This window comes from Archangium sp., from assembly GCF_045802675.1.
Classification (GTDB): domain Bacteria; phylum Myxococcota; class Myxococcia; order Myxococcales; family Myxococcaceae; genus Archangium.
Genome location: NZ_JBJMQO010000109.1, coordinates 113,603 through 159,862 on the forward strand (window position 1 = coordinate 113,603; position 46,260 = coordinate 159,862).

The 46,260-nt window shown below is 70.0% G+C and carries 50 protein-coding genes and 1 pseudogene (1 of these 51 running past the window's edge); 20 read left to right on the top strand and 31 right to left on the bottom strand.

The features are described 5' to 3' along the window. The 11 genes from ACJ8AN_RS30985 to ACJ8AN_RS31035 form a co-directional block, all read right to left on the bottom strand. Positions 1-805: the 5' portion of an ion channel gene (locus ACJ8AN_RS30985; protein ID WP_407759133.1), read on the bottom strand. Its footprint begins 137 nt before the window's first position; the window shows 805 of its 942 coding nt (coding positions 1-805); the start codon lies at positions 803-805; the stop codon falls past the left edge of the window. A gap of 10 nt (positions 806-815) precedes the next feature. Further along, positions 816-2,147: a hypothetical protein gene (locus ACJ8AN_RS30990; protein WP_407759134.1), complete on the bottom strand. Its 1,332-nt coding sequence runs from the start codon at positions 2,145-2,147 to the stop codon at positions 816-818. A 226-nt stretch (positions 2,148-2,373) separates the two neighbouring features. Further along, positions 2,374-2,616, bottom strand: a complete 243-nt coding sequence (locus tag ACJ8AN_RS30995) for a chaperonin (protein ID WP_407759135.1) — start codon at positions 2,614-2,616, stop codon at positions 2,374-2,376. Positions 2,617-3,013: 397 nt separating this feature from the next. Continuing rightward, positions 3,014-3,469: a hypothetical protein gene (locus ACJ8AN_RS31000; protein ID WP_407759136.1), complete on the bottom strand. Its 456-nt coding sequence runs from the start codon at positions 3,467-3,469 to the stop codon at positions 3,014-3,016. A gap of 2 nt (positions 3,470-3,471) precedes the next feature. After that, a complete protein-coding gene (locus ACJ8AN_RS31005; protein ID WP_407759137.1) occupies positions 3,472-4,122 on the bottom strand; it encodes an anti-sigma factor family protein in 651 nt (216 codons plus the stop codon). A 69-nt stretch (positions 4,123-4,191) separates the two neighbouring features. Then, positions 4,192-4,809 carry an RNA polymerase sigma factor gene (locus ACJ8AN_RS31010; RefSeq protein WP_407759138.1) on the bottom strand — a complete coding sequence of 206 codons (618 nt, stop codon included), beginning with the start codon at positions 4,807-4,809 and terminating at the stop codon, positions 4,192-4,194. A 75-nt stretch (positions 4,810-4,884) separates the two neighbouring features. After that, the gene (locus ACJ8AN_RS31015) at positions 4,885-6,276 is read right to left on the bottom strand and encodes a hypothetical protein (protein ID WP_407759139.1); all 1,392 of its coding nucleotides are present in this window, start codon (positions 6,274-6,276) and stop codon (positions 4,885-4,887) included. Between the two features lie 50 nt (positions 6,277-6,326). Continuing rightward, a complete protein-coding gene (locus ACJ8AN_RS31020) occupies positions 6,327-6,842 on the bottom strand; it encodes a hypothetical protein (RefSeq protein WP_407759140.1) in 516 nt (171 codons plus the stop codon). An 18-nt stretch (positions 6,843-6,860) separates the two neighbouring features. Next, positions 6,861-7,763, bottom strand: a complete 903-nt coding sequence (gene hemF / locus ACJ8AN_RS31025) for an oxygen-dependent coproporphyrinogen oxidase (protein ID WP_407759141.1) — start codon at positions 7,761-7,763, stop codon at positions 6,861-6,863. Continuing rightward, on the bottom strand, positions 7,760-8,518 hold the full coding sequence (locus tag ACJ8AN_RS31030) for a hypothetical protein (RefSeq protein ID WP_407759142.1): 759 nt from the start codon (positions 8,516-8,518) through the stop codon (positions 7,760-7,762). Before ACJ8AN_RS31030 ends, hemF begins: the two co-directional genes overlap by 4 nt. Before the next feature lie 135 nt (positions 8,519-8,653). Further along, complete coding sequence (locus tag ACJ8AN_RS31035; protein ID WP_407759143.1) at positions 8,654-8,944, bottom strand: DUF3467 domain-containing protein; 291 nt, start codon at positions 8,942-8,944, stop codon at positions 8,654-8,656. Positions 8,945-9,007: 63 nt separating this feature from the next. Between ACJ8AN_RS31035 and ACJ8AN_RS31040 the strand changes: the two genes are divergently transcribed. Beyond that, positions 9,008-9,829 carry an alpha/beta hydrolase gene (locus tag ACJ8AN_RS31040; protein WP_407759144.1) on the top strand — a complete coding sequence of 274 codons (822 nt, stop codon included), beginning with the start codon at positions 9,008-9,010 and terminating at the stop codon, positions 9,827-9,829. Here ACJ8AN_RS31040 and ACJ8AN_RS31045 read toward each other — a convergent pair. The 3 genes from ACJ8AN_RS31045 to ACJ8AN_RS31055 form a co-directional block, all read right to left on the bottom strand. Continuing rightward, on the bottom strand, positions 9,801-10,166 hold the full coding sequence (locus tag ACJ8AN_RS31045) for a sensor histidine kinase (protein WP_407759145.1): 366 nt from the start codon (positions 10,164-10,166) through the stop codon (positions 9,801-9,803). The genes ACJ8AN_RS31040 and ACJ8AN_RS31045 overlap by 29 nt on opposite strands. A 127-nt stretch (positions 10,167-10,293) precedes the next feature. Continuing rightward, positions 10,294-10,626 (bottom strand): type II toxin-antitoxin system RelE/ParE family toxin, encoded by a 333-nt coding sequence (locus tag ACJ8AN_RS31050; RefSeq protein ID WP_407759146.1) that lies wholly within the window; start codon positions 10,624-10,626, stop codon positions 10,294-10,296. A 3-nt stretch (positions 10,627-10,629) separates the two neighbouring features. After that, a complete protein-coding gene (locus tag ACJ8AN_RS31055) occupies positions 10,630-10,908 on the bottom strand; it encodes a type II toxin-antitoxin system Phd/YefM family antitoxin (RefSeq protein WP_407759147.1) in 279 nt (92 codons plus the stop codon). Between the two features lie 141 nt (positions 10,909-11,049). Here ACJ8AN_RS31055 and ACJ8AN_RS31060 point away from each other — a divergent pair, with 141 nt between their 5' ends. The 6 genes from ACJ8AN_RS31060 (at position 11,050) to ACJ8AN_RS31085 (ending at position 16,949) form a co-directional block, all read left to right on the top strand. Then, positions 11,050-11,748: an ABC transporter ATP-binding protein gene (locus ACJ8AN_RS31060; RefSeq protein WP_407759148.1), complete on the top strand. Its 699-nt coding sequence runs from the start codon at positions 11,050-11,052 to the stop codon at positions 11,746-11,748. Further along, positions 11,745-14,297, top strand: a complete 2,553-nt coding sequence (locus ACJ8AN_RS31065; RefSeq protein WP_407759149.1) for an FtsX-like permease family protein — start codon at positions 11,745-11,747, stop codon at positions 14,295-14,297. Before ACJ8AN_RS31060 ends, ACJ8AN_RS31065 begins: the two co-directional genes overlap by 4 nt. Before the next feature lies 1 nt (position 14,298). Further along, positions 14,299-15,492 carry a lipocalin-like domain-containing protein gene (locus tag ACJ8AN_RS31070; RefSeq protein ID WP_407759150.1) on the top strand — a complete coding sequence of 398 codons (1,194 nt, stop codon included), beginning with the start codon at positions 14,299-14,301 and terminating at the stop codon, positions 15,490-15,492. Between the two features lie 43 nt (positions 15,493-15,535). Beyond that, positions 15,536-15,949, top strand: coding sequence for a hypothetical protein (locus ACJ8AN_RS31075; RefSeq protein WP_407759151.1), 414 nt, complete (start codon positions 15,536-15,538; stop codon positions 15,947-15,949). Between the two features lie 71 nt (positions 15,950-16,020). Continuing rightward, a complete protein-coding gene (locus ACJ8AN_RS31080) occupies positions 16,021-16,437 on the top strand; it encodes a hypothetical protein (protein WP_407759152.1) in 417 nt (138 codons plus the stop codon). A gap of 92 nt (positions 16,438-16,529) precedes the next feature. Next, positions 16,530-16,949, top strand: a complete 420-nt coding sequence (locus ACJ8AN_RS31085; protein ID WP_407759153.1) for a hypothetical protein — start codon at positions 16,530-16,532, stop codon at positions 16,947-16,949. A gap of 175 nt (positions 16,950-17,124) precedes the next feature. Here ACJ8AN_RS31085 and ACJ8AN_RS31090 read toward each other — a convergent pair whose 3' ends face one another. After that, complete coding sequence (locus ACJ8AN_RS31090; RefSeq protein WP_407759154.1) at positions 17,125-17,832, bottom strand: MBL fold metallo-hydrolase; 708 nt, start codon at positions 17,830-17,832, stop codon at positions 17,125-17,127. A gap of 232 nt (positions 17,833-18,064) precedes the next feature. Here ACJ8AN_RS31090 and ACJ8AN_RS31095 point away from each other — a divergent pair, with 232 nt between their 5' ends. Next, on the top strand, positions 18,065-18,292 hold the full coding sequence (locus ACJ8AN_RS31095) for a hypothetical protein (protein WP_407759155.1): 228 nt from the start codon (positions 18,065-18,067) through the stop codon (positions 18,290-18,292). Here the strand turns inward: ACJ8AN_RS31095 and ACJ8AN_RS31100 are convergent. Further along, entirely contained in the window at positions 18,289-19,611 is a 1,323-nt protein-coding gene (locus ACJ8AN_RS31100) for a carbohydrate porin (RefSeq protein WP_407759156.1), read from the bottom strand. The two genes, ACJ8AN_RS31095 and ACJ8AN_RS31100, sit on opposite strands and share 4 nt — an antisense overlap. Positions 19,612-19,883: 272 nt before the next feature. On the opposite strand from ACJ8AN_RS31100, the gene ACJ8AN_RS31105 reads away from it, so the two are divergent. Genes ACJ8AN_RS31105 through ACJ8AN_RS31115 form a run of 3 tightly spaced genes read left to right on the top strand, consistent with a single transcriptional unit; the run spans position 19,884 to position 22,874 of the window. After that, on the top strand, positions 19,884-21,155 hold the full coding sequence (locus ACJ8AN_RS31105; protein WP_407759157.1) for an ABC transporter substrate-binding protein: 1,272 nt from the start codon (positions 19,884-19,886) through the stop codon (positions 21,153-21,155). Next, the gene (locus tag ACJ8AN_RS31110) at positions 21,149-22,042 is read left to right on the top strand and encodes a carbohydrate ABC transporter permease (RefSeq protein ID WP_407759158.1); all 894 of its coding nucleotides are present in this window, start codon (positions 21,149-21,151) and stop codon (positions 22,040-22,042) included. The genes ACJ8AN_RS31105 and ACJ8AN_RS31110 overlap by 7 nt, the downstream gene beginning before the upstream one ends. Before the next feature lie 4 nt (positions 22,043-22,046). Continuing rightward, complete coding sequence (locus ACJ8AN_RS31115; RefSeq protein WP_407759159.1) at positions 22,047-22,874, top strand: carbohydrate ABC transporter permease; 828 nt, start codon at positions 22,047-22,049, stop codon at positions 22,872-22,874. A 9-nt stretch (positions 22,875-22,883) separates the two neighbouring features. Here the strand turns inward: ACJ8AN_RS31115 and ACJ8AN_RS31120 are convergent, their stop codons facing one another. Beyond that, positions 22,884-23,411: an FHA domain-containing protein gene (locus ACJ8AN_RS31120; protein ID WP_407759160.1), complete on the bottom strand. Its 528-nt coding sequence runs from the start codon at positions 23,409-23,411 to the stop codon at positions 22,884-22,886. Between the two features lie 98 nt (positions 23,412-23,509). Here ACJ8AN_RS31120 and glpK point away from each other — a divergent pair, with 98 nt between their 5' ends. Genes glpK through ACJ8AN_RS31145 form a run of 5 tightly spaced genes read left to right on the top strand, consistent with a single transcriptional unit; the run spans position 23,510 to position 28,047 of the window. Further along, complete coding sequence (glpK, locus tag ACJ8AN_RS31125; protein ID WP_407759161.1) at positions 23,510-24,994, top strand: glycerol kinase GlpK; 1,485 nt, start codon at positions 23,510-23,512, stop codon at positions 24,992-24,994. Positions 24,995-25,039: 45 nt separating this feature from the next. Then, positions 25,040-25,351 carry a 4a-hydroxytetrahydrobiopterin dehydratase gene (locus tag ACJ8AN_RS31130; RefSeq protein WP_407759162.1) on the top strand — a complete coding sequence of 104 codons (312 nt, stop codon included), beginning with the start codon at positions 25,040-25,042 and terminating at the stop codon, positions 25,349-25,351. Next, positions 25,351-26,589: a hypothetical protein gene (locus ACJ8AN_RS31135; protein ID WP_407759163.1), complete on the top strand. Its 1,239-nt coding sequence runs from the start codon at positions 25,351-25,353 to the stop codon at positions 26,587-26,589. Before ACJ8AN_RS31130 ends, ACJ8AN_RS31135 begins: the two co-directional genes overlap by 1 nt. Further along, on the top strand, positions 26,586-27,455 hold the full coding sequence (locus tag ACJ8AN_RS31140) for a DMT family transporter (protein WP_407759164.1): 870 nt from the start codon (positions 26,586-26,588) through the stop codon (positions 27,453-27,455). The genes ACJ8AN_RS31135 and ACJ8AN_RS31140 overlap by 4 nt, the downstream gene beginning before the upstream one ends. A gap of 16 nt (positions 27,456-27,471) precedes the next feature. After that, on the top strand, positions 27,472-28,047 hold the full coding sequence (locus tag ACJ8AN_RS31145) for a 5' nucleotidase, NT5C type (protein WP_407759165.1): 576 nt from the start codon (positions 27,472-27,474) through the stop codon (positions 28,045-28,047). Between the two features lie 9 nt (positions 28,048-28,056). On the opposite strand, the gene ACJ8AN_RS31150 is transcribed toward ACJ8AN_RS31145, so the two are convergent. The 14 genes and pseudogenes from ACJ8AN_RS31150 to ACJ8AN_RS31215 form a co-directional block, all read right to left on the bottom strand. Then, entirely contained in the window at positions 28,057-28,335 is a 279-nt protein-coding gene (locus ACJ8AN_RS31150) for a hypothetical protein (RefSeq protein WP_407759166.1), read from the bottom strand. A gap of 158 nt (positions 28,336-28,493) precedes the next feature. Continuing rightward, a complete protein-coding gene (locus ACJ8AN_RS31155; RefSeq protein ID WP_407759167.1) occupies positions 28,494-30,881 on the bottom strand; it encodes a carboxypeptidase-like regulatory domain-containing protein in 2,388 nt (795 codons plus the stop codon). A gap of 154 nt (positions 30,882-31,035) precedes the next feature. Further along, entirely contained in the window at positions 31,036-32,247 is a 1,212-nt protein-coding gene (locus ACJ8AN_RS31160) for a cytochrome P450 (protein ID WP_407759168.1), read from the bottom strand. 38 nt (positions 32,248-32,285) lie between these two features. Then, entirely contained in the window at positions 32,286-33,362 is a 1,077-nt protein-coding gene (dapE, locus tag ACJ8AN_RS31165) for a succinyl-diaminopimelate desuccinylase (RefSeq protein ID WP_407759169.1), read from the bottom strand. Further along, positions 33,359-34,495: a bifunctional chorismate mutase/prephenate dehydratase gene (locus ACJ8AN_RS31170; RefSeq protein WP_407759170.1), complete on the bottom strand. Its 1,137-nt coding sequence runs from the start codon at positions 34,493-34,495 to the stop codon at positions 33,359-33,361. Before ACJ8AN_RS31170 ends, dapE begins: the two co-directional genes overlap by 4 nt. Beyond that, positions 34,492-35,370: a prephenate dehydratase gene (gene pheA, locus ACJ8AN_RS31175; protein ID WP_407759171.1), complete on the bottom strand. Its 879-nt coding sequence runs from the start codon at positions 35,368-35,370 to the stop codon at positions 34,492-34,494. Before pheA ends, ACJ8AN_RS31170 begins: the two co-directional genes overlap by 4 nt. 22 nt (positions 35,371-35,392) lie before the next feature. Beyond that, entirely contained in the window at positions 35,393-36,217 is an 825-nt protein-coding gene (locus ACJ8AN_RS31180) for a 2,3,4,5-tetrahydropyridine-2,6-dicarboxylate N-succinyltransferase (RefSeq protein WP_407759172.1), read from the bottom strand. A gap of 42 nt (positions 36,218-36,259) precedes the next feature. Continuing rightward, positions 36,260-36,592: a PRC-barrel domain containing protein gene (locus ACJ8AN_RS31185; RefSeq protein WP_407759173.1), complete on the bottom strand. Its 333-nt coding sequence runs from the start codon at positions 36,590-36,592 to the stop codon at positions 36,260-36,262. A gap of 101 nt (positions 36,593-36,693) precedes the next feature. Then, positions 36,694-36,897 (bottom strand): annotated as a pseudogene (locus ACJ8AN_RS31190) (hypothetical protein); the annotation flags it as partial. A gap of 183 nt (positions 36,898-37,080) precedes the next feature. Then, on the bottom strand, positions 37,081-37,848 hold the full coding sequence (locus ACJ8AN_RS31195; protein ID WP_407759174.1) for a trypsin-like serine peptidase: 768 nt from the start codon (positions 37,846-37,848) through the stop codon (positions 37,081-37,083). 162 nt (positions 37,849-38,010) lie between these two features. Beyond that, positions 38,011-38,460, bottom strand: coding sequence for a hypothetical protein (locus ACJ8AN_RS31200; protein ID WP_407759175.1), 450 nt, complete (start codon positions 38,458-38,460; stop codon positions 38,011-38,013). A gap of 12 nt (positions 38,461-38,472) precedes the next feature. Beyond that, positions 38,473-39,624, bottom strand: a complete 1,152-nt coding sequence (locus tag ACJ8AN_RS31205) for a zinc-dependent alcohol dehydrogenase (protein ID WP_407759176.1) — start codon at positions 39,622-39,624, stop codon at positions 38,473-38,475. Between the two features lie 201 nt (positions 39,625-39,825). After that, positions 39,826-40,677 (bottom strand): hypothetical protein, encoded by an 852-nt coding sequence (locus tag ACJ8AN_RS31210; protein WP_407759177.1) that lies wholly within the window; start codon positions 40,675-40,677, stop codon positions 39,826-39,828. After that, the gene (locus tag ACJ8AN_RS31215; protein WP_407759178.1) at positions 40,674-41,954 is read right to left on the bottom strand and encodes an ammonia-forming cytochrome c nitrite reductase subunit c552; all 1,281 of its coding nucleotides are present in this window, start codon (positions 41,952-41,954) and stop codon (positions 40,674-40,676) included. Before ACJ8AN_RS31215 ends, ACJ8AN_RS31210 begins: the two co-directional genes overlap by 4 nt. A 278-nt stretch (positions 41,955-42,232) precedes the next feature. Here ACJ8AN_RS31215 and ACJ8AN_RS31220 point away from each other — a divergent pair, with 278 nt between their 5' ends. The 4 genes from ACJ8AN_RS31220 to ACJ8AN_RS31235 form a co-directional block, all read left to right on the top strand. Then, positions 42,233-43,669, top strand: coding sequence for a pyridoxal phosphate-dependent decarboxylase family protein (locus tag ACJ8AN_RS31220; protein WP_407759179.1), 1,437 nt, complete (start codon positions 42,233-42,235; stop codon positions 43,667-43,669). Positions 43,670-43,762: 93 nt separating this feature from the next. Further along, positions 43,763-44,482 carry a glycosyltransferase family 2 protein gene (locus ACJ8AN_RS31225; RefSeq protein ID WP_407759180.1) on the top strand — a complete coding sequence of 240 codons (720 nt, stop codon included), beginning with the start codon at positions 43,763-43,765 and terminating at the stop codon, positions 44,480-44,482. Positions 44,483-44,599: 117 nt separating this feature from the next. Next, entirely contained in the window at positions 44,600-45,163 is a 564-nt protein-coding gene (locus ACJ8AN_RS31230) for a putative ABC transporter permease (RefSeq protein ID WP_407759181.1), read from the top strand. Positions 45,164-45,404: 241 nt separating this feature from the next. Beyond that, the coding region (locus ACJ8AN_RS31235) for a rod shape-determining protein (protein ID WP_407759182.1) at positions 45,405-46,260 on the top strand (856 nt) is incomplete at its 3' end.

Here is a 46,260-nt window from a genome sequence, read left to right on the forward strand (position 1 = left end):
ACATCAGGTCCGTGTCCAGGAACGAGTGCCGCGCGTGGATGGTCTGCCCCAGGGCGTCGTCCATTCCCGAGAGCGACACGATGAACTCCACCTGCTGCTCCGCGAGCAACTCGGCCGTGGCCCCGTACAGCGGGCTGTCCGGGGTGATGGAGTGCATCACCGTCCAGGAGAGCGTGAAGACGGGCGACTGGCTGCGCACCAGCGGCAGGTCGATGATGCGGCGGATGCGCTCGCCCTCCAGGGTGTGCTCGGTGCGCATCATCGCCACGCGCATCTGCGCCTCGACGATGTGATTCACCCGCTCGTTGGCGGCGCGGAACATGAAGGTGGGCACGCCGTTGCGCGGGGTGATGACGGCCACGTTGCTGAAGAGCACGCGCGCGCGGGGGCGGCTGAACTTGGCGAAGACGAGCCCGGTGCCCATGGCCACGTAGACGAGGCCCAGCATGGACTCGGCGGTGACGAGCAGGTGCGCGGGCAGCCCGGTGGGGAACATGGTCCCGTAGCCGATGGTGGCGAACGTCTGGACGCTGAAGAAGAAGTGGTCCGCGAAGCTGCCGGGCTCCGCGTTCCGCACCCCGCCCACCTCCAGGTAGGCCGCCCCGAAGAGGAGGTTGAGCAGGAGGTAGGTGACGACGAAGGCCCCCATCAGCCGCCACCACGAGCCGGAGACGAAGTAGTAGTAGATGTCCCGGAGGCCCGCGCGCCGCTTGCCCAGAATCGTGAGGCCCGAGGCCAACGGGGTCAGCGCCCGGGGGCGGAAGGGGACGGCCGGGGCGGGGGGAGCCTTCGCGGGTCTGGCCATGGGCAGGAGCTCAGCGCTCGAAGTCTACGCCGATTCCCAGCCCTCCCGTGAAGCCCGGCAGCAGCGAGCCATCCGCCTGAGGGAAGAGCACCATGCCGCCCGAGGCGATGCCGTAGAGCGCGGGCACGAAGCGGTGGCGCACCTCGAACGCCCCCGTGTAGCGCGGCTTGTCCGTGACGTCCGTGAGGATGACGCGCAGCTCCCCCACCGTCTTGCCCCCGGGCAGGTGCGCCTGGAGCACGGCGTCCGCGTCCACCCGGCCCGTGGAGACGAAGTACTCGCCGGACGCGCTGGCCGTCAGCTCCAGGTCCCCCTCCGCGAGCGGGCTCACCTTCGCCGCCACCTCGCCGTAGCCGGAGAACGTCCCCGGCAGCGCCTCCTGGGCGAGCGGCGTCTCGTGCAGGCCCACGCCCGAGAAGCGCGCGAGCTCGTAGCCCGCGCCGAACAGGCCGAAGCGGAAGAGGCCTCCCTGGCGCCGCGCCTCCAGCCGGCCCGTGATGTCCACCAGCTCCTTGGGCTGGCCACGCACCACCAGGCCGAAGGCCGCGCCGTACTCGGGCAGCGCCTCGGCGAGCGTCTCCGCCCGGGCGCCCGCCGCGGCCTGGAGCCACAGCTGCACCTTCTCCTTCTTCACCACGCCCGCCTGCAGGCCGAGGCTCACCGCGGACAGCTCGGGCGAGGTGCCGCCGCCCTTGCCGAAGTCGCTCGCCGCGTCCACCGAGAGCAGGAAGCGGTCGCGCGCCGTGTCCGCGTTGCTGAGCATCCGGCCCAGGTCCAACCGCACCTCGCCGGCGAACAGGCGCGTGGCCAGCACGTCGCTGGCGAAGAGCTCCACGCGCGTGGGCCCCAGGTACGCGGTGAAGTTGGCGCCCGTGGGGTGGTAGTCGGGCGAAATCCGGTTGTGGTAGCGGTTCACCAGCCAGCCCGCGCCCAGCGACCAGGCCGAGTAGCCTCCCGCGCGCAGCTGGAAGTGCCCGTCGTCGCGGCCGATGCGCAGGTTGCGCAGCACCTGGGCGAAGTCGCTGCGCTCGTCCCAGTCCTGGCGCCGCAGCCGCCCGCCGTAGTCCTCCGCCGTCTGCAGCGGCTCCTGATCCAAGAAGCGCAGGCGCAGCGGCGCGCCCAGCTCGAACTCGAACTCGTCGCCGCCGCTCACCGCCAGCCGCGGGAAGGCGACTGCGAAGACATCCATCCCATTGGCGCCGGTGCCCGAGGGCAGGGCGAGTGCGCCCACCTCGAGGGCCGCGCGGAAATGCACGCCTTCTTCCGCGGGCGCTTCAGGGTTTTCGACGAAGGCCTTGGGGGCCTGCTGGAGCACGGAGGCAAGAACGAGGGCACCAATCATGGCGCGTCACTCTAACCCGCTTCCCCCTCGCCGCTCTGTGACAGCCTGTTGAAGCCCTGGCCGGGCTCGCTTCCTCGGGAAACGAGCAGCCAGGCACTGCGTGGACTGCGAGGACCTCGGCCCGCGTCCAGGGGAGGTGTCCGGGAGCGAGGCCCCGGCCCCGTCCCCCACTCCCCTCTCGCGCCCGGCACTTCCCCGGACGCGGGCCTCGGCCCCGGAATCCGAATCAGCCCACGACGACGATCTGCTTGCCCGTGGCCTCGCTCATGGCGCGCGAGGACACCAGCTTCGCGGCGGCCTTCGCCTCACCGGCCACGTCGAAAGCCGCGGCGATCAAATCCCCCAGCGTCACCTGCACCTTGCGCACCGGCTTGCTCGCCTTGGCCTTCGCCACCGCCCGGCCCGCCGTGCCCTTCACCTGACGCGCCACCCGATTCATCACCTGTCCACGCCGCTGGGTCTTCGCCATGGTTCGCCCTTCCCTCTGTCTTGGTTGCCCGTCTCGTTGCCGACGCCCCACGCCGCCGCCCTGACGAGAGAACCTCACAGCAACCTCCGTGCCCGCGCGCAAACCCCTGGAATCACACCGGGCCTACAAAGTGGGAGTCCCGCCCGGCGCATGCCAGGGACTGACTTTTCTACCGACGGGCCCGATTTCTCACCGGAACGAATGACCGGAACCGACACCCGCGCAGACGCACGCACCCGGAAACCCGTACGACGGGGCACTTCAGCGTCGCCGGGTGGACCCTGTCGCTGGAGAGGAGGAAAGCCCCGAGGCCCCGTGCGAGCGCTCCCGGCCACCGGACGTGGCGTGGGTGCGCTCGAGCACGGGCCTCCAGGGGAGGCCGCGCGACGGAGACGAGCTACTTCCCGGAAGGCTTGGAGAGCACGAGGATGAGCTCGCCGCCCACGTGCTTGCCGGCGCGCTGGTAGACGGAGCCCTCGCGGCCCAGCTCCACGTCCATGGCGGACAGCTGGGGCACCTCCACGCGCAGGGTGGCGGTGTCGCCCTGCATGCGCAGCAGCCGCAGCGAGGCATTCACCCCGTTGGGCAGCTTCACCTCGGTGGGCTCCTTGTTGCCCAGCTCGAGCGTCTGCTGGGACAGGCGCTTGAAGGAGGTGAAGTTGAAGTTCTGCTTCTGGAACGTCTCCTTCATCTTCTTCAGCTCGGGCGGGTCCACCTCGGTGCCCTTCTGGGAGACGAGCACCACCTCCACCTGGACCTTGAGCTTCTGGTCCTCGGCGCGAGCCGGCACCGGCACCAGGAAGAGCCCCAGCAGGGTCAGCGCCAGCAGGGCCGCCGGCATGCGCGTCGTCATCCTCACAGCTCACCTCCCTTGGGGGGATTCTGGGCGGGCACCTTCTTCTGCGGCGGCTCGCCGTCCGCGTCCAGCTCGTCCGCCTCGTCCTCGGAGGCGCCCTTCGGCTTCTTCACGGCGGAGGCATCGTGCGCCGGCTGCGAGTCCTGGTCCACCACCCAGATGATGGTGTTGCCATCATCGGACTCGAGCACCACCGGGGCCACCTTGGCGCCCTCGGAGGCACGCACCGCGCGCACGCGCATCCGGTCCGCGCCGTAGCCGAGCGGCACGTCGTTCTGGCTGGCCAGCAGCGGGATGAGCACCAGCGCGAGCACGGCGGCCGTGGCCAGCGAGGAGACCATGGCGGTGCGGTGGTAGAGGAACATCTCGGAGAGCGAGATGCGCAGCCGCTCGAGCAGGGGCGGGCGCTCGGGCGTCACCCGGGCCATGACGCGCTGGGTGAAGTCCTTGAAGTCCACCTCGTCCACCGCCATCTCCAGCCCCACCCGGAGGAGCGCGGACTCGGCGCGCAGGTCCGCGGCGCGGCTGGCGCAGTCCCGGCAGGCCGACAGGTGGCGCTCCACGTTGACGCGCTCAGCGGGCGACAGCTCGCCATCGATGTAGGGGGACAGCTGAGGGATGAAGCGCTCGCACGCGGGATTTCCGGCCATGTTCCTCACCCGGTGTAATGGGGGACTTGCGGCTTGGACGGCAGCACGGGACCGATATTCCAGCCCCGTCTACTCACTGCCCACTCCGCTCTTGGCCTCGTCCAACTCCAGGTATTCACTGAGGATTTTCTGCACCTTGGCCCGCGCGTGGAAGAGCCGGCTCATCACCGTGCCCTTGGGAATGTCGAGCGTGCGCGACAAGTCCTCGTAGCTCATGCCCTCGATTTCGCGCAGCAGGAGGATGGCGCGGTGCTTCTCGGGAACGGCCGCGAGGGCCTCCTGGATCTTCTCGGCCAACTCCCGGCGCAGGGCGCTCTTCTGGGGGTTGGTGCCCAGGCGGCTGCCCAGGGCGCCGATGCGGGCCTCGGACAGGTCGCTGGCGACGGACTCGTCGAACTCCTCGGTTTCGCCCCCGGCGGCGTTCTTCCGGCGCATCACGTCGATGCAGATGTTGACGGTGATGCGGTAGAGCCAGGTGTAGAAGGACGAGTCGCCCTTGAAGTGGTCGAGGTACTTGTAGACCTTGACGAACGCCTCTTGCGAGACGTCCATCGCCTCTTCCTTGTCCTTGAGCATGCCCAGCGCGACGGCGTACACCTTGCGCTGGTAGCGCTCGACGAGGAGCTTGAAGGCGCGCTGGTCTCCACTACGGACGCGCTTGACGAGAGTGAGATCGTCGGTGGCCAAGGGTGGGCCACCCTAGCATGAGCGCCCCGGGCCCCAAGCATTCTCGGTGGATGAGACGTTCACCGGTGGGCGGCCTCACAGGCTGGCGAGCATGGCGACCAACAGAGCGGCGCCCGCCAGGGCGATGACGGCCCCGAAGGCCACCTTGCCCCACTCGCCCTGCTGCAGCGAGCTGTCCTCGGGCGAGTCGCGCAGGCCGTGCAGGGCGTTCCAGAGCATGTGCGGCCCCAGACGCTTGTTCGTGCCCCGGCGCTCCCGGCCCGGCTCCACCACGTCCTCCGGATTCAGGGCCACGCCCTGCCCCGCCCGGGCCAGCACGCCCGGCTGAGGCACCAGCACGCCCGGTGGCGGCGCGCTCGTCGGCGGGTGCGTCACCGCGAGCTGCTCCGGCTCCTTCTGGTCGAACGCCGCCGACTCCGCGCCCTTGCGCTGCGGGGGCGTCCGCTCGGACTTCGCGTCGAAGTGGCTCTCCGGGTGCTCCGCGGTGGCGGGAGGCTCGGTGGCGGGAAGCTCGGGGAGCGTGGTGCGCTGCTCCGGGGCCTCGGCCCGCGCCTCCGGGTGCGGCACGGCGGACTGCTCCACCGGGAGGGAGACCTCCGAGGGAAGCAGCTCGGGCCCGGGCTCGATGTGGACCCCGGCGAGCCGTGCCTGTAGCTCCTCCGGAGAGCGGGCCTCCAGCAGCTCGAGGGCCACCTGCACCCCGTCCCGGCCCGTGGCCGCGTCCTGGAGGGCGCCAAAGCCGTGCTTCGTGAGCACCTCCTGGAAGCGCTCGCGCCCCGCCGCGCTCTGGCCGGACGGATCCTTCGCGCTCGCCTCGGCGTAGGCGAGGAAGAAGGCCCAGAGGCGCGCCGCCCGCTCCGACACGGGCAGCCGCGAGGGACGCAGCTGCGCCCCCAGGAAGCCCAGCTCCTCGTCGAAGTGATGGGCGAGCAACTCCTGGCCGATGGGCTCGGTGAACTCCGGCAGCAGGTCCTCCAGCGGCTTCACGTCCCCGGGCACGTCCGGACCGCCCGGCGTCGCCACGAGCACCTGCTCGGGGCCTTCTCCCTTGCGCGGGGCCTGCGCGGGCTCACGCGTGGGGAGCCTCGGCCGCTCGCCCGTCGAACGCGGACGCTCCCGGCCCTGAGGGGCCTCGAAGACCTCGGCGGGTCTGCCCTCGCGGGCCCTGCCGCTGGAGCGGGGAGCGCTCCTCATCTCCAGGCCGTCCTGGGCGAAATTGAACATGCCCGTCTTCGCTTCACTCCGCGTCTCCGGCTTCGTCTCCGGCTTCGCGTCGCGCGGGCTCCCCGTGCGCGAGGACTCGGCCGGCGTGGGCATCCGGCCGATGCGCGTCTTCTCCTCGCGAGCCCCACCGGCGCCGTGGCCCGGCTTGTCGGCACGGCCCGGGTGCCCTCCCTCCGCGGGACGGGTGGGGGCATGCCCCACGAAGGTTCCGGGCGCCCCCTTGATGTTTCCGGTGTGGCTCATTCCCCCGGATTGTCGTCCGGGCGGCGAGCAAGTTGCCAGGGGGCCCCCGATTACTCCTCCTCGCGCTCCACCTTCACGGGAGAGGTCATCCCGTTCTCATCCAGCGTGACGCTGAAGACGGACACCTGGCCATCTCCATCCAGGTCTCCTCGCGCGAAGCAGGTGACCTCCGCCTGGCCCAGGGGCGTCTCCTGCACCACCACCTGGTACTGGTAGCGGACGCGCTCGCCAGGCTCGAAGCCGATGTTCTTCAGGTTCTCGTCCGGCTCGTAGGGCACCGCCTTGCCGCCCCGCGGCACGTCCTTCGGCACCGGGCCCGCGGCGGGGAAGACGCCGTGCTCGTCCCGGTAGGACTGCACGTCGCTACAGAGGCGCAGCACGTTGACGCGAGCCTCGTTGCTCAGCGCCTGGTCCTGCGCGGGGTAGCGGCGGCTGATGAAGTAGAAGGCGCCCCCGGCCACCGCCGTGAGGCACGGCACCGCGAGCACCGCCACCACCAGCGCCCCCTTCTTCCAGGGGGACATGGGCGGCTTGCCGGAAACGGAGTTCTCACCGGGGTTTGCCATGACGCGGCTCCCTCCTCGTCAACGGGCGCTGGCCCAGTCGCGTGGGGCGCGGAGCACCTCCACCAGCTTCGCCTCCTCGGTGCCCGGCGCCGGGTGGTGGTCATAGCGCCAGCGCACCTGCGGCGGCAGCGACATGAGGATGGACTCGGTGCGCCCCTTCGTCTCCAGCCCGAAGGTGGTGCCCCGGTCCCACACGAGGTTGAACTCCACGTAGCGCCCGCGCCGCACCTCCTGCCAGAAGCGCTGCGCCTCCGTGTAGGGCGTGTCCTTGCGCCGCTCGGCGATGGGCAGGTACGCGGGGAGGAAGGCCCGGCCGGCGTCGCGCACGAAGGCGAGCTCGCGCTCCAGGTCCCCGCCCATGTTCTCGAAGAAGATGCCACCCACGCCGCGCGTCTCCTCGCGGTGGCGCAGGTAGAAGTACTTGTCGCACGCCTCCTTGAAGCGCGGGTAGTACGCGGCGTCATGCCGGTCGCACGCCTCCTTGTGCACCCGGTGGAAGTGCACCGCGTCCTCTTCGTAGAGGTAGTACGGCGTCAGGTCCGCGCCGCCGCCAAACCACGCCTTCCCGCCCTGATGGAGGAAGCGGTAGTTGGCGTGCACGGTGGGCACATGCGGGTTGCGCGGGTGCAGCACCAGCGAGATGCCCGCGGCCCAGAAGGAGCGCCCCTCGCCCTGGAGCTTCCTGGCGAAGGCCTCCTCCAGCTCGCCGAACACCACCGAGGTGCTCACCCCGCCCTTCTCCAACACCGCCCCGTCCTCCAGCACGCGGCTGCGCCCGCCTCCACCGCCCGGCCGCTGCCAGGGGTCCTCACGGAAACGCGCCCGTCCATCGAGCCGCTCCAGCGCGCCACAGATGTCGTCCTGCAGCGCGTGGACGAACTCCACCATCCGCTCCTTCACCTTCTCCACGTCGACCGTCATGGGCTCTCCTGGGACGCCACGGGCGCCTCGAATCGCAACGGGGGCACCGCGGGCGCCGTATTACCCGCCGCGTCGAAGACCTCCAACTTCGCTCGATAACTCCTTCCGTCCTCCAGCGCGAAGGCGCCCCCGCAGGCGTCGTGCCCCACCAGGCTCACCCCATCCTGCAGCGGGGTGACGTAGTGCTGGGGCGCCACGTCCTCGCCCCGGTGCCAGAGCGTCACCACCGCGTAGGCGGGACTGTCCTCGAGCAGGGACATGCGCAGCTTGACGAAGCGCTCCGTGCCCTCGCCGGTGCGGCGGAAGAGGCCCTCGCTGACAGCGGGCTGCTTGAGCCAACGCGGGCGCGCCACGTCCTGGCCCCGGCCGCTGCGCCACTCGGGCAACGAGGCCCCCCGCGCGTTGAGCACCTTCGCCCCGGGCAGCACATCATCCAGGCGCAGCGTGTAGGCGAGGCCCGGTTTGAGCGGGCGCGAGGGCCGCAGGACGACGGTGCTGCGCCCGAGCGAGCTCGTCCAGCCGCGCTGGATGCGCACCTCCACCTCGTGGCCATGGGCCTGGAGGCGCAGGACGCGGCCGGGGAGCTCGGCCACGCGGGGGCCGAAGGAGCCGAGGCCCTCGAGGAGGAAGCGGGTATTGGTGGGCACCACCGCGCCGGGCACGGGGAACACCTGCACGCCATCCTCGGGGCAGGCGGCGTGGGCGGCCGGAGCGGACAGGAGCAACGAGGCGAGGAGCAGGACGACGAAGCGCACGAGGCCACCGAGTCTGCGCCGGCCCGGAGCCGGAGGCCAGTCTCACGAGGGGGTCGTCCCCCCGGAACATCCGGCCCATGACGCCGGCCGCCGTCCCAGGCCTCCCGCCCGAGCGCTCACCGGACGGGAGCGCCTTCAGTGCCTGGGAGGCCCCTCGTCGGAGAGGACGATGGGGCCGAAGCGCGCCTCGTGCCGGGCGACGCCGTCCTGCAGCAGCGCGAGCAGGCGCTTGAGGTGTTTGGGATTGAGGATGACCCGCGAGCGCACCTTCGCCCGGGGCTGGTGCGGCTGGACGTAGATGAAGTCCAGGGTGAACTCGGTCTCCGACTGGTTGACCATCGCCATGTTCACGTACTGACCCTGGGCGACATCGTCATCTATCTGAATCTGCAGGGAGACCTCGGGAGGCTTGGACGTATCCGACATGGGAGGGGGCATACCGCCAGACGAGGGCCGTGACTAGACTCAGAGACGGTGCGAGCCCAACGGATGGATCCCGAGAAGACGGCGCCGTTCGAGCTGGGGCGGGGAGAAGATGCCTGCCTCCTGCTGCACGGCTTCACCGGGAGTCCCTGGGACGTGCGTCCGCTCGGCGAGGCCCTGGCGGCCCGGGGCCTGTACGTGCGGGCCATCCAACTGCCCGGCCACGGCTCCACCCCCGACGCCCTGTTGAGGGTGAGCCATCGCGATTGGTGGCAGGCCGCGTCCCAGGCCCTGCTCTCCCTGCGGGACTACCGGCGCACGTTCGTCGCGGGGCTGTCCATGGGAGCGCTGCTGTCCTTGCGGCTCGCGGCGGACTTCCCCGAGCGGGTGCACGGGCTGGCGCTCGTCGCTCCCGCGCTGCGCTTCAAGGGGCCGCACATGTGGCTGCTCAAGCGCCTGAGGCACTACGGACTGCTGGAGCGGGTGAAGCCCTGGGTGCTGAAGACGGGCACGGACCTCTCCGACCCGGCGGTGCTGGCCGAGGCGCCCATCCTCCCGGCATTCCCCTCGGCGCGGCTGCAGGACATGTGGGAATTGCAGGACGAGGTGATGCGCTCCCTGCACCGGGTGCGCTGCCCCGCGCTGGTGGCGGTGGCCGAGCAGGACCACGTGGTGGACCCCGCGGGCGGCCCGGTGCTGGTGCGCGGCCTCACCGCCTCGGCCCACGTGCGCTTCATCTCGCTCAAGGACGGCTTCCACATCATCCCGCGCGACAAGGGCGGCCCCCTGCTCTCCTCGGAGGTGGGGCACTTCTTCGACCGGCTCCGGGAGGCGGAGGCCTCCCCCGCGAGCCCGGAGCTCAGCCCCCCGCGCCCAGCGGCAGGGTGACGATGAAGGTGGAGCCCTCGCCGAGCCGGCTCTCCACGGAGATGTCCCCGCCGTGCGCCTGGGCGATCTCCCGCGTGATGTAGAGCCCCAGCCCCAGGCCACTGACCTCGCTGGCGCTGATGGCCCGCTCGAAGCGCTCGAAGATGCGCGCACGGTCCTCCTCGCGCAGCCCCACGCCCTCGTCCTTCACCGAGAGCAGGGCCCGCCCGCCATCGGCCGTCATCGCCACCCGCACCGGCCTGCCCGCGCCGTACTTCAGCGCGTTGGACAGCAGGTTGATGAGCACCTGCTCCAGGCGGCAATCTCCATCCGGTCGTGTCTTCCTCGGCTCCTCCAAGATGAGAAGCAGGTTCAGGTCTTGTTCAGGCCGTGTAGGGACAAGCTTTGACAAAGCAAGAAGCCGGGGCATTCCAGCCCGCACGGTGAATCACCGGGACGACGAGGGCATGCCTCCCTGATTGCCCTCACGCCCGGCGCAGCAAGCGCGCGAGCAGCAGCCCTTCCAAATCCCTTCTCCCATCCAGGACCGCGAGCACCAGCACCCGACCGGTTCCCACGCGATAGATGATGCGCCAGGGACGGACGATCAGCTCGCGATAGAGACGGATGTTGCGCCGGGCGAGTTCAGGAACGACTCGCCCCCGAAGGGGCATGGATTCCAACCGCTTCGCGGCCTGCTCCAGCCGGTCCAACACGGCGAGGGCCGTACCAGGCTCATCCTGCTCGATGTAGTCCAGCAACTCGTCGAGGTCAGTGCGCGCGACTTCCGCCCAGTCGACGGCGAAGCGCCGTGCCACGGCCTACTTCTCCCGGGCGAGCCGCCGCCGGGCGCGTGCGAAGACCTCGGACTGGGGTGTCGTCCGCCCGGCCTGCGCATCCGCCTCGCCCTGCGAAGCGAGTTGGAGGAGCAGCGACGCATCACGGAGGGCCTCGTAGGTGGCCACGTCCAGGACGACCGCCTGGGCCTCCCCGTGTTGCGTGATGACGACGGGCCTGCGCGAGCGCTTCACCTCGCGCAGCAGTTCCGCGGCGCGGGTCTTCATGTAGGTCACCGGCTTGATGTCCTCGGTCAGCTTCATGGGCCGCGTCTCCAGTGCCAGGAACAGTACCAACTCCGGCCCCGAACCGCACGGCATCCCTCGAGCCAGGCAGCCTGACGAGGCCCTGTCGTTCACTCATAACGTGCAAGGGGCTCGCGCATCCATTACGCACTCCCCTCCATGTCCCCCGCCCCGCCCGTGGTCGAGCTCCACGACGTCTCCAAGTCCTACGCCGAGGGCGATGCCGTCCGCGAGGTGCTCTCCAACGTGCGCCTCACCCTGCATGCGGGTGAGTTCGTCGTGCTGCTCGGCCGCAGCGGCTCGGGTAAGTCCACGCTTCTCAATCTCATCAGCGGCATCGACCTGCCCTCGCGCGGCACGGTGCGAATCGACGGCCGCGAGCTCGTCACCCTCAGCGAGCACGAGCGCACCCTGCTGCGCCGCGAGCGCATCGGCTTCATCTTCCAGGCCTTCAACCTGCTGCCCACCCTCACCGTGGAGGAGAACGTCCTCCTGCCCCTGGAGCTCACCGGGCGCGAGGGCCCCGACTCGCGCAACCGCGTGCGCGACCTGCTCGAGACCGTGGGCCTCGGCAACCGGGCCGCGAGCTTCCCGGACCGGCTCTCCGGGGGTGAGCAGCAGCGCGTCGCCGTGGCCCGCGCGCTCGCCCACGCCCCTCTCCTGCTGCTGGCCGACGAGCCCACCGGCAACCTCGACGAGCAGACGGGACGCAAGGTGCTCGACTTGCTCGAGGGCCTCACGCGCCAGGAGAAGGCCTGCGCGCTCGTCGTCACCCATGACCCGGGCCTCGTGTCGCGCGCGGACCGCGTGCTGAAGCTCGAGGCGGGCCAGCTCGTCGAGCAGGGAGCCCGCGCTTGAAACAGCGCCTCCTGGCCCGCGCCAGCCTGCGCCACCTGGGCAGCCACCCGTGGCTCACCGCCCTGTCGCTGCTCGGCATCGCGCTCGGCGTGGCGGTGGTGGTGTCCATCGACCTCGCCAACGCGAGCGCCATGCGCGCCTTCGAGCGCTCCACGGACGCCGTCGCGGGCCGCGCCACGCATCAGCTCGTCGGTGGGCCCGCGGGACTGCCCGAGTCCGTGTACCGCGACCTGCGCCTGCAACCCGATGCGCCCCCGTCCGCCCCGGTGGTCGAGGGTCACGTGCGCGCGAGGAGCGGGGACCGGCGTCCGCTCACCGTGCTCGGCGTGGACCCGTTCGCCGAGGCGCCCTTCCGCTCGTATGTGCCGAGGAGCGGAGGCGCGGTGGACATGGGCGCCTTCATCACCCAGCCCGGTGCCGCCATCCTCACGCAGCGCACGGCCCAGGCCCTCGGCGTGGGCACCGGAGACGCGTTCGAGGTGGGCGTGGAGGGCGTGACGAAGCGGCTGCACGTGGTGGCGCTGCTCCAGCCCCAGGACGACGGCAGTGCCCGCGCGATGGAGGGCCTGGTGCTCACCGACCTCTCCACCGCACAGGAGCTGCTCGGCCAGGAAGGGCGGCTCTCGCGCGTCGACCTGAAGCTGCCGGACGGCGAGGCCGGAGAGGCGCGGCTGGAGCGCGTGCGCCCGCTGCTCCCCGAGGGCGTGGAGGTGGTGCGGCCCCGAGCACGTGGCAACGCGGTGGAGCAGATGACGCGGGCGTTCCGCACCAACCTCACCGCGCTATCGCTGCTGGCGCTCGTGGTGGGCACGTTCCTCATCTACAACACGATGACCTTCTCGGTGGTGCAGCGGCGCGAGCAGCTCGGCCGGCTGCGCGCGATGGGCATCACCCGGAGGGAGCTCTTCGCGCTGGTGCTCGGCGAGGCGGCGGTGCTGGGCACGGTGGGCACGGTGGCGGGGCTGCTGCTCGGCGTGCTCCTTGGACGTGGGCTGGTGGAGCTCGTCACCCGGACGCTCAATGACCTGTACCTCGTGGTGAGCGTGCGGGGCCTGTCCCTCGAGCCCTTCACGCTGCTCAAGGGCGTGTTGCTGGGCCTGGGCGCGACGCTGGCCGCCGCGCTGCTGCCCGCGTGGGAGGCCGCACGCTCGGCGCCCGCGGTGACGCTGCGCCGCTCCACGCTGGAGAGCGCATCGCACGGGAGGGCCCCGAAGCTCGCGCTGCTGGGGCTGGGCGTACTCGCGCTGGGCGTGGGATTGCTGGCCCTGCCCACGCCCGAGCTGCTCCCCGCGTACGGCGGCCTCTTCTCGGTGCTGCTGGGCGCGGCGCTGCTGGTGCCCTGGCTGACGGCCCTGCTCGCGGGCGCGGCGGCGGGCCCGCTGGGACGCCCCTTCGGACTCTTGGGACGCATGGCCGCGCGAGGCGTGACGGCGAGCCTCAGCCGCACCGCCGTGGCCCTGGCCGCGCTGATGGTGGCGGTGGCGACCACGGTGGGCGTGGGGCTGATGGTGACGAGCTTCCGCGGCACGGTGGCCAGCTGGCTCGAGTCCTCGCTGCAGGCGGACGTCTATGTCTCCCCGCCCTCGCTCGTCACGCGGCGCGGCGGAGCCACCTTCGCGCCGGGGCTCGCCGAGCAGGTGCGAGCCACGCCTGGAGTGGCCAGCAGCAGCACCCTCCGCACGGTGCAGGTGCGCGTGGACGGCGTGCCCACGGACGTGCGCGCGGTGGACTTCGGCGCCACCCCGGTGCGCCCCTACCGTTTCAAGGACGGAGACGCGGCGCATATCTGGAAGGAGCTGGAGGCGCCGGACGCCGTGCTCGTCTCCGAGCCCTTCGCCTTCCACCGCCGGCTGGAGGTGGGCGGCACGGTGGAGCTCTCGACGGACAAGGGCCCGCGCCGCTTCCGCGTGGTGGGCGTGTACTTCGACTACGGCTCGGACACCGGCACGGTGATGATGACGCGCGGCACGTACCTGCACCACTTCGATGACCCACGGGTGAGTGGCGTGGCCCTCTACGCCGCGCCCGGGCAGGACGTGGACGCGCTGGTGGCCCGCGTGCGCGAGCGCGCTGGCAACATCCAGGCGCTCGACATCCGCTCCAACCGCGCGCTGCGTGAGACGTCCCTCGAGATATTCGACCGCACCTTCACCATCACCTACGTGCTGCGGCTGCTCGCCATCGGCGTGGCCTTCATCGGCGTGCTGAGCGCGCTCATGGCCCTGCAACTGGAACGGGCCCGCGAGCTCGCGGTGCTGCGCGCCATCGGCCTCACTCCGCGCCAGCTCTGGGGGCTCGTCTCCCTCCAGACGGGACTGCTGGGCCTGCTCGCGGGACTCTTCGCGCTGCCGCTCGGCGTGGCGCTCGCGTACGTGCTGGTGCACGTCATCAACCAGCGCTCCTTCGGGTGGACGCTGCAATTGCTGATATCGGGGGACGTGCTGACGCAGGCCCTGGTGCTGGCGCTGTCGGCGGCGGCGCTCGCGGGCCTGTACCCCTCGTGGAAGATGTCGCGCGCCAACCCCGCCCATGCGCTGAGGGAGGAGTGAGGTGATGCGCGGACGCGGACTCGTCATCGGCGTGTCGGTGGTGCTCGTGGGGCTCGCGGCGGGAGCGGCCTATGTCACGCGCGATGCGTCGCTGCCCTCACTCAAACCGCCGTCGCTGAAGGTGGCCGAGGCGCTCGGAGGCAAGGCCAATACCGAGGGCTACGCTCGCGCCTTCGCGCCCCGGGAGTTCCACTTTCCCGAGGACCATGGCCCGCACCCGGGCTTCCGCACCGAGTGGTGGTACTGGACGGGAAACCTCTCCACGGCGGATGGGCGCGACTTCGGCTACCAACTCACCCTCTTCCGCAGCGCGCTCGCGCCCGAGGACGAACAGAAGGGCTCGGCGCGCACGTCCGCATGGGGCACGCGGCAGGCGTACATGGGGCACTTCACCGTTTCCGATATCAGCGGCGGACGCTTCCACGCCACCGAGCGCTTCAGCCGGAGCGCGCTGGGCCTGTCGGGCGCGCGCACCGAGCCCTTCCGGGTGTGGCTGGAGGACTGGAGCGCGGAGGCGGTGGGCAGCGGCGCCCTGCCCCTGCGGCTCACCGCGCGGAGCGAGGACGTGTCGCTATCGCTGGTGCTCGAGGAGGGCAAGCCGCCGGTGCTCCAGGGAGACCGGGGCCTGAGCCAGAAGAGCGCCGAGCCGGGCAACGCGTCCTACTACTACTCGCTCACGCGGATGCCCACGCGCGGGCAGGTGACGGTGGACGGCCGCGCGTACGAGGTGACGGGCCAGAGCTGGATGGACCGGGAGTGGAGCACCAGCGCGCTCGGCGAGGAGCAGGTGGGCTGGGACTGGTTCTCGCTCCAGCTCTCGGACGGTGGCGAGCTCATGTACTACCAACTGCGCCGTCGCGACGGCACGGTGGATCCGTTCAGCGCGGGCACGCTCGTCCCCGCCCACGGCGAGCCCGTGCGCCTCTCGCGCGAAGACATCCAGGTGGAGGTGCTCGACACCTGGAAGAGCCCGGACAGCGGCACGACGTATCCCGCGCGATGGAGGCTCTCGGTGCCCTCGCGCGGCCTGTCGCTGGAGCTCACCCCCGCGCTGGCGAACCAGGAACTGCCGGTGAGTGTTCGCTACTGGGAGGGCTCGGTGCGCCTGTCGGGCACGCACGAGGGCCAACCCGTGCAGGGCCGTGGCTACGTAGAGTTGACTGGCTATGCGGATGCGCCGCGGCGGGAACGCTGAGCCCTTGCCCCCCGGCTAGAGTCGCCCGAGGGGGGACAGCACCATGCCGCGACCACACGATTGGAACATCGGCACGCACCACGCCTGGCTGGAGTCACCGGACGAGCTGTGGTTGAAGGTCCGGGGCGACACCTCGCTCCAGGATGCCATCACCCTTCTCGAGCTCTACCGCGAGCTCGGCACCCAGCGGCCCCTCTTCCTGGTGACGGACCTCACCGAGGCCACCTCCGTGGACCTCAAGGCCCGGGACCACATCTCCTGGAATGGCCGTCCCGACTGGTTCCGCAGCGCCATCTACATCGGCGCGGGACTGATGCAGCGGGCCGTGGCCAGCAGCATGACCTTCCTGCACTCGGTCACCGGCCATACGGCCATGGCTCAACACTTCGTCACGACGGAAGACGAGGCGCGCGCGCTCATCGCCCAGGAGCGCTCCCTGTTGGACAAATTCCCCTGAGGCCTTCGCCACCGCGCTATCCATCTCCACCCGCATCGGTAGGATGCCGCGCGAACGACTCAGGGGGGTGTATGTCTATTCGCCGCGAATGGAAGTTCGGGACGCATGCTGCCCATTTCGAGGAGCCGGACATCCTCTGGGTCCGCATCCAGGGGGAAACCTCCCTCCAGGATGCCATCTCCCTCACGCAGCTCTACGGAGAGCTGGGCGCCCAGAAGCCCTTCTTCGTGGTGACGGACCTCGCCGGGGCCACCACCCTCGAGGCCGAGGCCCGCAACCACGTCTCGCAGAACACCAACCCCTCCTGGTTCCTCGGCTCCGTCTACATCGGGGCGGGCTTCGTGCAGAAGGCCGTGGCCAGGAGCCTCGCCTTCGTGCACGCGATGACGGGCAAGCTCACCTTCGACATGCACTTCGTCTCCAACGAGCAGGAAGCGCGCGAGCTCATCGCCCGCGAACGGGCCCGGCGCCACACGCGCGTCGCCTGAGCCCCGCCGGACGCCCGGCCGCGCCATTCAATGGCTGTTGCACACCTCCCACGGAGTCCGGCTAGCATGGCCGGGTCCCCGAGAGGTCCCCCATGGTGACGCAGCCCCGCGAATGGAAGATTGGTACCCACGACATCCGCTTCGAGCCCCCGAACACGCTCAGCGTGAAGATCGTGGGTGACGTCCGCGTCGACGAGGCCAGCCGCATCATCGACCTGTGCGCGGAGCTGGGCGACAAGGAACCCTTCTATCTCATCGCCGACCTGTCGGGCATCGGCTCCATCCCCTCGGAGGCCCGGGGCGTCGCCTCCAAGCAGATCCGCCCCGAGTGGTACAAGGGCGTCGTCTACGTGGGCGCGAGCTTCGTGGCGAAGGCCGCGGTGAAGAGCCTCTCGGTGGTGTTCTACCTCGCCGGCAAGTACACCGCCGATGTCGAGTTCGTCACCACGGCCGAGGAGGCGCCCGCCGCCCTCGCGAAGCAGAAGGCCAGACACAAGGCGAAGGTGGCCTGAGCCCCTCCGCCCCGTGCGCGGCTAAGCCAAGTGGGGAAAGTCCTGTCAGGGTGCTCTCGGCGCGAAGAACGAGGCCCCTTCCGGTCGCGCTTCGTCCCGACTGGTACGACCATCGGACCAGTTGCGGGAAAACGCGCCCGGAGCCTCCCCCCTGACAGGGCTTACCCAATCTGGCTTAGAGCATGGGAAACTGCTCGGCCGGCGTGTCGTGCGCGTCGCGCGGGCGCGTGTTGTAGGCGAGTGCCTCGGCCAGGCGCGCGGGCTTCTCGGAGCGCGGCGTCGTCATCAACCGGATGAAGGCGTCGTGCTCCAACCGCAGGCGCGGATTGGTGAGGCGCTCGTGGCCGAGGGTGCTGAACGTGCGCCCGCCATAGTCATGCGAGGGGAACACGAGCATGTCTCCCGGCAGCGACAGCAGGCGCTGGAGGCTGTGGTACTCGGACTCGGCGTCGCCCGAGGGCAGGTCCGTCCGGCCCGTGGCGCCGATGAGCAGCGTGTCCCCGGTGAAGACACGGTCCTCCATCACCAGCACCAGCCCGTCCGCCGTATGCCCCGGGCTCGCCCAGACGGTGAGGCGCAGGTCGCCCACCGCCAGCACCTCGCCGTCACTCAGCAGACGATGCACCGCGCCCTCGGGCGCCCCCGCGTGCACCGCGCCCGTCATCCGGGCCAGCTCCCGGCCTCCGGACAGGTGGTCCGCGTGCGTGTGCGTGTCCACCACCAGCGCCAGACGCACCTGGTCCTTCGCCAACCGCTGCATATAGGTCGGCACCAGCTCCAACACCGGGTCCACGATGAGCGCCTCGCGCGTGCGCGGGCTGACGAGGAGGTACGTGCGACAGCTCGCGCCCCCGTTGAGCTCCTCGAAGATGAACCCCTTCATCCACTGCCTCCCTCTCCCGGTGGTGCCGTGGCCGGGACGAGGGAGAAGGTAGGCACTGCCCGCCGATGGCACGGCCGACCGGCGGCCTCTTCGTGCCGGGACGCCATGCAGTGGACGGTCTCGCCTTCAAGCCGGGCAGGCAGGCAGGCACCCGCCTCCGCGCGGGATGACCCGGAGCGTTCCCGTTCCCAGTCTACGGGTACTCGCTTCGCGAGGATGGGCCTCGCGAACGATGTCTTACGGGAGCCACGGCATGGGCCTCTTCAAGAAGGCGGTTGGCGGAGCGATTCTCGCGAAGTTCATCAACCTGGAGCGTCTGCCCTGGTACCGGAGGCTCACGCCGCGGCAGCGCACCGCCGCGGGCTTCATCTTCAGCCTCACTCCTCTCGGCCGGCTGAGTTTCGGAGGCCTGGCGTTGATCGCCGCGCGCCGCCTGTTCGCACGTCCGCGCGAGGCCTAGAACCACCACTCCACGCGCCCGCCGATGTAGTGGGCGACGGCGTCGGGGCCGAACGTCTGGAGGTAGGGCGACATCAGGGCGTCGCGCGCGGCCTTGTTGTAGAAGGCGATGGTGTAGAAGACGCGGAAGTGGGGCCGCGCCCAGACGCTGCGCAGGCCGGTGGGCACGATGGTGGGGACGATGGACAGCTTCACCGCGCTGCCCGTCGGGCCGTCGCCGTCCTTGCGCGTCTGGTACGTCGCCTCGTTGATGAGGTGGAAGTAGTCGCTGAAGTACAGGAACGAGCGCGCTCCGAAGATGTAGTCGAAGCCCTTGTCCGCCACGGTCCCGCTGCCGCCCCGAGCCAGGTGCAGAATCCCGTAGCCGTTGAGGCTGAAGAGCGAGCTGGCGTTCCACACGAAGTGGTCCACGATCTCCAAGCCGTAGGCCCCACTGAACTGCCCGTTGAGGTCCGGCAGGCCGAAGGTGGAATAGGTCGACGAGCCCCCGATGGAGCCATTGGCGATGCCGCGGCCGTAGCGCACCGCCAGGGTGTTGAAGTTGCCCTTGCCGAAGTCGAGCACGCCCTTGGCGCCCAGCACCCAGCCGAAGTCTCCCGGGAGCACCTCGGCGCGGTCCTTCGTCAGGGCGGCGGGCAGCACGTGCAGCTCGGCGAGCAGGTGCAGCCGGTGCGCGCGCTCCTCGCCCTGGGGGAAGCGCTGCACGTACTGGCTGACGAAGACGAGCCGCTGGCGCTGGGCGTCCGGCGTGCCGTCCCCCGTCTCGTCGTAGGCGTAGGCCGGCGGCGTGGTCCTCGAGCCCGTCTGCAGAATCAGCGCGACGTCGAGGTCCTTGTACTTGATGCCTCCGCCCTGCCCGTTGAGCTGGTTGAAGTAGTAGTAGTCGGCGATGTGCACGTCCTCGCCGCGGTAGAAGCGCTCGCCACCCCAGATGGACAGCCCCGGCACGAGGACGTTGGTCGCCTCCGCGTACGCCTGGAAGATTTCGATGCCCAGGTTGGGGAAGGTGTTGGCGGTGAAGAAGCCGAGGAAGGACGTGCGCGCGAACATCGCCGGCGTCAGAATCAGCCGCACCCCGGTGGACTGCTCCGTCTCCGGCTTGAGGATGTAGAACTTGAGCGTGGGCTCCAGGTAGTCGCTCTCCTCGAAGCGGCCACCGATGGGGCCACCGCGCAGGTTCAGGCGCGTGCCCTGGATGACGCGCCCATCCAGCGAGAACGCGGTGCCCATGCGGCCGTACATCTCGAAGGCGAGCCGGTCACTGATGGGGACCTCGGCGCGGGCGGGCCGGGGCAAGGCGGCGAGGAGGAGGAGGCCCACGGTCAGCAGCCCCCTCAGCGCGGCGGCACCGAGGGAGGCGGCGGGTGGAGGGAAGGCAGCGGGAGGTCGTGACGAGGTGTGCATGGGGAGAGTCCTGCGAACGTGGGGCGCCCATGCTGGCCTGCGGGCGACGACTTATTCCCAGTTCCATGGCCCGATCGTTAAAACCTGGACGATCCAGGCCTCTGGAAGAAGGGCCCTGCTCGAACAATGCGACGCCGTGCCCTCGGGGACAGCAGACTCCGGCCCCCCGAGCATAGAGGAGGAAGCACATGCACAAGACAATCCTGGGGGTCGCCGCCACGGTGGCCCTGACGATGTCCGGCGTCGCCTCCGCGGCGACCATCTCCATCGCCTGTGGCAGCGTGGGCCAGGAGTACGAGGTCTGCAAGCAAGGCGCGGAGGCCTGGGCGAAGCAGAATGGCCACACCATCCGCATGGTGAGCGTGCCGGCGGACGCCAACGAGCAGCTCACGTTCTTCCAGCAGCTCCTGTCGGCGAAGTCGGCGGACCTGGACGTGGTGCGCATCGACGTCATCTGGACGGGCCTGCTCGCCCAGCACCTGGTGGACCTCAAGCCCAAGGTGACGGATGAGGAGCTGGGCCAGTTCTTCAAGCCCCTGGTGCAGAACAACACCGTGGACGGCAAGCTGGTGGCCCTGCCCTGGTTCACCGACGCGGGCATCCTGTACTACCGCAAGGACCTGCTCGAGAAGTACAAGCAGCAGGTGCCCACCACCTGGCAGGAGCTGGCCACGGTGGCCAAGACGGTGACGGACGGCGAGAAGAAGGCCGGCAACACCAAGCTGGTCGGCTTCGTCTTCCAGGCCAAGGCCGCCGAGTCCCTCACGTGCAACGCGCTGGAGTGGATTGATTCCTTCGGTGGCGGAACCGTCGTGGACGAAACCGGCAAGGTGACCGTCAACAACCCCAAGGCCGTGGAGGCCATCAACTTCTTCGCGGGGCTGGTGAGCAGCGGCGTGGCCCCCAAGGGCGTGCTCAACTACTCCGAGGAGGAGTCGCGCGGCGTCTTCCAGTCCGGCCAGGCGGTGTTCATGCGCAACTGGCCCTACGCCTGGGCGCTGGCCAACGCCAAGGACAGCCCGGTGAAGGACAAGGTCGGCGTGGCCGTGCTGCCCAAGGGCGGGCCCGGCGGCAAGAACAGCGGCACGCTCGGCGGCTGGCAGCTCTCGGTGTCGCAGTACTCGAAGAACCAGGAGGCCGCCATCGCCCTGGCGAAGTACCTCACCGGCGCCGAGGAGCAGAAGCGCCGCGCGCTCGTCGCCTCCTTCAACCCGACACGCCCCGCGCTCTACGAGGACGCCGAAATCCTCAAGGCCAATCCCTTCTTCGGCACCCTGCAGAACACCTTCACCAACGCGGTGGCGCGGCCCTCGAAGGCGACGCGCGGTCAGTACAGCAAGGTGAGCTCCGAGTTCCGCAACGCCGTCCATTCCTCGCTCTCCGGCCAGGGCAACGCGGAGAAGAACCTCAAGGCGCTGGAGGACAAGCTCAACCGTCTCTCCAGGAACGGAAAGTGGTAGGCAAAAGCCACCTCGCACGACAGCGGCTCCGGTCGGCGTGGCTCTTCCTCATCCCCGCGTTGACGGTGATGGGAGCCACGGCCGGCTGGCCGCTATTGCGCACCCTCTGGTTCGCCTTCACCGACGCGTCGATTGAGCAGCCCGGGTCCACGTTCATCGGCCTGGAGAACTTCCAGGCGTTGATGGAGGACCCGGACTGGTGGAAGGCGGTGTGGAACACCTTCCGCTACGCCCTCGTCTCCGTGAGCCTGGAGACGGTGCTGGGGATGATCATCGCGCTGGCGTTGAATGCCCACTTCCGGGGACGCGGCGTGCTGCGCGCGGCAGTGCTCGTCCCCTGGGCCATCCCCACCATCGTCTCGGCGCGGTTGTGGGCGTGGATGCTCCACGACGTGTACGGCGTCATCAACGAGCTGCTGCTGCGCGTCCACCTCATCGACACGGGCCTGGCGTGGACGGCCGAGCCGGGCCTGTCGCTGATTGCCGTCATCCTCGTGGACGTGTGGAAGACGACGCCGTTCATGACGCTGCTGCTGCTGGCGGCGCTGCAGCTGGTGCCGCAGGAGGTGTACGAGGCCGCGCGCCTGGACGGGGCGGGGCCGGTGCGCACCTTCTTCAGCCTGACGCTGCCCATCGTCCGGGGGCCGCTGATGGTGGCCGTCATCTTCCGCATGCTGGACGCGCTGCGGGCCTTCGACCTGTTCTACGTGCTCACCAACAACAGCGTGGACGTGATGTCCATGGCCGTCTATGCCCGGCAGCGCATGGCCGAGTTCGGCGAGCTGGGCTACAGCTCCGCGGCGGCCTCCATGCTGTTCGTGCTCATCGCCCTCTTCACCGCGGCCTATCTCCTCGTGGGCCGCGTCCAGTTGGATCCGGAGGGATGACCCGATGCTCCGCCTCGTGAAACGGGTGCTGTTCGGGCTGCTCGTGCTGGGGGTCCTCGTCTACACGCTCTTCCCCTTCTACTGGGCCATCGTGTCCTCGCTGAAGACGGGCAGCGCGCTCTTCCAGGTGGACTTCTGGCCCAAGGAGCCCGCCTGGAGCAACTACCCGGCCGTGTTCAAGCAGGGCCCCTTCGGGCAGAACCTGCTCAACTCGGTGGTGGTGTCGCTCTCCACGGTGCTGCTGTCGCTGGTGCTGGCCATCACCGCGTCCTTCTCGCTGGCGCGCATCCAGTTCCGGGGCCGCAAGACGCTGCTGCTCCTCATCCTCTCCGTGTCGATGTTCCCCCAGGTGTCGGTGCTGACGGGGATGTTCGAGCTGGTGCGCTGGCTGGGGCTCTACAACCGCCTGCCGGCGATGATCGTCTCGTACATGCTGCTCACGCTGCCCTTCACCATCTGGGTGCTCACCACCTTCATGCGCGAGCTGCCCATTGAGCTGGAGGAGGCGGCCATCATGGATGGGGCCTCGCCCTGGGTGATTGTCACGCGCGTCTTCCTGCCGCTGCTGGGGCCGTCGCTGGCCACCACGGGGCTGCTGGCCTTCATCGCGGCGTGGAACGAGTTCATCTTCGCGCTGACCTTCACGCTCTCGGACGAGCAGCGCACGGTGCCGGTGGCCATCGCCCTGCTCGGCGGCAACAGCGAGTTCGAGCTGCCCTGGGGACTCGTCATGGCGGCGTCGGTGACGGTCACCGTGCCGCTCATCGTGCTGGTGCTCGTCTTCCAGCGCCGCATCGTGGCGGGACTCACCGCCGGCGCCGTGAAGGGGTAGGCCCGGGGCTCAGCGGTGGGGGGCGGCCATTGCCAGGTGCGCGTGCAGCGTGTCGGCGCGCACGTAGAGGAACTGCGCGTCGCCGAAGGCCAGGCCGTCTCCGTCGATGAGCTGCTGCTCCTGCTCCCCCAGGGCAATGGCGTTGACGAACGTGCCGTTCATCGAGTCCGCGTCGCGCACGTAGCAGTTGCCGTCCTTCTCGCTCCAGCGCAACAGCGCGTGGAACTTGGAGACGGACGGGTCGTGCACCACCAGCGAGCTCGTCTCCAGGCGGCCCACGGCGAACACCTCGCCGTCCGTCTTGGGCTTGAGGAAGAGCACCTGCAGGTGCTCGAAGCCCTGGAGCATCGCCATCAGCCGCTCCCCCAGCCGCGAGCGGTGGGCCATGAAAACCGTCCGCGCCCCGCCCATCTGCTGGGCCACCTGCTGGAAGACGGGCGCGGGGGGCTGCTGGATGAGCGCCACCGGGCCGTGCTCGGACTGGAAGGTCCTCAGGTCCACCTGGGGCAGCGCTCGCAATTCCTTCACCGATGGCATGGCGCGCAGGCTAGGCGCCCACGCCGCGCGTGCCAAGGGCTCTCGCTCGGATATGGTTCGCCCGCACACCACCCAGGCAGCCTCAGGAGGCTTCATCCATGGCGAAGTCGAAGTACGTGCTGGCAGTGGACCAGGGCACCACGGGGACCCACGTCTCCATCCTCGACGACAAGCTCCGGGTGGTGGGGAGCGCGTACCGCGAGTTCACCCAGCACTTCCCCAAGCCCTCGTGGGTGGAGCACGACCTGGAGGAAATCTGGGCCACCGTCGAGTTCTGCATCCGCCGGGCCCTCAAGGACGCGGGGCTGGCGGGCAAGGACATCTCCGCGGTGGGCATCACCAACCAGCGGGAAACCTCCGGCCTGTGGCTGCGCGAGGGCGGCCAGCCCCTCTCCAACGCCATCGTCTGGCAGGACCGGCGCACCTCGGCGCAGTGCGCGAAGCTGCGCGAGCAGGGCGAGGAGCCCCGGGTGCGCCAGACGACGGGCCTGGTGTTGGACCCGTACTTCTCGGGCACCAAGCTGTCCTGGATGATGGAGCACGTGAAGGGGGCCCGGAAGCGCGCCGAGCGCGGCGAGGCCTGCTTCGGCACCGTCGACACCTGGCTCGTCTACAAGATGACCGGGGGCCAGGCGCACGTCACCGACGTGTCCAACGCCAGCCGCACCCTGCTGATGAGCGTGACCCGGCTCCAGTGGGACGAGGGCATGCGCACCCTCTTCGGCGTGCCGGCCGCGTGCCTGCCGGAGATTCGCGGCTCGGCCGAGGTGTACGGCACCACCCGGGGCATGAAGGGCCTGCCCGACGGCATCCCCATCAGCGGCATGGCGGGGGACCAGCAGTCGGCGCTCTTCGGCCAGGCGTGCTTCAACCCCGGCGAGTCCAAGTGCACCTACGGCACCGGCGCCTTCCTGCTGATGAACACGGGGGATGCGCCGGTGTACTCGAAGGCGGGGCTGCTCACCACGGTGGCCTGGCGCATTGGAGACAAAACCTCCTACGCGCTCGAGGGCAGCTCCTTCATCGCCGGCGCCGCGGTGCAGTGGCTGCGCGACGGGCTGAAGGTCATCAAGAAGGCCGCGGACGTGGAGCCGCTCGCCGCCAGCGTGAAGGAGAGCGGTGACGTGGTGTTCGTCCCGGCGCTCGCGGGCCTGGGGGCTCCGCACTGGCGTCCCGAGGCGCGCGGCCTCTTCGCCGGCATCGACCGCTCCACCACCGTGGCCCACCTGGCGCGCGCGGCGCTCGAGGGCGTGGCCATGCAGATTCACGACCTCGCCGAGGCCATGCGGCGCGACAGCGGCCGGGCCATTCCCTCCTTCAAGGTGGACGGCGGCGCCTCGGCCAACAATCTGATGATGCAGTTCCAGGCGGACGTGCTCGGCACCGAGGTGGTGCGCCCGCAGAACCTGCAGACGACCAGCCTGGGGGCGGCCTTCCTGGCGGGCCTGGGAGCCGGCGTGTGGAGCAGCACGGACGCCATCCGCCGCGCCTGGAAGGTGGGCAAGGTCTTCAAGCCGAAGATGAAGCCCGAGGTGCGTGAGCGCTACCTCACCAAGTGGCGGCGCGCGGTGGAGCGCGCCTGAGTGCCTGAGACAGCCGCCCCTCATTCGCGATAGGAGGAAGACCCGATGGCCTATGACCGCACGCAGTTGACCCCCGAGGCCCTGAAGCAGTTCCTCGCCGAGCACCCCGAGTGGAAGCACGAGGGAGGGATGCTGCGCCGCACGTACGAGGCGCCGAGCTTCCTGTCGGGCATCGAGTTCGTGAGCCGGGTGGCGAAGGCGGCCGAGGCCGACAACCACCACCCGGACATCGACATCCGCTGGCGCAAGGTGACGCTGGCGCTGGTGACGCACGACGCGGGCGGGCTGACGTGGCGGGACTCGAAGCTGGCGGCCGAGGCGGACACGCTGTTCGCCCAGGTGGTGAAGCAGGGCTGATGCGAGCAGCACTCTTCGTCGCGGGAATGATGCTGGCGGCACCGGTGGCCCGGGCGGCACAGGAGGACGTGCCCGAGGCCACCCGGCCCGAGCGGCTGTACCTCAACTCGGGCCTGCTGATGGGCTCCTCGCGGGTGGTGGCGATGGGCGGTGCCTACGTGGGCATCGCCGAGGGCGTGGCTGGCTTCGCCACCAGCCTGGCGGCACTCGCCCAGCGCTCGCCGGGCCTGGACAAGGACTGGGACGTGGGCGTCACCCTGTCCTGGATGGACCTGCCGCTGTCGAAGGCCAAGGGCAAGGACCTGGACAACGACGGCGAGCCCGACGACGCCCCGCAGACGCTGCAGCTCACGGGCGCCGTCATGTTGCAGTACCGCAACTTCGGCCTGGGCTTCTCGCTGCGCAACTACCAGGTGGACTACTGCAACACCATCCTGTGCGACCCGGCCGATCGCATCCGCGTGTCGCTCGTGCAGTCCGCGCTGGCGGGCGCGGTGGCGCTGGGGCGCGACGACTTCATCCTCGGGTTCGGCATCTACAGCGCGCAGGCCGTCTTCAGCCACAAGCCCGAGGGCGCCTGGCGCTATGGGGACACGGGGATAGCCCTGGACATGCTGTACCGGCCCCATGGGCGCACCTACCGGGTGGGCGTGTCGGTGCGGCCGGAGGTGGTGGGCGCGTGGCGGCGGGACGTGGGGCAGGTGCCCTTCCTCGCGGGGCGGCAGTTGTACTCGGCGGTGGTGTCTCCGGCGGTGCTGTCGCTGGGGGCGAGCTGGCGCCTGGGAGAAGGGGCCGAGCGCTACAACCGGCTCTCGCCCGCAGCGCGCCGGCAGATGCTGGAGGGCGAGCACTTCGCGGAGGTGCCGGCGGAGGAGAGCGCGACGGCGCTGGCGGGCCGGTGGCTCATCAGCGCGCAGGCGGACTTCATCTCGCGGGTGGAGAACGCGGTGCCGGTGCACTCCTTCACGGCGCTCACCGAGCCGGGGCGGGTGGGCGCGTCGGCGATGCTGCAGCCGCGCGTGGGCGTGGAGCATGAGACATGGCCGGGGCGGTTGCGCACGCGGCTGGGGACGTTCATCGAGCCCTCGCCCTTCGAGGAGCACCTGCCGAGGCCCCACCTGACGGGGGGCTTCGAGCTGTTCCTCTTCCGATACCTGGAGGACTGGGCCCTCACTGCGTCCTTCGACGTGTCGAGGCGCTACTCCAACTTCGGTATTTCCGTGGGACTCTGGCGGTGAAGACCGCGGCGCTGACGGTGCTGGCGCTCCTCGGCTTCGCGGCCAACTCGTTGCTGTGCCGCGCGGCGCTCGGGGACGGGGCCTGGCGCATCGACGCGGCGAGCTTCACCACCCTGCGGCTCGTCTCGGGAGCACTGGTGCTCGGGCTGCTGCTGCGGGCGCGAGGAGGCGGAGGCGGCGTGCGCCGGGGCTCCTGGGGCTCGGCGGTGGCGCTGTTCGCCTACGCGGCGGGCTTCTCGCTGGCCTATGTGCGCATCTCCGCCGGAGTGGGCGCGGTCCTCCTCTTCGGCTGCGTGCAGGCGACGATGCTCGGCGTGGGCCTCTTCCGGGGCGAGCGCCCGCGCGTACTGGAGTGGGTGGGGCTGGCGATGGCGCTCGGCGGGCTCATCGTGCTGCGGCTGCCCGGGGCCACGGCGCCGGACCCGCTCGGAGCCACGCTGATGGCGGGCGCGGGCGTGGCGTGGGGCGTGTACTCGCTGCGCGGGCGCGGCAACGCGGACCCGCTGGCCGCCACGGCCGGCAACTTCCTGCGCTCGGTGCCCCTGACGCTCGGGCTGTCCGCGCTGGCCCTGCTCACCCTGGGCAGGCCGCACGCGACGCCTTCGGGCGTGGGGCTGGCGGTGGCCTCGGGGGCGCTGGCGTCGGGCGTGGGCTACAGCCTGTGGTACGCGGCCCTGCCCCACCTGACGGCGATGCGCGCGGCCGTGGTGCAGCTCTCGGTGCCGGTGGTGGCGGCCCTGGGCGGCGTGCTGCTGCTCGGCGAGTCGCTCACGGCGCGGCTGGTGGGCGCGGGCTCGGCCCTGGTGGGCGGCGTGTTGCTGACGCTGCTCGCCCGCCAGCGCAAGGTGCCCGCGCCCGCCCGGTAGGAGTAGGCTGCCCGGCATGCGCAAATCCGAGCGGGTGGCGCTCGTCGACATGGACGGGACGCTGTGCGACTACGAGGGCACCATGGCCCGGGACCTGGAGCGGCTGCGGAGCCCGGGAGACCCGGCCGTGCTCCCCGAGGACGAGGAAGGCCACCCGTGGCTGCACGAGCGCCGCGCCCTCATCCGGCGCCAGCCCGGCTGGTGGCGCAACCTGCCGAGGCTGAAGCTGGGCTTCGACGTGCTCGGCGAGCTCCAGTCGCGCCACTTCGAGGTGCACGTGCTCACCAAGGGCCCCGCCGCGGCCCCGAGCGCGTGGACGGAGAAGCTCGAGTGGTGCCAGCACCACCTGCCCGGAGTCCCCGTCACCGTCACCATGGACAAGGGGCTCGTCTACGGGAAGGTGCTCGTCGACGACTGGCCGCCCTACGTGGAGCGCTGGCTTCAGTGGCGCCCGCGCGGGCTCGTCATCCTCCCCGCGCAGCGCTGGAACGAGGGCTTCTCCCACCCCAACGCCCTGCGCTACGACGGGAGCAACCTCGCCCAGGTGCGCGAGGCCCTGGCCCGCCTCCAGGAGCGCGCCGAGGCCGAGTAGGCGCGCCTCTCAGCCGTGACGGCCCGGACGGCGCCTCGCCGCCTGCCTCACGCCGGGCAGCGGCCGGGGCACGGCCTCCAGGTGCGCGGAGCGGAGCGGCCTCGCCGCCTGCGTGCCCAGCTCGTTCCCATCCTCGGGCAGCGGCCGGTCTTCCTCGCGCCGCTGTGCCGGCGTGCTGAGCAGGCGGGAGTCCGGTTGCCAGTCGAATAGCAGGATGGCGATCAGCACCATCATCACCATGGTGCGCCGGAAGGAGGGCGATTCCTGGAGGAGCTGTTGCGGGTTCATCAGGGAGACAACACCCCCTTGCGGCGTTTTCATGCGCCTGCCCCATTGTCGGAGCCGCCGGGCACGACCGCAATCGGCCTCCCCCCAGGGCCCCGCAAAGAAGCGGGGCGCCCCGATACACGCGGGCGCCCCGGCTCGAGCACGATGGACAGGCCGGACTAGAAGATGGCGATGGCCGGCGCCGTCACGTCGCCGGACGAATCCGCGTAGTAGTAGGCGGAAATCCAGAAGGTGCCGTCCGAGGTGAAGCCGGCGTTGTTGAAGCCGGCCATGCTCGGCTCGATCGCCATCCGGCGCGTGCCGGTGGGCAGGTCGAGCAGCTCGTAGGCCCCGTCGCCGTAGTTGCGCCGGACGAAGAGCGTGCTCTCCGAGCCGATCGAGCCCTCGCCGCTGGTGCCGAGCGTGGCGCGCAGCCTGGGGTCATACGGGTACAGGCTCTTGTAGGTGCGCACGGCGCCGGAGGCATTTTCGCGCGCCACCAGGGTGTAGTCCGAGTTCTCGTACACGGCCCAGACGGACCAGGCGCTGTTGCGGGTCTCCTGCTGGTAGTCCACGTAGGCCGTGTCCTTGGCGTTGGTGTTGAGCACGAAGGCCGCGCCGTCACCGCTCGCGCCCATCAGCGCCTTGTCGGCGCGCTTCCAGGACACCATGTTGCCGCGGATCCACTGGTTACCCATGATGTCCGTCACGGTCGTCACCGTGTCGTTCTTCATGTCGATGGCGCGGTAGGGCATCGCGTTGTCGAACGCGAACATGCGCGTGTTGCTCAGCCAGCCGTAGTCGAAGGAGCTCGTGCTCTCGGCGGTGGCGGTGGTGGGCATGCTCGTGGGCGGCATGGGCACCACGTACAGCCTGGTGTGCGCCGTGTCCGAGTCGTACGTCGTGAACACGGCGCGGGTGCCGTTCGGGTTGATGTCCAGGGAGTACGGGGACAGGCCCGCGGGGAGGGCCGTCGCCGTGGCCTGCGACAGGCTCAGGAAGTAGTACGGGCTCGAGGACAGCACCAGCCAGTTGGCGTGCTCGGTGGAATCGATGTACGTGGTCTGTGAGTAGCTGCCCGAGACCGTCCGCACCGTCCCCGTCAGGCCGTCCACCAGCTTGAGGGAGCAGTTCGTCCCGTCGCAATCCGTGAGGGCCACCAGGGACTTGCCGTAGACGCCGTAGGAGGAGGAGCTGCCGATCTTGGGCAGCACCGCGGTGGCGCTGCTCGGCGTCACCAGCGAGGCGGTGAACTCCGTGCTGCTCGCCCCCTGGTCGTAGACGAAGTAGTGGTCCGCATCCACCTGCTCCGCGCCGTAGTCTGCGGGGAAGGCGGTGACCTGCCCGTTGGCCAGCGACAGCCGGTACACCTGCGAGCCATCGTTGAAGAAGAAGAACATGCTGTCCTTGCTGAACGCGCCGGCGTTCCAGCCGAACCACAGGGAGGAGCGCTTCGCGGCGGTCGGCGCGCTGTCCTGGGCGCGCAGCACGTAGGAGGCGCCCGTCTGGGTGTCGAACACCACGTAACCGTTGTCCTCGGAGAGGGCCACGCCGCGGCCGTTGGTGCTGACGACGAAGTCGCCGGTGCTGACGGAGTCATCGACGGTGGCGAAGAAGACGCGCTCGCGGTCGGAGTCCAGGTCGTAGAGGCTCGCCACGCTGCCGTTGTCCGTGTAGCGCACGACGAGCGCGTGCTGCTTGTCATCCAGCAGTTGGAGCGTGGCGCCCTCGCGGCTGTCCACGGTGGAGGGCAGCCGGCGGTAGATGGAGAGCAGCGCCACGGGGGCCTGCGTCACCGCGCCCGCGCTCACCGTCACATGGGCGATGACCTGCGCCGGGTACTGGGGCGCCTCGGCCACCAGCGTGTACGCACCGGCGGGCAGCTTCAGCGTGTAGCGGCCGCTCTCGTCCGGGGTGGCGGAGAACGTGGTGCCCTTCGCCTTGACGGTGATGTTGGTGGGGTTGGCGCCCGTGTAGTAGCCCACGTTGCCCTCCACCACGGCCGCCATGTTGCCGCGCTTGAGCGCGATGACGGGAGACTGCTGCTCACCCCGGCTCACGGTGAGGTCCAGGATGGCCGCCTGGAAGCCCTCGCGCACGGCCACCAGCTTCTGGGCCCCGGCGGGCACGCCGCGGAGCATGAACGAGCCGTCCGGACCCGTCAGCGCGAGCCTGTCCGTCCCCGCCACCGCCACCTGCACGCCACTGCTGTCCAGGCCGCCCTCCACCTCCACCTTGCCGCGCACCGTGCCCACCAGCGTGAGCTTCACCGCCGGCACGTCCACGGGCTTGCCGTCCTTCACCTGCACGGCCATCACCCAGCGGCCCTCGGCCATGTCCGAGGACTCCATCACCAGGCTGTACATGCCGTCGGAAACCGGATCGAAAGCGAAGGCGCCATTGGCCTCCGTCACCAGCGTGACCGGCTTGCTGCCTCCATTGAGCGTGATGGCGATACCGCTCGAATCGGCGGCACCCTCCAGCTGCACGCTGCCCTTCACCGAACCCGAGCTACACGCCACGGCCCACAGGGCGCAAACCACCAGCGCCACATTGCGCTTCATCATGCGGAACATCCCCCTCTTCACGGGCGGCCCTTGCGGCCGCACCCGCTGTGTAACCGAGTTGCAGTGTCCTGCCAATGACTCGCGCCGGATTAATTAGACAGGAATCCGGGTCCAAGCCGCATTCCGGTGTGAAGCGCTTCACACCCGCGAGGATTTAGAGCGCGACCGGCAGCTGCTTGGGCCCCCGCATGAGGATGCCCGTGCGCCACGTGAGCGACTCCGCGGGCTTCGCCAGGCGCAGGTTGGGGAACCGGTCCACCAGCGTCCGCAGGGCAATCTGTCCCTCGAGCCGCGCGAGCGGCGCGCCCAGGCAGTAGTGGATGCCCATGCCGAAGGCCAGGTGCTTGTTGGGCTCGCGGCCCAGGTCCAACGTGTCCGGCGCCTTGAACTGGTTCGGGTCGTGGTTGGCCGAGCCGATGACGGCGAGCACCAGGTGCCCCTTGGGAATCGTCACCCCGGCCACGGTGAAGTCCTCGCGCGTGAAGCGCTCGGTGGAGATCTCCACCGGGCTCGCGTAGCGCAGCAGCTCCTCGACGGCCGGCCCGATGAGGGCGGGGTCCTCGCGCAGCCTCGCCAGCTGCTCGGGGTGCTGCAGCAGGGCGAGCGTGCCGCCGGCGATGAGATTCACCGTCGTCTCGTGCCCGGCGATGAGCAGGAGCAGCACCATGCTGAGCAGCTCCTCCGGGGAGAGCGTGTCCCCCGCCTCCTCGGCCTGGATGAGGGCCGAGAGCAGATCCTCCCCCGGGGCCGCGCGCCGCTGGGCGATGAGGTTGCGCAGGTAGCGGGTGAACATCAGCACGGTGGGGATGGCCAGCACCAGGTCCATCGGCTTCGTGTTGGAGATGAGCCGGTTGGACCAGCGCTGGAACTTGCGGTAGTCGCCCTTGGGCACGCCCAGCATCTCCGCGATGATGGTGATGGGCACCATCAGCGCGTACTCGTCGACGAGATCCATGGAGCCCTTGCGCCGGGCCTTGTCCAGCAGCTCGTCCGAGAGGGCCTGGACGCGCGAGCGCAGCCGCTCCACGTACTTCGGCGTGAACGCCTTGTGCACGAGCGAGCGCAGCCGGGTGTGGTCCGGCGGGTCCTTGTTCAGCATGCCCTGCGAGAGGGGCCCGAAGAACTTGAGGAGCAGGGCCAGCCGGGTGTTGTTCTGATCGGCCGTGTTGGCGATGCGATCCTTGCTGAGGTTCGCGTGCTTCAACACCGAGTGGACGTCGTCGTAGCGCGTCACCAGCCAGGCCGGCTCGTTGGCCAGGCCCTTGATGCGGAAGACGGGCGCCTCCTCGCGCAGCCGCGCGTAGTAGGGGAACGGGTTGGCCTTGAAGCGCTGCGAATTGAAGTCCGGCGGAGTGAGGGGCTGCATGCGATTCCTCCCTCCGGACTGTCTAGCACCGTCCGGGCTCAGCGGGCCTGCTTCAGGAACATGGCCAGCTTCTCGTAGGCCACGGCGAGCGCAGGAATGGGCGCGCTCTCGTTGGCTTGGTGCGCCTGGGCCGTCTCGCCCGGCCCGAAGTTCACCGCGTCCACGCCGAATTCCGAGAAGCGCGCCACGTCCGTCCACGCCTGCTTCGATGCCGCCGGCAGCCCCGTGAGCTTCATCAACTGCTGGAAGAGCGGGTTGTCCGCGCATACCCGGCCGCTCGGCGCCAGGTCCGTGAACTCCACCTCCGCCACCTCCCCCACCAGCTCGCGCACGTCCTGCTGCGCCCGCTCCACCGTCTTGCCCGGCGCGAAGCGGTAGTTGAGGTTGAGCTCGAACGCCTCTGGAATCACGTTGCGCGCGCGCCCTCCCGAGGCCTTGGTGATGTTCATCACCTCGTAGAAGGTGAACGCGTCCTGCACCACCTCGCGCCTCGGGAGCGCCAGCAGCTTCGCCAGCAGCGGCCCCGCCTTGTGGATGGCGTTCTCCCCCTGCCACGGCCGCGCCGAGTGCGCGCTGCGCCCCTTGAAGCGCAGCGTCACGTGCAGGCTGCCCACGCACCCCACCTGCACCACGCCGTCCGTGGGCTCCATGGCGATGCCGAACTTCACCCGCTTGAGCTCCGGGCGCGTGTCGAACAGCGGCCCCAGTCCGCTCTCCAGGTAGGGGCCCTCCTCGCGCTCGTAGAGCACCATCACCAGGTTCACCGGCAGCTCCGCGCGCGGCAGGTCCTCCGCCAGCGCCATCATCACCGCCAGCCCGCCCTTCATGTCCGAGGAGCCCAGCCCATACACGCGCTCGCCTTCGATCCGCGCCTCCCTGTCGTTCGGGTGCGCGGGCACCGTGTCCAGGTGCCCCACCAACGCCACCGTGGGCCGCTCGTCCTGAAGACTGCCCAGCACCAGCGAGTGCCCCAGCCTGAATACCTCGCGCTGGGGGAAATGGGCGTGGGCCCAGCGCTCCACCTGGTCGGCGAGCACGCGCTCCTCTCCGATGGGGCTCGGAATCCGGCACAGGGCGAGGGTGGACTGAGCGAGTCGGGTGGCGAGGTCAGTCATGGAAGCTTCACATCCGGGTAGGTGCCGAGCAGCCTCATCGAGGTGGTGTAGGGCTGGAGGTCGCGCAGCACGGCCTCGATGGGGGCGGAGGCGGCATGCCCCTCCAGGTCGAGGAAGAAGCGGTACGCCCAGGGGGTGCCGGGCAGCGGCCGGGACTCGAGCCGGGCGAGGTTCACCCCGCGCTCGGCCACCATGAGCAGCGCCTTGCTGAGCGTGCCCGGCTTGTTCTCCAGCACCATCATCACGGACGTCTTGCAGGGCACGTCCGTGGGCATGGGCGAGGCCTCGCGCGCCACCTCGAGGAAGCGGGTGAAGTCGCCCTTGGCCCCCTGGAGCTCGCGCGCCAGAATCTCCAGGCCGAAGCGCTGCGCCGCCGAGTCGCTCGCGATGGCCGCCACCGTCGGATCATTGCCCTCGCGCACCCGCTGCGCCACGCCACCCGTGTCCAGCTCGGGGAGCAGGCGCGCCCCGGGCAACTTCTCGCGCAGGAAGGTCTCGCACTGCATCAGCGCCTGCGGGTGCGAGAGCACGCCGCGGATGGACTCCAACTTCGTCCCGGGCAGCCCGAGCAGCCGGTGCTGCACCTGGTCCACCAGCTCCGCGATGATGGTGACGCCCTCCTCGGCGAGCGCGTCGTACGTCTCGTACATGGCCCCGGCGGTGGTGTTCTCGATGGGCAGCAGCCCCAGGTCCACCTCGCCGCGGAGCAGGGCGTCCACCACCTCGCGCGCGGTGTCGAAACCGGAGAGGAGCACGCCGCCGGGCCGGCCCGCGTAACGCTTGTGCGCCATCTGGTGGCTGTAGGAGCCCTCCACGCCCGGGTAGGCCACGCGCAGCGGCGTGGTGGGCAGCGACGTCACCAGCGCGTGCTGCCGCGCCACGGACATCTCCATGATGAAGCGGTAGAGGCGCTCCACCTCGTGCGGATCCAGCTTGCGAGCCATCGCCGCGGTGCGGATGCGCTGCAGCAGCAGGTCCTCGCGGCGCTGGTCGCGGATGGGCGAGGCGGCCGCCAGCTTGGCCCGGGCGATGTCCTCGGCCAGATCCATGCGGCGGCGCAGGGCATCGAGGAGGTCCTCGTCCACCTTCTCGATGTCGACACGCAGCTTCTGCAAATCGGGGACGTCCGTCATGGGGGCTGGACTCCGTGGCTGGGGTACGAGCCGAGCACCCGTACCGAACAACCGAGGGATTCTATCTCGGCCAGCACCGAGGGCATCGGCTCCGTGGCCAGCGGCGTCTCGACATCGATGAAGAAGAAGTAGCTGCCCAGCTTCTTGCGGGTGGGACGGGACTCGATGCGCACGAGGTTGACCTGCCGGCGCGCGAACGCGGACAGCACCTGGTGCAGCGCCCCCGGGAAGTCCGCGGGCAGGGTGATGAGGAGGCTCGTCTTCGGATGGCCGGGCCGGGGCAGCACGAGCGGCTGGGGCCCCACGAGCACGAAGCGCGTGGCGTTGTCCGGGTGGTCCTCGATGTGCTCGGCCAGGAGCGCCAGCCCGTAGAGCCTCGCGGACGCGGTGCTGCCGATGGCGGCCACCCCCTCCTCCGGCGAGCGCTCCCGCGCCAGACGCGCGCCCTCGGCCGTGGTGCCCACCGGCTCCACCTCGGCCTCGGGCAGCCAGGTGCGCAGGAAGGCCCGGCACTGGCCAAGCGCCACCGGGTGGGAGAGCACCTTGCGCAGGTGCCTCAGCCGGGCCCGGGGCTCCTCGCCCTCCCGTGCCGGCGGGAGCGGGTGGCCGATGAGGTTCATCGTGATGGGGTAGACCCACTCGGCCTGGATGGGCAGATCCACCTCGTGCACCAGCCAGTCCAGGTGCTGGCTCACCGAGCCCTCGAGGGTGTTCTCGATGGGGATGACGGCGAGGTCCGCCCGGCCCGAGACGACGGCCTGGAAGACCTCGGAGATGAGCTTGAAGGGGAGCAGCTCGTGCGGCACCCCGGCGAGGAAGTAGTGGGCGGACTCCTCGGAGAACGTCCCGGGCCCCAACAGCGAAATCCGCCTCATGCCTGGCCTTCCTCCCGTCCGCCTAGACGGACACCGCGAAGTCGCGCAGCGCCGCGTTGAGGCTCGTCTTCTTGTCGGTGCTCTCCTTGCGCTGCCCGATGATGAGCGCGCACGGCGTCATGTAGCGGCCCGCGGGGAACTGCTTCTCCTTCATGCCCGGAATCACCACGCTGCGCGCCGGCACCCGGCCCTTGTAGACCTTCTCCTCGGGGCCGGTGACGTCGATGATGGGCGTGGAGGCCGTGAGCACCACGTTGGCGCCCAGCACCGCCTCCTCCTCCACCACCACGCCCTCCACCACGATGCAGCGGCTGCCGATGAAGGCCCGGTCCTCGATGATGACGGGCGAGGCGGTGGGCGGCTCGAGCACCCCGCCCAGTCCCACGCCGCCGGACAGGTGCACGTCCCGGCCCACCTGGGCGCAGCTGCCCACGGTGGCCCACGTGTCCACCATCGTCCCCGCGCCCACGCGCGCGCCGATGTTCACGTAGCCGGGCATCACCACCGCACCGCGCTCCACGAAGGCGCCATAGCGCACCACGCCCGGAGGCACCACGCGCACGCCCGCCGCCTCCAGCCCCTTCTTGAGCGGAATCTTGTCGAAGAACTCGAAGGGCTCCACCTCCATCACCTTCATCTCCGAGAGGGCGAAGAACAGGAGGATGGCCTCCTTCACCCAGGCATTCACCTTCCAGCCCTCGGGGCCCTTCTCGGCCACGCGCAGCTCGCCCGCGTCCAGCAGCGCGAGCGTCTCGCGCACGGCGGCGGCATGGTCCGCTTCCTTCAGCTTCGTCCGGTCGGCGAACGCCGCGGACACCTTCTGCGACAGATTCTCGATGGGAGACATGGCCGCTCCTTCAAGCACGAAACCCCGCCTCGCGCACGTTCCTCATGCGGACGCGTGCGCCCCGGTCCCCATGGCCGTCGCCGGAGGCTCCGCCAGGGGGTGGACGGCGGTGACGATCTCCGTGCGCAGCCGGTCTCCCACGGGCTCCACCGCCGCGTGCGCCCGCCCCGACACGTACACGCCCCGGCCCGTCACCCGCTCCACGTGCGACAGGGGCACCGCCCACAGCTTGCGAGAGAAGCGCTGGCGCACGAAGAGCACCGTCTGGCCGATGCACGCCACCTTCCCCAGCACCGCCCCGTCCTGGTCGTGCACCTTCATCGCATGCTGAATCGAGCGCCGCTCGAAGGGGGACTCCATCCAACCCACTCCCATGGGCTCACCTCCACTGGCACAAGGTGAGTCCCGGGAGCGCCGCTGGGGAGCACGGGCGCCGGGAGACAGGCCCCCGGCCGCCCGCATGCCTGGGCGCTACGCTAAGAGGTGGCGGGAGCCGAGGGGCCGCCCACTACCTTGGACACCGCCTCGACGATCTGCTGCTCGGTGGGGAAGGCGAACGAGTCCTTTCGCACCACCTGCTGACCATCCACTTCCACGATGAAGCTGCCGGAGGGGCCTGCCTTCAACTCCGAGTCCAGATTCAGCGCCTGCTTCAGTGCGGCCGCCGCACGGGCGGCCCGAGGCCTGTAGCCTCAAGCATTGCAGAACGTGATGGTGATACGGGCGGCCATGAGGGGCCTCCTGGTTGAGAGGAGCGCGGTGTGCGTCCCTCCTTTGGGTGTAGCGACTGAAATAACGAACCGCGAGCGGCATGCAAGCGGACAGTCTCCCCTTCTCCTCCTCCCCAACAGGGAGGGTGCCAATCAGAGGCTCTTGATGTGGAAGGGCCCCTTCACCAGCTGCTGAGTCAGGGCCGCCTGAATGAAGCTCAGGATGGGCTGGAACAGCCCGACGGCGAAGGTGCGGCCACTTCCGCAGTGGTGGATGCCATAGAGGGTGCCGGTCTGCGCGTCGTAGAGCGGAGCGCCGCTCGAGCCCGAGATCGATTTGATCTGCTGGGCATTCGCATAGACGATCTGGTTGGTCTTGACGTCGAGCTCCTGCACCGAGACGGAGAGTTGTTTGGTGCTCGGTTTCGAGCCGTCCACGTTGTAGCCCCGAACGGTCAGCGCAGGCAGGGAGAGCTGCTGGGAGTCGAAGATGCCGCTCGCCTGCTTTAAAATCTTCGCCTCCAGGTTCTGGACCCGCGTGGGGAAGCCCCCCTGGTTCGGCATATGGGCCGAGTCGAGCCGGAGCACCGCGATGTCCCAGGGGCGCGTGGCCTTCTCGGCGTAGGCCGCCGGGTGCCAGGCGGCCGCGACGTTCAGCCCCGGAGAGGGAGCGCCGGAGAGTTCCCCGCCAGCGACGGCCCCACTGTCGGGAAGGAAATCCGGATAGAACAACGTGGTGATGGACCGCGTCCCCGTGAGACGGATCGACTCGTGCCCCTCCTCGACCTCGATGAGATTGTGGGCGCTGGTCAGCACATGGGTGGAGTCGATGAGGACTCCGGTGCCAATGCTCCAATTGCTGTTCGAGCCCCTGGGGGGCTCGTTCCAGCGGGTCAGCAAAACGCCAATCGTCTTCTGCATGGTTCTTCCCTCGTGGGTGCGCACATCCACGAGGGAGAAGACGGAGGGACGGGCTTGTGACGCTCGGGCGGCACCCGGAGCGGACCCCGCCTGCTCGCCCTCCGGAAAGGCCCGGCGGTTCCCACTCGTCGGAAGGAGGAACCGCCGGGGCGGGCGCGCGGCTCAGCGCAGGGCGCGGCGGGCGAAGAGGGCCAGCAGGGCGAGCGGCGCCACCACCGGCAGGTAGCGGCGGGCCCGCGTCTCCCAGGAGTCGACCCGGTCCCCGAGCATCATCAGGAGCCAGTGGCTCGGATAATGGTCCGGCAGCCCGTAGGCGGCCTTGCGGATGGTGCCGGAGAGCCCGCGCAGCGGGGTGGCCGTGCCGAAGACGGGCGGCATCGCCTTGTTGGGACGGCCGTGCATGGGTGACGCCGGTTCACCGGGCTGGCGTTCCGGTGGGAAGCGCGTGTTCGGCCACGGTTGGGGCTTGCGCTCCATCGGGACGCCGGGCCGGCGGGACGGGTCGAGGTCGACGCCCCAGTACTCCGGCCGCATCACGGGTTGGAGGGATTGGTACCCGGAGCGCTTCTGGACCTTCTCCGGGGTGGAGAGCTCTGGCGTATTGGGATTCATCGCGATTCCGTCCTAGTGAATGGTTCCGTTGGGGAAGAGCGCCACCTTGATGCAGCCGTCTCGCTTCTGGGCGAACGTGTGGTAGGCGTGCGGCGCCTGCTCCAGCGGCACCCGGTGGGTGAAGACCTTCGAGGGGCGGATGCGCCCGGCGCGCACGTGCTCGAGCAGGTGCGGCATGTAGCGCTTCACGCTGGCCTGGCCGGTGCGCATCGTCTGCGCCTTGTTCATGTACGTGCCGATGTCCACGGAGTTGAACGGAGGGCCATAGGCGCCAATGAGCGAGATGACGCCGCCCTTGCGCGTCGCGTGGATGGCGAAGTTGATCGCCTGCGGCGAACCGGCCTCCAACTTCCCGTAGATGCCCATGGCGCGATGCATCGGGCCGCCCGCCGCCTCGCAGCCAACCGCGTCAATGGTGGCATCCGCCCCACGGCCCTCGGTCATCCCCTTCACCGTGGTGACGAGATCGAGCTCCTTGAAGTTGAGCGTCTCGACACCGAACCAGTTCCGGGCGAACTCGAGGCGGTAGTCTTCCTTGTCCACGGCGATGACGCGGCCGGCGCCCATCGCCCAGGCCGACCACATCGCGAACAGGCCCACCGGGCCGCACCCGAGCACCACCACCGTCTCGCCGCCCTTGAGGTCGCACATCTCGGCGGCCTGGTAGCCGGTGGTGAACGCGTCCGTGATGGGCAGCGCGTCGAGGTCCTCGACGTCATCGGGAATCTTCTCGGCGTCCACGCCGATGAAGGGCACGCGGACGTACTCGGCCTGGCCGCCGTCGTAGCCCCCCATCGTGTGCGAGTAGCCGTAGATGCCCGTGCCCGCGTCGGTCGCCGGGTTGGTGTTCTCGCAGCACGAGGTTAAGCCGCGCGTGCAGAAGTAGCAGCCGCCACAGAAGATTTGAAACGGCAGCATCACCCGGTCGCCCTTCTTGATGCCCTGGGCGCCCGGGCCCACCTCCTCCACGATGCCCGTGAACTCGTGGCCGAACGTGAACCCGATGCGGGTGTCCGGCACTAGCCCATGCAGCAGGTGCAGGTCGGAGCCGCAGATGGCGGCGCTCGTCACGCGGACGATGCCGTCCTGGGGATGAAGGATCTTCGGCTCGGGCTTGTGGCGTACAGCGACTCGGAAAGGTCCGTCGTAGGTTAGTGCTCGCATACGGCGAGCTTGTGCACCCTCCCCCTCGGTGCCACCGCCATGAGCCAGGAGGCGGGGAACGGCACTCGCCCGGCGGTCTGGTGACGAGGGGGGCCGCCGAGGGCCAGCGCGTATTCGGACAGCAGTGGGCGGCCCCCGGGCACTGCGGGCGTGGCCCTGCTCGCACGCACGCCGCCCGGCCATGCGCGCGAGCCGTGGCGCTCAGGTGCTCGCCGTGTGCCTCGTCCCCTGCCCCACATCGAGGACGTCGGGGACGGAGCTGCGTATCAGCCCCCACACGCCAATGGCCGCGAGCAGGGCGATGTCCGCGAAGAGCATGGGGGCGAACACGGGCGCGCCGTAGATGAGCCTGTCTCTCAGCAGCTCGCCCGGGTGGTGCAGGTCCGCGCGCAGGTGCAGCGCGAAGCCGAGCACCCCCACGGCCGCCTGCACCGCCATCACCCCCAAGGTGAGCCGCAGGAAGCCGCGCGCCGGCCTCAGCAGCGCCACCAGGAGGAAGCTGGTGCCGAAGGCGGCCGTCGCCACGGGTATCCACTCGGCCACGGAGAAGAAGCCATTCTGCGCGTGGTCCAGCAGGGACAGCCCGAGGTTGCCCACGTTGCCGCCCAGCGCGAGCAGCAGCACCCAGGGCGCCCACGCGGGGCCCACCGGATCCTCCATGCGGTTGAGCAGCACGAGCAGCCCCAGCCCCACGTACGCGAGCGGGGCGACGAAGGGCGCGGTGTAGACGAGGTCGTGTATCGACTGGCGCTCGAAGAAGGCGCTGTGCAGGTGCAGCACCATGCCGGCCACGCCCACGGCGATGGAGCCCAGCGCCACGGCCACGTCCACGACGCGGGTGCGCGCGCGCAGCCGCTCGGAGAAGAGCCCGGGCAGCAGCAGCAGCGGCGCCACGAGGGAGAAGACGATGGGCAGCCACTCCACGCGCCGGGCGAAGTCATTGGCCGCGTGCGCGAGCAGGATGTCCGCGGCGAGGAATGCCAGGTTGCCCACGGCGAACACGCGCGCCGCGAGGAAGGGCGTCACGGCGGCGAGCCGCTCCTGGAGCGTCATGGCTTGGTGGCCCCCGCCTTCGAGGGCCCGGAGGCGCCCTTGCCGCCCTTGGCACGCAGCTCCTCGGCCATGGTGTCCAGCTCGTTGCGCAGCCGCGCCAGCTCGTAGTTGCCATGCCATTGCACGAAGTCGGCGCCGCCCATGAAGGCCGCGTGCTTGGTGGTGCGGCCGAAGTAGTGCCAGAGGTCGAACTCGGCGAACTTGATGGGGTGGTCGAAGGGCTTGTTGTCGAGCAGCCCGTCCTTGCGCAGCGCGGCCGTCACGGCCTGCGCGGCCTGCACCTTCTCATTGGTGGCCTGCAGCACCCGCTCGGCGCTGGCGTAGAAGTTCTCCACCTGGGTGTGCGCGTGGCACTTGAGGCACACCTCCTTCATCTGCTGCTCGCCCGCGTTGCCCTCGGGGCGGCGCGTGGAGATGGGCGCGAAGAGGAACCAGCCCAGGCGCTCGCCCGGGTTGTGCGTCACCTTGAGGCCCTCCAGGCCGCTCATGTGGCAGGTGGAGCAGGTGGGCGCGGGCATGTCCCCCGTCGTCAGCCGCTTGGGGTCCGCGCTCAGGTTGAAGCTCCCTTGCTGCGCCGTGAAGATGACGCCGTGCTTGGACTCCTCGTAGATTTCGATCTGCGAGTGGTCCGGCCCCATGTGGCACTGGCCGCAGGTACGCGGCTCGCGCGCGAGCGCCACGGAGGTGGAGTGCCGGGCGTGGCACTGGGTGCAGCTGCCGAAGGAGCCGTCCGCGTTGGGCTTGCCGATGTTGTGGCACGCATCGCAGCCGCCCACCATCGCCGCCTCCCCCTCCATCACGCCCACGGGGTGCGCCGGGCGTTTGATCCACCCGGGATGGAAGCGCTCTCCGAATTCAATCTGCTCCGGCGAGAAGCCCTCCGTGCCCCGCACCGCCGCCCACGAGGGAGCCGCGTGCCGGCTGCGCGCGAACTGCTCGTACTCGGTGGCGTGGCACTGGGCGCAGTTCTTCGCGGTGAGCCCCTTGGCCAGCGTGAAGCCACGGTGGTCCATGGACTGCTGGCCCTCGGCGGGCTTGTGACAGTCCAGACAGGTGACGCCCTTCGCCGCGTGCCGGCTGCGCTCGAACTGGTGGACGATCGCCGACGTCTCCCGCGTGTGGCACTCGGCGCATTTGCCCGTGGCGCGCACGAGGTCGGCCGAAGGCTGCGCCGTCTCCACCGTCGGGCGCCGGGCGTTGATCAGCAGCGCGGCGACGACGATGGCCGTGCCCAGAAACACGGCGATGAACACCGACTTGAAACTCACGGAGGGCATGGAACTCCTGCGCACAGGATGGAGGCTCGCGGCTCGAACCACTCTTTCAAATGCCTCGATGCTGCCGCAGGTAAGGGGCCCCACCACTCCCGAAGACAGGGCGCTGCCCACCCGCTGACACACACGCGCGCCGGGGTGTCCGCGGCCCGACGACAGCACCAGGCACCCGGGCGACAGGGGCCCGCCGGGAGCCCGCTCGCCTGGAGGCGGAGCACCTCCGGGGGCTTCCATGGAAGGGAAGGTTGACGTCGGCGGCCTCGGGCGGCATGGAGCCCTCCATGTCTTCGCCCCGCCCGAACCTCGCCGCCGCCTACGACCCCGAGCGCTTCCGCCAGCTCGGGCACCAGTTGGTGGACCAGCTCGCCGACCACCTCGTCCGCACCACCCGCCGCGAGGGCCCCGTGCTGCCCTGGGCTCCGCCCGCCCTCAACGTCGAGCGCTTCCCCGCGGACTTCCCCGAGGAGCCCACGGGCGACTTCTCCGCCCTCCTCACGCGCGTCCTCGAGCACTCGCACCACCTGCACCACCCGCGCTACGTGGGCCACCAGGTGTCCGCGCCCCTGCCGCTCGCGGCCCTCTGTGACTTCGTCTCCTCGCTCCTCAACAACGGCATGGCCGTCTACGAGTTGGGGCCCGTCTCCACCGCCATGGAGCACAACGTGCTGCGCTGGATGGCCGGAGTGCTCGGCCTGCCCGAGGGCTCGGGCGGCGTGCTCACCTCGGGGGGCTCGGCCGGCAACCTCACCGCGCTGCTCGCCGCGCGCCAGGCGAAGGCCGGGCATGACGCGTGGAACGGGGGCGCCAGCGCCGGGCCTCCGCTCACCGTGCTCGTCCCCGAGTCCACCCACTACTCCGTCTCCCGCGCCGCCAAGGTGATGGGCTGGGGCGCCGGGGGCGTCACCTCCGTCCCCGTGGACGCGCGCCACCGGCTGCGCCCCGAGGCCCTGGAGGAGGCCCTCGCCTCGGCCAGGCGCGCGGGCCGCAAGCCCATCGCCGTGGTGGCCAGCGCGGGCTCCACCGCCACCGGCGCGTTCGACCCGCTCGACGCCGTGGCCGACTTCTGCGCGAAGCACGGCCTGTGGTTCCACGTGGATGGGGCCCACGGCGCCTCGGCCGCGCTCAGCCCCCGCTACCGCCACCAGGTGAAGGGCATTGAGCGCGCCGACTCGGTGGTGTGGGACGCGCACAAGGAGATGATGATGCCGGCGCTCGTCACCGCGGTGCTCTTCCGCGACGGCTCGCGCTCTTTCGAGGCCTTCGCCCAGGAGGCCTCCTACCTCTTCAACGGCCAGGGCTCGCGCCCCTGGAGCGACGTGGCGCTGCGCACCCTCGAGTGCACCAAGGAGATGATGGCGCTCAAGCTCTACGCCTGCCTCCACGTGCTGGGCACGAAGCTCTTCGCGGACGCCATCACCGACACCTTCGACCTGGCGCGCCGCTTCGCCGAGCGCCTCCAGTCCTCCGGGGACTTCGAGCTCGCCGTCCCGCCCGACTGCAACATCGTCTGCTTCCGGCACACGCCCCAGGGGGTGCCCGCCCCGGAGCTGGACGCACTCCAGGTGCGCCTGCGCGAGTCGCTCGTCACGAGCGGTGATTTCTACCTGGTACAGACGACGCTCGGCGGGCGCGTGTGGCTGCGCACCACCCTCGTCAACCCGCTCACCACCGACGCGGACCTCGAGGCCCTCCTGGAGGCCCTGCGCCGGGCGGCGTGAGGCCCCTCACCGGGAGTGACGTTCCCCCCGCCCCGGGTACTCCCACCAAGGAGTCGCGCGGCGAACGGAAATCGGGTAGAGCGCCGTTCCGCCATGCTCGTCTCCGTCGTCATCCCCGTCTATAACGAGATCTCCACCCTCGCCGAACTCCTCCGCCGCGTCGCCGCCGTGGACTTCCCCAAGGAGCTGGTCATCGTCGATGACTGCTCCCGCGACGGAAGCCGCGAGCTGCTCGAGCGCATGACCAACGAGGGCCTGTCCGTCATCGGCGGCACCCCGGTCAACCGCAACGAGCTGCGGATCATCTTCCAGGAGAAGAACCAGGGGAAGGGCGCCGCCCTGCGCCGCGCCTTCTCCGAGTCCACTGGCGACATCGTCATCGTCCAGGACGCCGACCTCGAGTACGACCCGCGCGAAATCCCCCGCGTCATCCAGCCCATCATGGATGGCGACGCGGACGTCGTCTTCGGCAGCCGCTTCATCGGCACGCCCCGGCGCGTCCTCTACTTCTGGCACTCGGTGATGAACCAGCTGCTCACCACCCTGTCCAACATGACGAGCAACCTCAACCTCACCGACATGGAGACCTGCTACAAGGCCTTCCGCGCCGAGGTCCTCCGCTCCGTCACCATCGAGGAGAACCGCTTCGGCATCGAGCCGGAAATCACCGCCAAGGTGGCCCGCGGCGGCTGGCGCGTCTTCGAGGTCCCCATCAGCTACCACGGGCGCACCTACGAAGAGGGCAAGAAGATTGGTTGGAAGGACGGCGTCCGGGCGCTCTACGCCATCGGCAAGTACTCGCTCAAGCGCTGAGCCCCCTGTCTGGCGCTCAACAGCCCAAGCAGCCTCCGGCCGCCCGCCCGTCCGGCGGCTGCTCCCCCACTCCCTGGTCCAGGTGCCCTTTGGAGTGCGGGTTCCTAGCTTCCGAGAGTGCTACCGCGATTCGTCCTCTACGGGTGTGCTGGCTGGGTGATGGAGGTGTGCTTCACCGGAATGAGCGCCGCGCTCCTGGAGCGCGATAGCCACGGCACCGCGAAGACGTACCTCTGGATGCACCCCATCTACGGCGCCACGGCGCTGGGCATGGAGCTGCTCCATGACCGGCTGCGCTTCCTGCCCCGCCCCCTGAGGGCGCTCGCCTACACCGCCGTCATCTTCGGCGCCGAGTTCGCCACCGGATGGTTGCTGCGCAAGGCGCTCGGCCGCTGCCCCTGGGACTACGAGGACAAGGGCTGGAGCGTGAAGGGGCTCATCCGCCTGGACTACGCCCCCTTCTGGTACGTCGCCGCCCTGCTCTTCGAGCCCGTGCGCGAGGGGCTCCTGCGCATCACCAGCGAGGCCCTGCGCACCACGCCCGAATACCGCCACGCCCTGGAAAATGGCGCCGTGGCCGAGCCGCTCCACCTGGCCCCTGTCTCCCAGGAGCAGGAGGCCGGGGAAGCGGCGGACACCTTCCTCCTCGCCGAGGAGAGAGAGCTCCACCCCATCCACTGAAAGGAGACAGGGAACCGAGCGCGCTGTGGGGAAAACCCCTCACCCCGGACCATCTCTCAGAGGGAGGAATGGGGCGCGGAGGGGAAGGACAGGGGGCGTCGTGGGCCGGACGCTCTCCGGCCGGGCCCTCGACTTGACAGTTGCCTTTTCTTCCTGCTGCGGGCCCAGCGTAGTAGGTTGGCGCGCACTCCCTGTCGTTTTCGGGAAATGACGCCGCACCTCTGAAAGTTTCCGCCCCCGTATGTTCGACTGGCTCCACACTCTTTTCTCGCGTGACCTCGCCATCGACCTGGGCACGGCCAATACGCTCATCTATGTCCGCGGACAGGGCATCGTGTCCAACGAGCCCTCCGTGGTGGCCGTCCAACAGGACGCGCGCGGCGGCAAGAAGGTGCTCGCCGTGGGCAAGGAGGCCAAGGAGATGCTCGGCCGCACGCCGGGCAACATCGTGGCCATCCGCCCCATGAAGGACGGCGTCATCGCCGACTTCGAGATCACCGCGGCGATGCTCCGCTACTTCATCCAGACGGCGCACAACCGCAAGTCGCTCGTCAGCCCGCGCATCGTCATCGGCATCCCCTCGGGCATCACCGAGGTGGAGCGCCGCGCGGTGCGCGAGGCGGCCGCCAACGCCGGTGCCCGCGAGGTCTACCTCATCGAGCAGCCCATGGCGGCGGCCATCGGCGCGGGCCTGCCCGTCACCGAGCCCAGCGGCCAGATGATTGTCGACTTCGGCGGCGGTACCTCCGACGTCGCGGTGATCAGCCTCGCCGGCATCGTTTGCACGAAGAGCGTGCGCATCGGCGGTGACAAAATGGATGAGGCGATCGTGCAGCATATCAAGCGCGGGTACAACCTGCTCATCGGCGAGCGCACGGCCGAGTTGATCAAGATGACCATCGGCAACGCCTACCCGAGCGACGAAGTGCTGACGATGGACATCAAGGGGCGCGATCTGGTCGCCGGCGTGCCGCGCACGTTGACCCTCAACTCCGACGAGGTCCGCGAAGCTCTCGCCGAGCCAGTCAACGCCATCGTGGAAGCGGTGAAGGGCACGCTCGAGCGCACACCCCCTGAGCTCGCCGGCGACATCGCCG

Coding starts and splice junctions, on each gene's coding strand:
- ACJ8AN_RS30990 (WP_407759134.1), bottom strand. CDS start 2,147: ATGATTGGTGCCCTCGTTCTTGCCTCCGTGCTCCAGCAGGCCCCCAAG.
- ACJ8AN_RS30995 (WP_407759135.1), bottom strand. CDS start 2,616: ATGGCGAAGACCCAGCGGCGTGGACAGGTGATGAATCGGGTGGCGCGT.
- ACJ8AN_RS31000 (WP_407759136.1), bottom strand. CDS start 3,469: ATGACGACGCGCATGCCGGCGGCCCTGCTGGCGCTGACCCTGCTGGGG.
- ACJ8AN_RS31005 (WP_407759137.1), bottom strand. CDS start 4,122: ATGGCCGGAAATCCCGCGTGCGAGCGCTTCATCCCTCAGCTGTCCCCC.
- ACJ8AN_RS31015 (WP_407759139.1), bottom strand. CDS start 6,276: ATGAGCCACACCGGAAACATCAAGGGGGCGCCCGGAACCTTCGTGGGG.
- ACJ8AN_RS31020 (WP_407759140.1), bottom strand. CDS start 6,842: ATGGCAAACCCCGGTGAGAACTCCGTTTCCGGCAAGCCGCCCATGTCC.
- hemF (WP_407759141.1), bottom strand. CDS start 7,763: ATGACGGTCGACGTGGAGAAGGTGAAGGAGCGGATGGTGGAGTTCGTC.
- ACJ8AN_RS31035 (WP_407759143.1), bottom strand. CDS start 8,944: ATGTCGGATACGTCCAAGCCTCCCGAGGTCTCCCTGCAGATTCAGATA.
- ACJ8AN_RS31040 (WP_407759144.1), top strand. CDS start 9,008: ATGGATCCCGAGAAGACGGCGCCGTTCGAGCTGGGGCGGGGAGAAGAT.
- ACJ8AN_RS31055 (WP_407759147.1), bottom strand. CDS start 10,908: ATGAAGCTGACCGAGGACATCAAGCCGGTGACCTACATGAAGACCCGC.
- ACJ8AN_RS31060 (WP_407759148.1), top strand. CDS start 11,050: ATGTCCCCCGCCCCGCCCGTGGTCGAGCTCCACGACGTCTCCAAGTCC.
- ACJ8AN_RS31075 (WP_407759151.1), top strand. CDS start 15,536: ATGCCGCGACCACACGATTGGAACATCGGCACGCACCACGCCTGGCTG.
- ACJ8AN_RS31080 (WP_407759152.1), top strand. CDS start 16,021: ATGTCTATTCGCCGCGAATGGAAGTTCGGGACGCATGCTGCCCATTTC.
- ACJ8AN_RS31085 (WP_407759153.1), top strand. CDS start 16,530: ATGGTGACGCAGCCCCGCGAATGGAAGATTGGTACCCACGACATCCGC.
- ACJ8AN_RS31090 (WP_407759154.1), bottom strand. CDS start 17,832: ATGAAGGGGTTCATCTTCGAGGAGCTCAACGGGGGCGCGAGCTGTCGC.
- ACJ8AN_RS31095 (WP_407759155.1), top strand. CDS start 18,065: ATGTCTTACGGGAGCCACGGCATGGGCCTCTTCAAGAAGGCGGTTGGC.
- ACJ8AN_RS31105 (WP_407759157.1), top strand. CDS start 19,884: ATGCACAAGACAATCCTGGGGGTCGCCGCCACGGTGGCCCTGACGATG.
- ACJ8AN_RS31115 (WP_407759159.1), top strand. CDS start 22,047: ATGCTCCGCCTCGTGAAACGGGTGCTGTTCGGGCTGCTCGTGCTGGGG.
- ACJ8AN_RS31120 (WP_407759160.1), bottom strand. CDS start 23,411: ATGCCATCGGTGAAGGAATTGCGAGCGCTGCCCCAGGTGGACCTGAGG.
- glpK (WP_407759161.1), top strand. CDS start 23,510: ATGGCGAAGTCGAAGTACGTGCTGGCAGTGGACCAGGGCACCACGGGG.
- ACJ8AN_RS31130 (WP_407759162.1), top strand. CDS start 25,040: ATGGCCTATGACCGCACGCAGTTGACCCCCGAGGCCCTGAAGCAGTTC.
- ACJ8AN_RS31135 (WP_407759163.1), top strand. CDS start 25,351: ATGCGAGCAGCACTCTTCGTCGCGGGAATGATGCTGGCGGCACCGGTG.
- ACJ8AN_RS31145 (WP_407759165.1), top strand. CDS start 27,472: ATGCGCAAATCCGAGCGGGTGGCGCTCGTCGACATGGACGGGACGCTG.
- ACJ8AN_RS31150 (WP_407759166.1), bottom strand. CDS start 28,335: ATGAACCCGCAACAGCTCCTCCAGGAATCGCCCTCCTTCCGGCGCACC.
- ACJ8AN_RS31155 (WP_407759167.1), bottom strand. CDS start 30,881: ATGATGAAGCGCAATGTGGCGCTGGTGGTTTGCGCCCTGTGGGCCGTG.
- ACJ8AN_RS31160 (WP_407759168.1), bottom strand. CDS start 32,247: ATGCAGCCCCTCACTCCGCCGGACTTCAATTCGCAGCGCTTCAAGGCC.
- dapE (WP_407759169.1), bottom strand. CDS start 33,362: ATGACTGACCTCGCCACCCGACTCGCTCAGTCCACCCTCGCCCTGTGC.
- ACJ8AN_RS31170 (WP_407759170.1), bottom strand. CDS start 34,495: ATGACGGACGTCCCCGATTTGCAGAAGCTGCGTGTCGACATCGAGAAG.
- pheA (WP_407759171.1), bottom strand. CDS start 35,370: ATGAGGCGGATTTCGCTGTTGGGGCCCGGGACGTTCTCCGAGGAGTCC.
- ACJ8AN_RS31180 (WP_407759172.1), bottom strand. CDS start 36,217: ATGTCTCCCATCGAGAATCTGTCGCAGAAGGTGTCCGCGGCGTTCGCC.
- ACJ8AN_RS31185 (WP_407759173.1), bottom strand. CDS start 36,592: ATGGGAGTGGGTTGGATGGAGTCCCCCTTCGAGCGGCGCTCGATTCAG.
- ACJ8AN_RS31195 (WP_407759174.1), bottom strand. CDS start 37,848: ATGCAGAAGACGATTGGCGTTTTGCTGACCCGCTGGAACGAGCCCCCC.
- ACJ8AN_RS31200 (WP_407759175.1), bottom strand. CDS start 38,460: ATGAATCCCAATACGCCAGAGCTCTCCACCCCGGAGAAGGTCCAGAAG.
- ACJ8AN_RS31205 (WP_407759176.1), bottom strand. CDS start 39,624: ATGCGAGCACTAACCTACGACGGACCTTTCCGAGTCGCTGTACGCCAC.
- ACJ8AN_RS31210 (WP_407759177.1), bottom strand. CDS start 40,677: ATGACGCTCCAGGAGCGGCTCGCCGCCGTGACGCCCTTCCTCGCGGCG.
- ACJ8AN_RS31215 (WP_407759178.1), bottom strand. CDS start 41,954: ATGCCCTCCGTGAGTTTCAAGTCGGTGTTCATCGCCGTGTTTCTGGGC.
- ACJ8AN_RS31220 (WP_407759179.1), top strand. CDS start 42,233: ATGTCTTCGCCCCGCCCGAACCTCGCCGCCGCCTACGACCCCGAGCGC.
- ACJ8AN_RS31225 (WP_407759180.1), top strand. CDS start 43,763: ATGCTCGTCTCCGTCGTCATCCCCGTCTATAACGAGATCTCCACCCTC.